General features: G+C 63.8%; 57 protein-coding genes, 1 tRNA gene and 1 riboswitch (1 of these 59 only partly in view). Of the genes, 51 read left to right on the top strand and 7 right to left on the bottom strand.

Going from position 1 to position 55,767, the window contains the following annotated elements:
* A protein-coding gene (locus NCR35_RS13985; RefSeq protein WP_250534811.1) for a penicillin-binding protein 1A crosses the window boundary here: on the bottom strand, positions 1 to 1,830 show its 5' portion. It extends 582 nt beyond the left edge of the window; the window shows 1,830 of its 2,412 coding nt (coding positions 1–1,830); it begins with the start codon at positions 1,828 to 1,830; its stop codon lies beyond the left edge, outside the window.
* Between the two features lie 251 nt (positions 1,831 to 2,081).
* Here NCR35_RS13985 and pilM point away from each other — a divergent pair, with 251 nt between their 5' ends.
* From pilM to ugpQ, 12 genes are all read left to right on the top strand, one after another.
* Positions 2,082 to 3,080 (top strand): pilus assembly protein PilM, encoded by a 999-nt coding sequence (gene pilM, locus NCR35_RS13980; RefSeq protein WP_250534810.1) that lies wholly within the window; start codon positions 2,082 to 2,084, stop codon positions 3,078 to 3,080.
* On the top strand, positions 3,077 to 3,754 hold the full coding sequence (locus NCR35_RS13975) for a PilN family protein (RefSeq protein ID WP_250534809.1): 678 nt from the start codon (positions 3,077 to 3,079) through the stop codon (positions 3,752 to 3,754). The genes pilM and NCR35_RS13975 overlap by 4 nt, the downstream gene beginning before the upstream one ends.
* A complete protein-coding gene (locus tag NCR35_RS13970; protein WP_250534808.1) occupies positions 3,751 to 4,623 on the top strand; it encodes a hypothetical protein in 873 nt (290 codons plus the stop codon). The genes NCR35_RS13975 and NCR35_RS13970 overlap by 4 nt, the downstream gene beginning before the upstream one ends.
* A gap of 26 nt (positions 4,624 to 4,649) precedes the next feature.
* On the top strand, positions 4,650 to 6,146 hold the full coding sequence (locus NCR35_RS13965) for a type IV pilus secretin PilQ (protein WP_250534828.1): 1,497 nt from the start codon (positions 4,650 to 4,652) through the stop codon (positions 6,144 to 6,146).
* 161 nt (positions 6,147 to 6,307) lie between these two features.
* Positions 6,308 to 6,814 carry a shikimate kinase gene (locus NCR35_RS13960; protein ID WP_370650675.1) on the top strand — a complete coding sequence of 169 codons (507 nt, stop codon included), beginning with the start codon at positions 6,308 to 6,310 and terminating at the stop codon, positions 6,812 to 6,814.
* On the top strand, positions 6,814 to 7,911 hold the full coding sequence (gene aroB, locus NCR35_RS13955) for a 3-dehydroquinate synthase (protein WP_250534807.1): 1,098 nt from the start codon (positions 6,814 to 6,816) through the stop codon (positions 7,909 to 7,911). The genes NCR35_RS13960 and aroB overlap by 1 nt, the downstream gene beginning before the upstream one ends.
* A 29-nt stretch (positions 7,912 to 7,940) precedes the next feature.
* Entirely contained in the window at positions 7,941 to 9,179 is a 1,239-nt protein-coding gene (locus NCR35_RS13950; RefSeq protein WP_250534806.1) for a deoxyguanosinetriphosphate triphosphohydrolase, read from the top strand.
* A gap of 47 nt (positions 9,180 to 9,226) precedes the next feature.
* A complete protein-coding gene (gene ugpB / locus NCR35_RS13945; protein WP_250534805.1) occupies positions 9,227 to 10,552 on the top strand; it encodes a sn-glycerol-3-phosphate ABC transporter substrate-binding protein UgpB in 1,326 nt (441 codons plus the stop codon).
* A 60-nt stretch (positions 10,553 to 10,612) separates the two neighbouring features.
* Entirely contained in the window at positions 10,613 to 11,497 is an 885-nt protein-coding gene (ugpA, locus tag NCR35_RS13940; protein ID WP_250534804.1) for a sn-glycerol-3-phosphate ABC transporter permease UgpA, read from the top strand.
* Positions 11,494 to 12,339 carry a sn-glycerol-3-phosphate ABC transporter permease UgpE gene (gene ugpE / locus NCR35_RS13935; protein WP_250534803.1) on the top strand — a complete coding sequence of 282 codons (846 nt, stop codon included), beginning with the start codon at positions 11,494 to 11,496 and terminating at the stop codon, positions 12,337 to 12,339. The genes ugpA and ugpE overlap by 4 nt, the downstream gene beginning before the upstream one ends.
* Positions 12,340 to 12,357: 18 nt before the next feature.
* On the top strand, positions 12,358 to 13,443 hold the full coding sequence (locus NCR35_RS13930; protein ID WP_250534802.1) for a sn-glycerol-3-phosphate import ATP-binding protein UgpC: 1,086 nt from the start codon (positions 12,358 to 12,360) through the stop codon (positions 13,441 to 13,443).
* Between the two features lie 11 nt (positions 13,444 to 13,454).
* Positions 13,455 to 14,201 carry a glycerophosphodiester phosphodiesterase gene (ugpQ, locus tag NCR35_RS13925; protein ID WP_250534801.1) on the top strand — a complete coding sequence of 249 codons (747 nt, stop codon included), beginning with the start codon at positions 13,455 to 13,457 and terminating at the stop codon, positions 14,199 to 14,201.
* Between the two features lie 15 nt (positions 14,202 to 14,216).
* On the opposite strand, the gene NCR35_RS13920 is transcribed toward ugpQ, so the two are convergent.
* Both NCR35_RS13920 and NCR35_RS13915 read right to left on the bottom strand, forming a co-directional pair.
* Positions 14,217 to 14,594, bottom strand: a complete 378-nt coding sequence (locus NCR35_RS13920) for a glycine zipper domain-containing protein (protein ID WP_250534800.1) — start codon at positions 14,592 to 14,594, stop codon at positions 14,217 to 14,219.
* A gap of 237 nt (positions 14,595 to 14,831) precedes the next feature.
* A complete protein-coding gene (locus NCR35_RS13915) occupies positions 14,832 to 15,557 on the bottom strand; it encodes an OmpW/AlkL family protein (protein ID WP_250534799.1) in 726 nt (241 codons plus the stop codon).
* Between the two features lie 207 nt (positions 15,558 to 15,764).
* On the opposite strand from NCR35_RS13915, the gene NCR35_RS13910 reads away from it, so the two are divergent.
* The 3 genes from NCR35_RS13910 to NCR35_RS13900 all read left to right on the top strand — a co-directional run bounded on the left by NCR35_RS13910 (position 15,765) and on the right by NCR35_RS13900 (position 23,016).
* Positions 15,765 to 16,472, top strand: a complete 708-nt coding sequence (locus tag NCR35_RS13910; protein WP_250534798.1) for a transposase — start codon at positions 15,765 to 15,767, stop codon at positions 16,470 to 16,472.
* Between the two features lie 295 nt (positions 16,473 to 16,767).
* Positions 16,768 to 21,471 carry a glutamate synthase-related protein gene (locus tag NCR35_RS13905; RefSeq protein WP_250534797.1) on the top strand — a complete coding sequence of 1,568 codons (4,704 nt, stop codon included), beginning with the start codon at positions 16,768 to 16,770 and terminating at the stop codon, positions 21,469 to 21,471.
* 78 nt (positions 21,472 to 21,549) lie between these two features.
* Positions 21,550 to 23,016 (top strand): glutamate synthase subunit beta, encoded by a 1,467-nt coding sequence (locus NCR35_RS13900; protein ID WP_250534796.1) that lies wholly within the window; start codon positions 21,550 to 21,552, stop codon positions 23,014 to 23,016.
* 187 nt (positions 23,017 to 23,203) lie between these two features.
* Here NCR35_RS13900 and NCR35_RS13895 read toward each other — a convergent pair whose 3' ends face one another.
* Complete coding sequence (locus NCR35_RS13895; RefSeq protein ID WP_250534795.1) at positions 23,204 to 24,838, bottom strand: tetratricopeptide repeat protein; 1,635 nt, start codon at positions 24,836 to 24,838, stop codon at positions 23,204 to 23,206.
* A 278-nt stretch (positions 24,839 to 25,116) separates the two neighbouring features.
* Positions 25,117 to 26,859, bottom strand: a complete 1,743-nt coding sequence (locus NCR35_RS13890) for an ABC transporter ATP-binding protein/permease (RefSeq protein WP_250534794.1) — start codon at positions 26,857 to 26,859, stop codon at positions 25,117 to 25,119.
* Between the two features lie 291 nt (positions 26,860 to 27,150).
* Positions 27,151 to 27,273: riboswitch (TPP riboswitch) on the top strand.
* A 199-nt stretch (positions 27,274 to 27,472) separates the two neighbouring features.
* On the opposite strand from NCR35_RS13890, the gene NCR35_RS13885 reads away from it, so the two are divergent.
* The 29 genes from NCR35_RS13885 to tatC all read left to right on the top strand — a co-directional run bounded on the left by NCR35_RS13885 (position 27,473) and on the right by tatC (position 48,969).
* A complete protein-coding gene (locus NCR35_RS13885; protein ID WP_250534827.1) occupies positions 27,473 to 28,603 on the top strand; it encodes an FAD-dependent oxidoreductase in 1,131 nt (376 codons plus the stop codon).
* 20 nt (positions 28,604 to 28,623) lie between these two features.
* Positions 28,624 to 28,821 carry a sulfur carrier protein ThiS gene (thiS, locus tag NCR35_RS13880; protein WP_159837137.1) on the top strand — a complete coding sequence of 66 codons (198 nt, stop codon included), beginning with the start codon at positions 28,624 to 28,626 and terminating at the stop codon, positions 28,819 to 28,821.
* Between the two features lie 19 nt (positions 28,822 to 28,840).
* Positions 28,841 to 29,647, top strand: a complete 807-nt coding sequence (locus NCR35_RS13875) for a thiazole synthase (RefSeq protein WP_250534793.1) — start codon at positions 28,841 to 28,843, stop codon at positions 29,645 to 29,647.
* Complete coding sequence (thiE, locus tag NCR35_RS13870; RefSeq protein ID WP_250534792.1) at positions 29,644 to 30,726, top strand: thiamine phosphate synthase; 1,083 nt, start codon at positions 29,644 to 29,646, stop codon at positions 30,724 to 30,726. The genes NCR35_RS13875 and thiE overlap by 4 nt, the downstream gene beginning before the upstream one ends.
* Before the next feature lie 97 nt (positions 30,727 to 30,823).
* Positions 30,824 to 31,639: an ABC transporter ATP-binding protein gene (locus NCR35_RS13865; protein ID WP_248320607.1), complete on the top strand. Its 816-nt coding sequence runs from the start codon at positions 30,824 to 30,826 to the stop codon at positions 31,637 to 31,639.
* Positions 31,636 to 32,403, top strand: coding sequence for a lipid asymmetry maintenance ABC transporter permease subunit MlaE (gene mlaE / locus NCR35_RS13860; protein WP_175946503.1), 768 nt, complete (start codon positions 31,636 to 31,638; stop codon positions 32,401 to 32,403). The genes NCR35_RS13865 and mlaE overlap by 4 nt, the downstream gene beginning before the upstream one ends.
* A 93-nt stretch (positions 32,404 to 32,496) precedes the next feature.
* Entirely contained in the window at positions 32,497 to 33,105 is a 609-nt protein-coding gene (gene mlaD, locus NCR35_RS13855) for an outer membrane lipid asymmetry maintenance protein MlaD (protein ID WP_244847355.1), read from the top strand.
* 9 nt (positions 33,106 to 33,114) lie between these two features.
* Positions 33,115 to 34,068, top strand: coding sequence for an MlaA family lipoprotein (locus NCR35_RS13850; protein WP_250534791.1), 954 nt, complete (start codon positions 33,115 to 33,117; stop codon positions 34,066 to 34,068).
* A gap of 124 nt (positions 34,069 to 34,192) precedes the next feature.
* Positions 34,193 to 34,825, top strand: coding sequence for an MlaC/ttg2D family ABC transporter substrate-binding protein (locus tag NCR35_RS13845; protein WP_244847353.1), 633 nt, complete (start codon positions 34,193 to 34,195; stop codon positions 34,823 to 34,825).
* Positions 34,822 to 35,109, top strand: a complete 288-nt coding sequence (locus NCR35_RS13840; protein ID WP_175946510.1) for an STAS domain-containing protein — start codon at positions 34,822 to 34,824, stop codon at positions 35,107 to 35,109. Before NCR35_RS13845 ends, NCR35_RS13840 begins: the two co-directional genes overlap by 4 nt.
* 212 nt (positions 35,110 to 35,321) lie before the next feature.
* The gene (locus NCR35_RS13835; protein ID WP_175946512.1) at positions 35,322 to 36,248 is read left to right on the top strand and encodes an ABC transporter ATP-binding protein; all 927 of its coding nucleotides are present in this window, start codon (positions 35,322 to 35,324) and stop codon (positions 36,246 to 36,248) included.
* Entirely contained in the window at positions 36,245 to 37,000 is a 756-nt protein-coding gene (locus tag NCR35_RS13830; protein WP_250534790.1) for an ABC transporter permease, read from the top strand. The genes NCR35_RS13835 and NCR35_RS13830 overlap by 4 nt, the downstream gene beginning before the upstream one ends.
* A gap of 18 nt (positions 37,001 to 37,018) precedes the next feature.
* Positions 37,019 to 37,258 (top strand): BolA family protein, encoded by a 240-nt coding sequence (locus NCR35_RS13825; protein WP_035506651.1) that lies wholly within the window; start codon positions 37,019 to 37,021, stop codon positions 37,256 to 37,258.
* Between the two features lie 188 nt (positions 37,259 to 37,446).
* Positions 37,447 to 38,718, top strand: a complete 1,272-nt coding sequence (murA, locus tag NCR35_RS13820) for a UDP-N-acetylglucosamine 1-carboxyvinyltransferase (RefSeq protein ID WP_244847351.1) — start codon at positions 37,447 to 37,449, stop codon at positions 38,716 to 38,718.
* Positions 38,715 to 39,407 (top strand): ATP phosphoribosyltransferase, encoded by a 693-nt coding sequence (gene hisG, locus NCR35_RS13815; protein WP_175946518.1) that lies wholly within the window; start codon positions 38,715 to 38,717, stop codon positions 39,405 to 39,407. The genes murA and hisG overlap by 4 nt, the downstream gene beginning before the upstream one ends.
* Positions 39,408 to 39,453: 46 nt before the next feature.
* Complete coding sequence (hisD, locus tag NCR35_RS13810; protein WP_250534789.1) at positions 39,454 to 40,776, top strand: histidinol dehydrogenase; 1,323 nt, start codon at positions 39,454 to 39,456, stop codon at positions 40,774 to 40,776.
* Positions 40,777 to 40,837: 61 nt separating this feature from the next.
* Complete coding sequence (hisC, locus tag NCR35_RS13805; RefSeq protein WP_250534788.1) at positions 40,838 to 41,911, top strand: histidinol-phosphate transaminase; 1,074 nt, start codon at positions 40,838 to 40,840, stop codon at positions 41,909 to 41,911.
* Positions 41,912 to 41,943: 32 nt separating this feature from the next.
* Positions 41,944 to 42,531, top strand: a complete 588-nt coding sequence (gene hisB, locus NCR35_RS13800; RefSeq protein ID WP_175946524.1) for an imidazoleglycerol-phosphate dehydratase HisB — start codon at positions 41,944 to 41,946, stop codon at positions 42,529 to 42,531.
* A 55-nt stretch (positions 42,532 to 42,586) separates the two neighbouring features.
* The gene (locus NCR35_RS13795; protein ID WP_206467118.1) at positions 42,587 to 43,207 is read left to right on the top strand and encodes a YchE family NAAT transporter; all 621 of its coding nucleotides are present in this window, start codon (positions 42,587 to 42,589) and stop codon (positions 43,205 to 43,207) included.
* Positions 43,204 to 43,845 (top strand): imidazole glycerol phosphate synthase subunit HisH, encoded by a 642-nt coding sequence (hisH, locus tag NCR35_RS13790; RefSeq protein ID WP_250534787.1) that lies wholly within the window; start codon positions 43,204 to 43,206, stop codon positions 43,843 to 43,845. Before NCR35_RS13795 ends, hisH begins: the two co-directional genes overlap by 4 nt.
* Positions 43,846 to 43,972: 127 nt before the next feature.
* On the top strand, positions 43,973 to 44,725 hold the full coding sequence (hisA, locus tag NCR35_RS13785) for a 1-(5-phosphoribosyl)-5-[(5-phosphoribosylamino)methylideneamino]imidazole-4-carboxamide isomerase (RefSeq protein WP_175946530.1): 753 nt from the start codon (positions 43,973 to 43,975) through the stop codon (positions 44,723 to 44,725).
* Between the two features lie 92 nt (positions 44,726 to 44,817).
* Positions 44,818 to 45,591: an imidazole glycerol phosphate synthase subunit HisF gene (hisF, locus tag NCR35_RS13780; RefSeq protein WP_250534786.1), complete on the top strand. Its 774-nt coding sequence runs from the start codon at positions 44,818 to 44,820 to the stop codon at positions 45,589 to 45,591.
* A 3-nt stretch (positions 45,592 to 45,594) separates the two neighbouring features.
* On the top strand, positions 45,595 to 45,999 hold the full coding sequence (gene hisI, locus NCR35_RS13775) for a phosphoribosyl-AMP cyclohydrolase (RefSeq protein WP_250534785.1): 405 nt from the start codon (positions 45,595 to 45,597) through the stop codon (positions 45,997 to 45,999).
* Complete coding sequence (locus tag NCR35_RS13770) at positions 45,996 to 46,364, top strand: phosphoribosyl-ATP diphosphatase (protein ID WP_250534784.1); 369 nt, start codon at positions 45,996 to 45,998, stop codon at positions 46,362 to 46,364. The genes hisI and NCR35_RS13770 overlap by 4 nt, the downstream gene beginning before the upstream one ends.
* A 44-nt stretch (positions 46,365 to 46,408) precedes the next feature.
* Positions 46,409 to 46,801, top strand: coding sequence for a DUF4870 family protein (locus tag NCR35_RS13765; protein ID WP_250534783.1), 393 nt, complete (start codon positions 46,409 to 46,411; stop codon positions 46,799 to 46,801).
* A 32-nt stretch (positions 46,802 to 46,833) separates the two neighbouring features.
* The gene (locus tag NCR35_RS13760; protein WP_250534782.1) at positions 46,834 to 47,196 is read left to right on the top strand and encodes a histidine triad nucleotide-binding protein; all 363 of its coding nucleotides are present in this window, start codon (positions 46,834 to 46,836) and stop codon (positions 47,194 to 47,196) included.
* Positions 47,197 to 47,347: 151 nt separating this feature from the next.
* Entirely contained in the window at positions 47,348 to 47,581 is a 234-nt protein-coding gene (gene tatA, locus NCR35_RS13755) for a Sec-independent protein translocase subunit TatA (RefSeq protein ID WP_206467114.1), read from the top strand.
* Between the two features lie 36 nt (positions 47,582 to 47,617).
* Positions 47,618 to 48,148 carry a Sec-independent protein translocase protein TatB gene (tatB, locus tag NCR35_RS13750; RefSeq protein ID WP_250534781.1) on the top strand — a complete coding sequence of 177 codons (531 nt, stop codon included), beginning with the start codon at positions 47,618 to 47,620 and terminating at the stop codon, positions 48,146 to 48,148.
* A gap of 44 nt (positions 48,149 to 48,192) precedes the next feature.
* The gene (gene tatC, locus NCR35_RS13745; protein ID WP_250534780.1) at positions 48,193 to 48,969 is read left to right on the top strand and encodes a twin-arginine translocase subunit TatC; all 777 of its coding nucleotides are present in this window, start codon (positions 48,193 to 48,195) and stop codon (positions 48,967 to 48,969) included.
* 97 nt (positions 48,970 to 49,066) lie between these two features.
* Here the strand turns inward: tatC and NCR35_RS13740 are convergent, their stop codons facing one another.
* A complete protein-coding gene (locus NCR35_RS13740) occupies positions 49,067 to 50,284 on the bottom strand; it encodes a S1C family serine protease (RefSeq protein WP_175946549.1) in 1,218 nt (405 codons plus the stop codon).
* Positions 50,285 to 50,304: 20 nt separating this feature from the next.
* Here NCR35_RS13740 and NCR35_RS13735 point away from each other — a divergent pair, with 20 nt between their 5' ends.
* The 7 genes from NCR35_RS13735 to NCR35_RS13705 all read left to right on the top strand — a co-directional run bounded on the left by NCR35_RS13735 (position 50,305) and on the right by NCR35_RS13705 (position 55,411).
* Positions 50,305 to 51,051, top strand: coding sequence for a Nif3-like dinuclear metal center hexameric protein (locus NCR35_RS13735; RefSeq protein ID WP_250534779.1), 747 nt, complete (start codon positions 50,305 to 50,307; stop codon positions 51,049 to 51,051).
* Positions 51,052 to 51,259: 208 nt separating this feature from the next.
* Positions 51,260 to 51,880 carry a ubiquinol-cytochrome c reductase iron-sulfur subunit gene (gene petA, locus NCR35_RS13730; RefSeq protein ID WP_244847339.1) on the top strand — a complete coding sequence of 207 codons (621 nt, stop codon included), beginning with the start codon at positions 51,260 to 51,262 and terminating at the stop codon, positions 51,878 to 51,880.
* Positions 51,881 to 53,263, top strand: a complete 1,383-nt coding sequence (locus NCR35_RS13725; protein WP_250534778.1) for a cytochrome b — start codon at positions 51,881 to 51,883, stop codon at positions 53,261 to 53,263.
* Between the two features lie 22 nt (positions 53,264 to 53,285).
* Positions 53,286 to 54,041 (top strand): cytochrome c1, encoded by a 756-nt coding sequence (locus NCR35_RS13720; RefSeq protein ID WP_250534777.1) that lies wholly within the window; start codon positions 53,286 to 53,288, stop codon positions 54,039 to 54,041.
* Between the two features lie 91 nt (positions 54,042 to 54,132).
* On the top strand, positions 54,133 to 54,744 hold the full coding sequence (locus NCR35_RS13715; RefSeq protein ID WP_008344155.1) for a glutathione S-transferase N-terminal domain-containing protein: 612 nt from the start codon (positions 54,133 to 54,135) through the stop codon (positions 54,742 to 54,744).
* 63 nt (positions 54,745 to 54,807) lie between these two features.
* Complete coding sequence (locus NCR35_RS13710; protein WP_250534776.1) at positions 54,808 to 55,317, top strand: ClpXP protease specificity-enhancing factor; 510 nt, start codon at positions 54,808 to 54,810, stop codon at positions 55,315 to 55,317.
* A gap of 18 nt (positions 55,318 to 55,335) precedes the next feature.
* Positions 55,336 to 55,411, top strand: a tRNA-Thr gene (locus NCR35_RS13705).
* Positions 55,412 to 55,502: 91 nt separating this feature from the next.
* On the opposite strand, the gene NCR35_RS13700 is transcribed toward NCR35_RS13705, so the two are convergent.
* Positions 55,503 to 55,767 (bottom strand): hypothetical protein (locus tag NCR35_RS13700; RefSeq protein ID WP_250534775.1); only part of this gene is annotated, 265 nt, incomplete at its 5' end.

Genomic DNA, 55,767 nt, shown 5'->3' with positions numbered 1-55,767 from the left:
CGGATTCACGCGATACCCGCCGTTCGCGAACACCGCGTAGCCCGCCGCCATTTGCAGCGGTGTGACGAGACCCGCGCCGAGCGCCATCGGCAGATAGGCGGGATGGCGGTCGGCGTCGAAGCCGAAGCGCGTGATGTACTGCTGCCCGTACTTCGTGCCGATGGTGTTCAGAATGCGGATCGACACCATGTTCTTCGACTTCTGCAGGGCGGTGCGCATGGTCATCGGGCCGTCGAAGCCGCCGCCGTAGTTCTTCGGCTCCCACGCCTGGCCGCCGGTTTCCGCGGCGCTGAAAAAGAGCGGTCCGTCGTTGATGATCGTCGCCGGCGACAAACCCTTCTCCAGCGACGCCGAGTAGATGAACGGCTTGAAGCTCGACCCCGGCTGACGCCATGCCTGCGTGACGTGGTTGAACTTGTTCTTGTTGAAGTCGAACCCGCCGACGAGCGCGCGAATCGCGCCGTCCTGCGGCACCATCGAAATGAGCGCGCCTTCCACTTGCGGCAGTTGCGTGATGGTCCAGTCGCCGTCGTCGTTCTTCACGAGCCGCACGATGGCGCCCGGACGAATGCGCTGGTTCGGCTGCGCGCGCGGCGAAAGCGCGTTCGCGACGAAGCGCAGATTGCTGCCGCTCACGGTGGCCACGTTGCCGTCGATGAAGCTCGCCTTCACTTCCTTCGTGCTCGCCGCCGTGACCACGGCCGCGACGATCTCGCCGTTGTCCGGATGCTCGGCGAGCGCGTCGTCGATAGCCTGTTCGCGGTCATCCGCGTTCGACGGCAGATCGATGAAACCTTCCGGCCCGCGATAGCCGTGACGCCGTTCGTAGTCCATCAAGCCCTTGCGCACGGCGCGATACGCGGCGTCCTGATCGGCGGAATCGATCGTCGTCACGACGTTGAGGCCGCGCGTGTATGCTTCCTCGCGATACTGCGCGTACATCATCTGGCGCACCATCTCCGCGACGTATTCGGCGTGCACGCTGAATTCTCGCCCCTGGCCCTTCACGACGAGCGGCTGCTTGGCCGCTTTTTCGTACTCGTCTTCGCTGATGAAGCCGAGTTCGCGCATGCGCTGAAGGATGTACTCCTGGCGCACTTTCGCGCGTTTCGGATTGACCACCGGGTTATACGCCGACGGCGCTTTCGGCAGACCGGCGAGCATGGCGGCTTCCGCGAGCGTGATGTCCTTGAGATCCTTGCCAAAGTAGACGCGCGCCGCGCTCGCGAAACCGTACGCGCGCTGCCCGAGATAGATCTGATTCATATACACCTCGAGAATCTGATCTTTCGTCAGCGCGCGCTCGATCTTGTACGCGAGCAGCATTTCATAAATCTTGCGCGTATAGGTCTTTTCGCTCGACAGGAAGAAGTTGCGCGCGACCTGCATGGTGATCGTGCTCGCGCCCTGCGACGCGTGGCCGTTCGTCAGCGCGACGCTGCCGGCGCGCAGGATGCCCGTCAGATCGACGCCGCCGTGGTCATAGAAACGCGCGTCCTCGATGGCGAGCACCGCCTTCTTCAGATGGTCGGGCACGTCCCGAATGCGCACGACGCTGCGGCGCTCTTCGCCGAATTCGCCGATCAGCACGTGATCCGCCGTATAGATGCGCAGCGGCACCTTCGGACGATAGTCGGTGAGTGCTTCGAGCGACGGCAGATTCGGCATCGCGACGACGAGCGCATAGCCCAGCACCAGTCCAGCACAGACGATCAACGCGAAAACGCTGACGAGAAAACCGAGAAACAGCCGTGTGTACCAGGGGCGTGATGCCTTCTTGGGCCGTTCGGGCGGCGTGGCAGGCGGATTGGTCGGGGAAGAGGATTGCATAGCACCACCAAAAACAGTCCCGCGATTATAGCCGTCCGGGTTTCGGGTTTTTCCTAGCGACTCCAGACACCTGACCGATGCGTCGCGCTGGCTTTTCCACCTCCAACGATACCCGCGATAGCCCGGCAAAACATCCTGCCACCGCTCGCGTTAGCCATTCGGCCGAATGTTCGCCGTGCGCCGCCGTCCCGACAATTCCTTCACTGCAAGCGCACGAACGGTTCGGCGCGCGAGTGAGAGAAGGAGTGGTCATGACAAACGAGAACGCCCTGCGCGGCACGATGCTGACGGTCACGCGCCGGTTCGCGGCGGGCATCGACGTGAGCGAGGACGCGGTGCGCATCGCCGTGTTGAGCCGGCGCCTGAGACGCGACTCGACGGTGTGCGTCGAACATCTGGATACGGTGCCGCTCGCGCCGGGCGCGGTGGTGGGCAGCGATTTCATCGATCGCGCCGCCGTCGTCGCCGCGCTGCGCGATGTGGTCGCGCGCCTGCCGCAGAACGGCGCGTGGCGGGCGCTGCGCTGCGCCATGGGATTGCCGGCGTCCGCCACGCACACCACGCGCGTGCCGCTCGCGCGCCTGATCGAAACGCGCGAGGCCGACATGGCGACGCTCGGCGCGGACCCGTGCGGACTGCTGGAACCCGCGGTGCTCGCCGAAGCCGAGCGCGTGTCGGGCATCGAGCGCAGCGCGCTGGCGGTCGACTGGTCGGTGCGATCGCGCGAGGGCGGCCAGCCGGACGTCGCCATTTCGGCGACGGCGCGTCAGCACGTCGAAGCACGCGTGGAAACGGCGGCTGCGGCGGGCATCGCGCTGTGCGCCATCGACGGCGAGCCCGCCGCGGCGCTGCGCGCGATGCGCCATTCCGGCAAAACGGAGCTGGGTGCCGAGGCGCGCTACGTGGCGTGCTGGCTCGAAGGCGCGGGCTTGCACGGTTGGCTCGTCAACGCGGGCGACGTCGAGCGCGACGCGCTCTATCCCGCGCCGGAGTACGGCAGCGCCTGGGACGCGCTGCGCGATCTGGCGGGCGCGGCGCCGCTTGGCGGCATCTTCGTGGGCGGCCGAGAGCATTTGCTGAAACAGGCCGGGCTTTCGCTTGAGGCGTTGACCGAGGTCTTCGGCTGCCCGGCGCTGCCGTTCGAGTCCGCGCCGTATTGCCACGGCGCATCCGAGATCGCGGGCGCGCTGAAACATTCGCCCATCTTCGCGGTGGCCTTCGGGCTCGCGCTGCGCGAGGTGCTGCAATGACGAGCGCCGCGATTGTCGAAGGTTTCAACCTGCTTCCTCATCGAGCGCTGAAACGTCGCTCGTTGCGGCGTCAGCGGATCGCGATTCTCGCCGCCGCAGGACTCGCGGGATGCGCGGCGGTCGGCGGCGTCGTCGGCTGGGACGCGTTCGAGCGGGCGCGTCTGGACGAACGGCGCATCGCGCTCGAAGCGACGCTGCGTGCATCGAGCGCGCAAATCGACGAGCACGCCCGCCTGCTGCGCGTCGAAGGCGAACGGCGTCGCGCGCGCGAGGCCGCGCAGCCGCTCGCCGCCCCGCGCGATCGCTTTCTCGCGCTTCTCGATGCGCTCGCCGACGGGCCGGCTTCGAGCGAAGTCGCGCTGCAACGCGTCTCGCAACGCGCGGAAGAAGTGGAACTGGCCGCGCTTGCACCCGATTCGCAGACGGCGGCGCGCTGGCTCAAGCGTCTGGAAGGGCTGCGCGGCGAGCAATCGGTGGAAGTCGTGGAGATGAAACGACGCGCCGAAACAGTGTCGCCGGGCAGGCGCGAAGCCGTCGCGCCCGTTGCGCCCGCCGCGCCCGTTACGCCCGCCGCCGACCGTTACGAGTTCACGGCGCTCGTGCGCTACGCGCCGGCGGCAGGCAAGCCGATACCGGCGAGCACGAAAGCGTCGATCACGAGGAGAATCCGATGAGCACGATCAGCATGAATTTCCCCACGCGGCTGCGCCAGCCGATCCTTCAGCCGCTCGACCAATGGTCGAAACGCAGGACCGCGATCACTGCGGTGGCGCTCGCATTCGTCGTGTTCGCGCTGGCTTTGCAAGGCTGGCGGAACGCCGGCTTGAGTCAGCGCGATGCGAGCCGCGCCGCGCTCGCCGCGACGCAGCGCAAGCTGGACGACGCAGGGCGCGTGGCTGCCGAACTGCCCGATCTGCGAACGCGCGTGGCGGCCAGCGCAATGAAGCCCGAAAACTGGACCGCCGGCGATGCGCTGCACGCCGTCGCCGCGCTCGCCGCGCAGAATGGCCTGCGCGTGAGCGAGATCGATCCGCAGGCGTTGAAAAGCGGCACGCCGAAACCAACGCCGGCGCCCTCCGAACGCTTGCTGACGTTTCGAGCGGAGGGCTCGTTCCCCGAGATCCGACGCTTTCTGGAAGCGCTTTCCGGACTGCCGCGCCTGGTCGTGCCCGAGGCCGTGCACATCCGGCGGCAGGCGGGCGCGCTGACCGTCGACGCGACGCTGCGCATCCATGACACGCTGCCCGCCGTGCCGCTCGCGGAGCCGCCGCGCATGGACGCGTTCGTCGTCGATCCGTTTGCAAAGGAGAGTGCCGCCGGTTCCTCGCGAGGCGCGGGCATGCTGCTCGTCGGCACGCTCGTCGGACGGCATCGCGCGATGGCGCTCGTGCAGAGCGCCAAGACCGCCAAGAGCGTCGAGCATGTCGTGCCGGGCCAGACAATCGGCGATGAGCGGCTCGCGCGCGTGCAGCCGCGCGTCATCGAACTCGTGAGCGGCGAAGGCGCGCTCCGCACGCTGACCTTCGCGGAGGATGGCAAGTGAGCGCGGCCGTTTCGATCCTCCGCTCGATGGGCGTCGCTTTGCTGGTGATCGCGGGCGCGGCGAGCGCGGCCGAGAGCGGCGATGCGCCTATTGCGCCGTTGCCGCCTCTGCCCGCATCGTTCGATACCTTGCCGACCGACCAGTTCGCCATCGATACGAGCGTGCCGGCGCTAACGGCGCCCCCTCCGACCGCAGCGTCGCCGTCACCGGCTGCACAGCCCGCCGCGAGCGCCGACGAGCCGCTCGAAGGCCCGCCCGTGCCGCTGCCGAAGCGGCAACGGCTGAGCGCATCGGATAATGCACGTCCCGCCGCCGACGACGGAAAGCCGATCACGCTCGACCTCAAGAACGCAGACCTGAGCGCCGCGCTGCAGAGCTTCGCGCGTTTCACCGGGCTCAACATCATCGCAAGCGAGAAGGTGCGCGGTCAGGTGTCGATCAATTTGGCCGCGGTGCCGTGGCGGCGCGCGTTCGACACGCTCCTCGACGTCAACGGGCTTGCCATGGAGCAGCACGGCAACGTGATCTGGGTCGCGCCGCTCGCCGAACTCGCCGCCCGCGAAAAGCTGCGATACGAAGCGCATGCGCGCGCCGCCGATCTCGAACCGCTCGCGAGCCGCACATTCCTGCTGCGCTATCCGCGCGCCGAAGACGTTCGCAAGCTGCTCACCGGCTCCGGCACGCAGCGCGTGCTGTCCAAGCGCGGTTCCGCGATGGCAGATGCCCGCACCAACCTGCTCTTCGTCACCGACCTCGACGCACGCGTGCAGCAGATCGCCGATCTGATCGCCTCGATCGACAAGCCGACGCCGCAGGTCATGATCGAAGCGCGGATCGTCGAGGGCGAGACCGGGTTGTCGCGCAATCTCGGCGTGAAACTTGGGGTCGCGCCGACGGGCGACGCGGCGCGCGGCATCGCGGGCGGCAAGGACGGCGTGGTATACGATCTGTCGGCGCAGCCTCTCAATGGCTTCGACGCGGCCACGGCGGGCCTCACGCTCTTCGCCGCGCAAGCCACGCGGCTGCTGGATATCCAGCTGAGCGCGCTGGAAGCCGAAGGGCGCGGGCAGGTGGTGTCGCGGCCGCGCGTCGTGACGGCGGACCGCGCGAAGGCCATCGTCGAGCAGGGCACGGAGCTGCCGTATCAGGCGAAAGTCGGCAACGGCGTCTCCGGCGTGCAGTTTCGGCGCGCTGCGCTCAAACTGGAGGTCGAGCCGCAGATCACGCCGCACGGTCATGTCGTGCTGGATCTGGATGTGGCGAAGGACAGCGTCGGCGAACAGACGGTGTCCGGGCCCGCCATCAATACGAAGCACGTGCAGACGCGCGTCGAAGTGGAGGACGGCGGCACCGTGGCGATCGGCGGCATCTATTCGGACGATGACCGCGAGGACGTGACTGGCGTGCCGGGGCTGATGAGGCTGCCGCTCATCGGCTGGCTTTTCCGTCACGACGCGCGACGCAGGGCGCACAGCGAGCTCGTCATCCTGATCACGCCGCATGTGATTGCGTCGGACGGATAAGGGCTCGCCGATGGCCGGGTGCGGGGCAAATCGGCGCGGCGGGCGCGACTCGACAAAGCGGGCGGTTTGCCCTTAAGCTGCCGCACGAACAAATTCGATACCGTAAAGGATTGACGTTGCAGGAAGGGCACGCGAACGCGAACATTTTCTTCGTCGGACTCATGGGGGCGGGTAAAACCACCGTGGGCCGCGCGGTTGCGCGCCGTTTGCAGCGCGATTTCATCGACTCGGACCTGGAAATCGAGGCGCGCACGGGCGCGCGTATTCCGGTGATCTGGGAACTGGAAGGCGAGAGCGGGTTTCGTCAGCGCGAAGTCAATGTCATCGACGAGTTGTCGCAGAAGAGCGGCATCGTGCTCGCAACGGGCGGCGGCGCGGTGCTGCGCCCCGAGAACCGGGAACATCTGAAGAATCGCGGCATCGTCATCTATCTGCGCGCCAATCCGCACGATCTCTGGCAGCGCACGCGCCGCGACAAGAACCGGCCGCTTCTGCAGACAGACGACCCGCGCGGCAAGCTGGAAACGCTGTTCCGAACACGCGACCCGCTCTATCACGAGTGCGCGCACTTCGTCGTGGAAACCGGCCGCCCGACCGTCAACGCGCTCGTCAACATGGTCCTGATGCAACTGGAGGTGGCCGGCGTCATCAAGTCGGCTGAGTCATAATGTCCGCCATGATTACCCCAACGATCACCGTCAACGTCGAACTGGGCGAGCGCGCCTATCCCATTCATATCGGCGCGGGTCTGATCGGCCGCACCGAGCTTTTCGCGCCGCATATCAAGGGTTCGTCGGTCGCCATCGTCAGCAATTCCACGGTCGATCCGCTCTACGGCGACACCTTGCGCGCCGCGCTGGAACCGCTCGGCAAGACGGTGACGACCGTCGTGCTGCCCGACGGCGAAGCGCACAAGAACTGGGAAACGCTCAACACCGTCTTCGACGCGCTGCTGTCGAACCGCGCCGATCGCAAGACCACGCTGATCGCGTTGGGCGGCGGCGTCGTCGGCGACATGACCGGCTTCGCGGCGGCGTGCTACATGCGCGGCGTGCCGTTCATCCAGGTGCCGACCACGCTGCTCGCGCAGGTGGATTCGTCGGTCGGCGGCAAGACCGGCATCAACCATCCGCTCGGCAAGAACATGATCGGCGCGTTCTATCAGCCGCAGGCGGTCATCGCGGATATCGGCGCGCTGCACACGCTGCCTGAGCGCGAACTGGCGGCGGGCATCGCGGAAGTCATCAAGACGGGCGCAATCGCCGATGCCGAATTCTTCGAGTGGATCGAAGCGAACATCGGCGCTTTTAACGGCCGCGACGAGCGGGCGCTCGCGCACGCGGTCAAGCGGTCGTGCGAGATCAAGGCGTCGGTGGTGGCGTCGGACGAGCGCGAGGGCGGACAGCGCGCCATCCTCAATTTCGGTCACACGTTCGGCCACGCCATCGAAGCCGGCCTCGGCTACGGCGAATGGCTGCACGGCGAGGCCGTCGGCTGCGGCATGGTCATGGCAGCGGATCTCTCCGTGCGCCTCGGCAGGCTAGACGATGCCGCGCGCAAGCGGCTCGTGCGCGTGATCGAAGCGGCGAAGCTGCCCGTCCGCGCGCCGAAGCTCGGCGACGACCGCTACATCGATCTCATGAAGGTCGACAAGAAAGCCGAAGCCGGCGAGATCAAATTCATTCTGCTGACCCGCTTCGGCGCGACGGAAATTACCGGCGCGCCCGATCAGGCCGTGCGCGAGACGCTCGCTGCCAGCGTCTGATCAATCGGGCATCAGCCGGGACCACGACGATGCACGACGAAGCGGAGCCGCCGGTGAGCGAAACAGAAGCTGGATTTGGAGTGCCTTCGTCGCTTGCGCTCGAAGCGCATCTCGCGCCTTACGCGGCGCGGTCGGCGTTGTCGCGCGGGCGCCGGCATGCGGAGCCGCCGCCCGCCGCCCGCACGGAGTTTCAGCGCGACCGCGACCGTATCGTGCATTCGACCGCGTTTCGCCGGCTCGAATACAAAACGCAGGTCTTCGTCAATCACGAAGGCGACCTCTTTCGCACGCGTCTCACGCATAGTCTGGAGGTCGCGCAAATCGCGCGGTCGGTCGCGCGCAATCTGCGGCTCAACGAAGATTTGGTCGAAGCCATTTCGCTCGCGCACGATCTCGGTCATACGCCGTTCGGTCACGCCGGCCAGGACGCGCTCAACGAATGCATGCGCGGTCATGGCGGCTTCGAACACAATCTGCAGAGCCTCGCGGTCGTCGATCAGCTCGAAGAGCATTACGGCGCGTTCAATGGCCTGAACCTGTGCTTCGAAACCCGCGAAGGCATTCTCAAGCACTGCTCGCGCGAGAATGCGCGGCAACTCGGCGATCTCGGCGAGCGGTTCCTCGCGGGCAAACAGCCTTCGCTGGAAGCGCAGATCGCGAATGTCGCCGATGAAATCGCGTACAACAATCACGACGTGGACGACGGCCTGCGCTCCGGCCTCATCACGCTCGACCAGCTGGCGGAAGTGAGCTTGTGGCACACGCATTTCGAAGCGGCTCGCGCGGAGTTTCCCGCCATCGAAGGGCGCAGGCTCATTCACGAGACCATTCGGCGGATCATCAACACGCTGATTGTCGATCTGATCGAAGCCACCAGCCGCAATCTCGCGCGCGCCGCGCCCGCGTCGCTCGACGACGTGCGCAATGCCCCGCCGCTCGTCGCCCATAGCGAGGAAGTCGCCGCGCAAGCCGCCACGCTGAAGCGTTTCCTGTTCAAGAACCTGTACCGGCACTACCGCGTCATGCGCATGGCCAATAAGGCAAAGCGCGTCGTGACCGGTCTCTTCGACGCCTTCACCGACGATCCGCGCCTTCTGCCGCCGGCGTATCAGGCGCGTATTGCGGCAGCGGAGGAGTCGGCGAACGATCCGGCCGCGCCCAGTCACAACAGCACGCAGGCGCGGCTCATCGCGCATTACATCGCGGGCATGACGGATCGGTACGCGCTGAAAGAGTATCAACGCCTGTTTGTCATCGACAACAACTAACATCGCGCGTTTGACGCGCAGACGTTCGACAACCGGAGACTCAATCGATGCGATGCATGCTCTCGTTCCGTTCCCTCTCGGCCGCGGCCATTCTGGCTTTCGGCGCTAGCACGGCGGCTCAGGCCGCGACGGAAATCCAGTTCTGGCACGCGATGGAAGCCGCCCTCGGCGAGCGCGTGAACGACATCGCCAACGACTTCAATGCATCGCAGAGCGACTACAAGATCGTGCCGGTGTTCAAGGGCACGTATGACCAGACGCTCGCGGCGGGCATCGCGGCGTATCGCAGCGGCAACGCGCCCGCGATCCTGCAAGTCTATGAAGTCGGCACCGCCACGATGATGCAAGCGAAGAAGGCCGTGCTGCCGGTCTACGACGTCTTCAAGCAGGCGGGCGTGCCGCTCGACGAGAAAGCGTTCGTACCGACCATCTCCGGCTATTACAGCGACGCCAAGACCGGGCATCTCATCTCGATGCCGTTCAACAGTTCCACGCCGGTCCTCTACTACAACAAGGACGCGTTCAAGAAGGCGGGCCTCGATCCGAACCAGCCGCCGAAGACCTGGGCCGATGTCGAAGCCGATGCGAAAAAGCTGAAGGCCGCGGGCTACTCGTGCGGGTATTCGTCCGGCTGGCAGAGCTGGATTCATCTCGAGAACTACAGCGCGTGGCACGCCGCGCCGTTCGCATCCAAGAACAACGGCTTCGATGGCCTCGACGCCACGCTCGAATTCAACAAGCCGCTGCAGGTCGCGCACATCCAGTTCCTTCAGAACATGGCGAAGGACGGCACCTTCACCTATGTCGGCCGCAAGGACGAGCCGGTCTCGAAGTTCTATAGCGGCGATTGCGGGATCATCACGAATTCGTCGGGATCGCGCGCGACCATCCAGAAGTACGCGAAGTTCGAGTACGGCGTCGGCATGATGCCGTACGACGCCAGCGTGAAGGGCGCGCCGCAGAACGCGATCATCGGCGGCGCGAGTCTTTGGGTGCTCTCGGGCAAGGACCCGGCGGTGTACAAGGGCGTCGCGAAGTTCCTCGCGTATCTTTCGTCGCCGAAGGTCGCGGCGAAGTGGCATCAGGACACGGGTTATCTGCCGGTGACGACGGCTGCCTACGAACTCACGCAGAAGCAGGGCTTCTACGACAAGAACCCCGGCGCGGACATCGCCATCAAGCAGATGTTGAACAAGCCGCCGCTTGCCTATACGAAGGGCTTGCGCCTCGGCAACATGCCGCAGATCCGCACGGTCGTCGATGAGGAACTGGAGCAAGTCTGGGCCGGCAAGAAGACGCCGCAGCAGGCGCTCGATTCTTCCGTGCAGCGCGGCGACGAACTTCTGCGCCGCTTCGAGAAAAGCGGCGGCTGAACGAGACGCGCGACGCTCAAGCGCCCGCGACTCGCGCGGGCGCGCTTGAAGGACATGTCAATGGAAAAACGGTCTCGTTTCGACACGAGCGTCTTGCCGTATCTGCTGGTCGCGCCGCAGCTCGCCATCACGGCGCTCTTCTTTCTGTGGCCGGCGGGCGAGGCGCTCTGGCAGGCCACGCAAAGTCAGGACGCATTCGGCACATCGAGCGAATTCGTCGGGTTCGCGAACTTCAGGCAGCTTTTCGCGGACCCGCTCTATCTTTCGTCGTTCAGTACGACGATGATTTTCTGCGCGCTCGTCACCGTGTCGGGCCTCGTGATATCGCTCGTGCTCGCAGCCTGCGCGGATCGCGTGACGCGCGGCGCGAAGGCGTATCAAACGCTGCTCATCTGGCCGTATGCGGTCGCGCCGGCCATCGCTGCTGTGCTGTGGTCGTTTCTGTTCAATCCGAGCATCGGGCTCGTGACGTATGCGCTCGCCAAAGAGGGCATCGTCTGGAATCACGCGCTCAATGGCACGCAGGCCATGTTTCTCGTCGTGCTCGCGTCCGTATGGAAGCAGGTCAGCTACAACTTCCTGTTCTTCTACGCCGGGCTTCAGGCGATTCCGCAATCGCTGATCGAAGCCGCCGCCATCGACGGCGCCGGTCCCGTGCGACGTTTCTTCGGCATTGCCTTGCCGCTGCTTTCGCCGACGACGTTCTTCCTGCTCGTCGTCAATCTGGTCTACGCGTTCTTCGATACGTTCCCCGTCATCGACGCCGCAACGGGCGGCGGTCCCGCGCAATCGACGAAGACGCTCATCTACAAGATCTTCGCGGAAGGGTTTCAGGGCCTCGACATCGGGAGTTCGGGCGCGCAGTCCGTCGTGCTGATGGTGATCGTCGTGGCGCTCACCATCGTGCAGTTCCGTTTCGTCGAACGCAGGGTGCAATATTCATGATCGAGAATCGCCGCGGCTTCGATATCTTCTGTCATGCGGTGCTGATACTCGGCGTCGCGCTGATCGTCTTTCCGGTCTACGTCGCGTTCTGCGCGGCCTCGATGAGCGCGAAGGAAGTCTTCACCGTGCCGCTTTCGCTCGTCCCGAGCACGCATCTGTTCGAAAACGTCGCGCACATCTGGACGCACGGCAGCGGCAACGCCGCCGCGCCGTTCGGACGCATGCTCGTCAACAGTCTCGTGATGGCGCTCGTCATCTCCATCGGCAAGATCGCGGTGTCCATCATTTCGGCGTACGCCATCGTGTTCTTCCGCTTTCCGTTGAAGAACCTCGCGTTCTGGCTGATCTTCGTCACGCTGATGCTGCCGGTCGAAGTGCGCATCTTTCCGACGGTGCAGGTCGTTTCGTCGATGCATCTCGCCAACACGTATGCAGGCCTCACGCTGCCGCTCATTGCGTCGGCTACGGCTACGTTCCTGTTCCGCCAGTTCTTCATGACGCTGCCCGACGAACTGATGGAAGCGGCGCGCATCGACGGCGCGGGGCCGCTGCGCTTTTTCTGGGACGTGGTGCTGCCGCTTTCGAAGACGAACATTGCGGCGCTGTTCGTCATCACGTTCATCTATGGGTGGAACCAGTATCTCTGGCCCATTCTCATCACCAACGAGCAGTCGCTGCAAACGGCGGTGGTCGGCATCAAGAGCATGATCGCCTCGGGCGATACGGCGACCGAATGGCATCTCGTCATGAGCGCGACGCTGCTCGCCATGCTGCCGCCGCTCGCGGTCGTGTTGACGATGCAGCGGTGGTTCGTGCGCGGCCTCGTCGATGCGGAAAAATAATAAGGAGAACCGGGTTCAATGGCTGCACTGACACTCCAGGGCGTCAAGAAGACTTACGACGGCAAGCAGTACGTACTGCATGGCATCGACGTGGCGGTGAACGACGGCGAGTTCGTCGTGATGGTCGGGCCTTCGGGCTGTGGCAAGTCGACGCTTCTGCGCATGGTCGCGGGTCTCGAAAGCGTGTCGGAAGGCACGATCGAGATCGGCGGGCGCGTGGTGAACAAGCTGGAGCCGAAGGATCGCGATATCGCGATGGTCTTTCAGAATTACGCACTTTATCCGCACATGAGCGTGGCGCAGAATATGGCGTATGCGCTCAAGATCGGTGGCGCGGACCGCGCGACCATCGAGAGCCGCGTCGCGAATGCCGCGCGTATCCTCGAACTCGAACACCTGCTCTCACGCAAGCCGCGCGAGTTGTCGGGCGGGCAACGTCAGCGCGTGGCAATGGGGCGCGCGATCGTTCGCGAGCCGGCGGTCTTTCTCTTCGACGAGCCGCTCTCGAATCTCGACGCCAAGCTGCGCGTGCAAATGCGCCTCGAAATCCAGCGCCTGCATGCGCGTCTCGCCACCACGAGTCTGTATGTGACGCACGACCAGATCGAAGCCATGACGCTCGCGCAGCGCGTCATCGTGATGAACAAGGGCCGCGCGGAGCAGATCGGCGCGCCGACCGAAGTGTACGAGCGTCCCGCGTCGGTGTTCGTCGCGAGCTTCATCGGTTCGCCGGCTATGAATCTGCTCGAAGGCCGCTTGTCGGAAGATGGTTCGGTGTTCGAAGTAGCGCGCGGCGGACCGAAGCTGCCGGTTGCGGGCGCGCAGGGATTGACGCGCGAGATGTGCGGGCGCGAGTGGATCATGGGCATCCGCCCGGAACACATGACGCCCGGCTATATCGAAACGGCCAGCGCCACGCTCGACGTCGATTCGGCCGAATTGCTCGGCGCGGACAACCTCGCGCATGGCAAGTGGGGCAAGCATGACGTGGCGGCGCGCTTGCCGCATGCGCATCGGCCGCAGCGGGGCGAAAAGCTGCTGGTTTCGGTGCCGGCGCGGCAACTGCACTTCTTCGATCCGGCTACCGGATTGCGGGCGAATTGAGGGGAATCGCGATGAGAACCTGGCCGTATCCCTCTATCGTCGCCCATCGCGGCGGCGGCAAGCTCGCGCCGGAGAACACGCTCGAAGGCATCCGGACGGGCGCGCGTCTCGGCCTGAAGATGATCGAATTCGATGCGAAGCTGTCGGCGGACAACGTCGTGTTCCTGTTGCATGACGACGACGTGGACCGCACGTCCAACGGCCACGGCGCGGCGAAGTCGATGCCCTATGCGCAACTGCGCGCGCTCGACGCCGGGTCGTGGTTCAGCGAGGATTTCGCCGGCGCGCACATGCCGACGCTCGCGGAAGTGCGCGAGCTATGCGCGTCGCTGAATCTCGCGGCGAACGTGGAGATCAAGCCGTGTCCGGGGCGCGAAGTCGAAACAGGTGAACTCGTCGCGCGTGAGACGGCGCGTCTTTGGAATGGCGCGGAGCCCGCGCCGCTGCTGTCGTCGTTTTCGTTCGAGGCGCTCGAAGCCGCTCGCGACGCCGCGCCCGATCTGCCGCGCGGCATGTTGTACGAGCGCGTGCCGGCGGACTGGCGCGAGCAGACCGCGGCGCTCGCGTGCGTCTCGCTGCATGCGGACCACCGTTCGCTCGACGAAACGCTCGTGCGCGACATCCGCGACGCGGGCCTGCGCGTGCTCGCCTACACGGTGAACGATCCGGAGCGGGCGCGCCTGCTCGCGCGATGGGGCGTCGATGCGATCTGTACGGACCGCATCGACATCATCGGCGCGGACTTTCTGGACAGCTAGCCGGGGAGAAAGCCGTCAGCGGGCGCGCGCCAGCAGCACGCCCGCGAGCAACGCGAGACCGCCAACCAGCGCGATGGTTCGCCACGGCCTGTCGCGCAAGTAGGCGTCGGCGTCGTCCATGACCGCGGCGGCGCGCTCGCGCACTGCCGCTTGGGAGTCGTTCAGACGGGCGCGGGCCGCGTCCACCTGGTCACTGATGCTCGCGCGCAGCCTGGCGGCATCGGCAGAAGCGCCTTCGCTCAAGGTCTCTTCGAGTTCGGAAAGCAGCGCGCGCAGTTCAGTGCCGATATCTTGCGCAGCCTCGCGGCCGTGGCGCGCCATGCGGCGTGCGCGGCGGCTCGTGCTGTTCCATGAATCTCCGATGGCGTCTCGCGTGTTAGGCAGTGCGTTCATGATCGCTCCGTCGATGGATGAATCGTGGATGGATGACACTCCGCTTTCGCGGCGGAAAGTGCCTTAGAGCAAATTGAATGCCGGTGTCACCGCGCGATGCACAGGCCGTCGACCCGTAATTACTGCATGGCATGCGCCGCCGCGTAAGTCACATTTACAAGGCGCGTGTAAAAGGAAACGCCGTCATGCTGTTGACACGACGGCGTTCGGACTGCATAGCGACCCTGGATCACGCGATCAGAAACGATAGCCGACGCGCAGATACGTCACGATCGGATTGATGGTGATCTTCGCCTGCGACTGCACGTTGAGCGTGCCGACAGGCGTTTGCGCTTGCGTGCTCAGTTTGGCCGTCGCCTTCAACGGAATGAACGACACGGAGAACGCCGCGAACCAGTGTTGTGTGAAATTGTACTGAGCGCCCAGATTGAAGACCGGCGCCCACGAACTATCCGTATCGACGGAGGTCGGACCATGCAGCACGGTGCGTTCGAACGCGCTGTTGGTGATCTGTGCATCGGTGAACCAGGTGCGCGTCACGCCGATGCCGGCGAACGGCCGGAATTTGGCGTCAGGAGCGTTGAAGAAGTATTTGAACAGCAGCGTTGGACTCCACTGCTTCGCGCTGCCGATCTTGCCGTACTGCGAGAGCGTCCCGGTTCCGTTCAGATCGAAGGAGGGCGGAATGCCTATCTCGAACTCGCTGGCAATGTGGTCGGTGATGAAGTAGCCCAGCGTGAAGCCGGCGGTATCTGCGCTTCCGATGCCGGCACCCGTGCCGGGTACGCTGATATTAACGGGAGATCCGCCTACACTTGTTTCTTTGAGCGGACCGCTGCTGTCTTGCGGTGCAAAGTGAAACCAGCCTGCAGTTGCGTAAATGGACCCAGCCGATTGCGCGTGTGCCGCGGTGGACACACATGCCAGTGCTGCGATCCCCGTCACGACTTGTTTTAATTTCAATTTGTGCTCCTCCTGAAAGCACGCCCATTATGAACACATCATTTCAAAGTCACCATAGCGGCACGGTAGAGCATTTTCCCTAGGGCGAGAGACCGCTTCGGAGTCCCGTTGCACGGCCCTTGCATGCGTCTTGTGTTCCCGCTGCAGCAGCGTCTCCAGTCAGCCCCCGCTTGGGGTAACACAAACGCGACCCATGGAATATCCAGAATGGCACGGCTTGCACGACTCTACGTCCCAGAACAGCCGCAGCATGTCATCCTGCGCGGTCTCGACCAGCAGCCCGCCTTCGTCGACGACCAGGACTACGAGCTTTTCATCGAATGCCTGAGGACGGCCTCGCGCGATCACCATCTCGCCATCCACGCTTATGCGCTGATGCCGCAAGCCGTGCATCTGCTCGTCACGCCGCGCGACGAGGCCAGCTTGCCCAAGGCGATGCAGGCGGTGGGCCGGCGCTACGTCGCGCACTTCAACCGGCGTTACACGCGGCGCGGCACGTTGTGGGAAGGCCGGTATCGCGCGACGGTCATCGAAGGCGAGCGGTACTTTCTGCTTGCGACGCGCGTCGTCGAGATGGCGCCGGTGCGCGCGCAGCTCGCGGCATCGCCGCAGGACTACAAGTGGTCGAGCTACCGGCATCACATCGGGCTGACGGTGGATTCGCTCATCACCGACCACTCGCTCTTCTGGCTGCTCGGGAACACGCCGTTCGAGCGCCAGCACGCGTACAAGGAATTGAGCGAGCAACCGCTCGACGAGCGAGAGACGACCCGCCTGCTACAGGCGACGCTCAAGGGCTGGGTGCTCGGCAGCGATTCGTATCGTGAGTGGGCCGCGCGCGCCGCGAACCGCCGTGTGTCGCCGCTGCCGCGCGGCCGGCCGCGCAAGATTCGGGAAACGCCCCAGACGCAGTAAGCGCGCGGCGCGCTCGATCGAACGGCGGCCCGATTTGCGGGGCGCCGTTTATTTTTGCCGCCTGGTGATATGGAGCCAATTAAATAAGGCAGCGATGCACCATTTCGATAATAGGTGACAGACCATGGAATTTAATTTGCCATCTTTTTGATTCGTCGCGTATATTTCGATTTCCGGCGTTTATTGCGATGCAGCGCGACCGGCTGTGCGCCTCGCAGCGCAGCCGAAAGCGTCCGGGCGAGATAACAAAACGGTTCAACGGCCGAGTCGGCCCCCACAGTAGAGACGGTGTCCCATGAACGATCATCAGCAGCCGGCAGCCGGTTCGCTCCCCGCCGCGCAGGGCATGTACGACCCCGCGAACGAACACGACGCTTGCGGCGTCGGCTTCGTCGCCCATATCAAGGGCAAGAAGAGCCACGAGATCATTCAGCAGGGTCTCAAGATTCTTGAGAATCTGGACCACCGTGGCGCGGTCGGCGCCGACCCGCTGATGGGCGACGGCGCGGGCATCCTCATTCAGGTGCCGGACGGTTTCTATCGCGAGGAAATGGCGAAGCAGGGCGTGACGCTGCCGCCCGCCGGCGAATACGGCGTGGGCATGATCTTCCTGCCGAAGGAACACGCGTCGCGTCTCGCGTGCGAGCAGGAACTGGAACGCACCGTGAAGGCCGAGGGACAAGTCGTGCTGGGCTGGCGCGACGTGCCGGTGGACGCCAACATGCCCATTTCGCCCGCCGTGAAGGCGAGCGAGCCGCTGATCCGCCAGATTTTCATCGGGCGCGGCAAGGACATCGTCGTGACGGACGCGCTCGAGCGAAAGCTCTACATCATCCGCAAGACGGCGAGCCATCGCATTCAGGCGCTCAAGCTCAAGCACGGCAAGGAATACTTCGTGCCGTCCATGTCGTCGCGCACGGTCGTCTACAAGGGGCTGCTGCTGGCCGGTCAGGTCGGCGTGTACTACCGCGACCTGCAAGACCAGCGCGTCGTGTCCGCGCTCGCGCTCGTGCACCAGCGTTTCTCGACGAACACGTTCCCCGCGTGGGAACTGGCGCACCCGTACCGCATGATCGCGCACAACGGCGAGATCAACACCGTGAAGGGCAACGTCAACTGGCTGAACGCGCGCACCGGCGCCATCGCCTCGTACGTGCTCGGCGACGACCTGCCGAAGCTCTGGCCGCTCATCTATCCGGGCCAGTCGGACACCGCTTCGTTCGACAACTGTCTCGAACTGCTGGTGATGGCCGGCTACCCGCTCGTCCACGCGATGATGATGATGATTCCCGAAGCATGGGAACAGCACACGCTGATGGACGAGAACCGCCGCGCGTTCTACGAATACCACGCCGCGATGATGGAGCCGTGGGACGGCCCCGCCGCAATCGCGTTCACGGACGGCCGCCAGATCGGCGCGACGCTCGACCGCAACGGCCTGCGCCCGGCGCGCTACATCGTGACGGACGACGACCTCGTGATCCTCGCGTCGGAATCCGGCGTGCTGCCCATTCCCGAATCGAAGATCGTCAAGAAGTGGCGTCTTCAGCCGGGCAAGATGTTCCTGATCGACATGGAGCAGGGCCGCATCATCGAGGACAAGGAGCTCAAGGACAACCTCGCGAACGCGAAGCCGTACAAGAGCTGGATCGACGCCGTGCGCATCAAGCTCGACGAGATCGAGCCGAAGGCGGAAGACGTCGAGACGCAGCGCCGCGAGGCCGCCGCGCTGCTCGACCGCCAGCAGGCGTTCGGCTATACGCAGGAAGACCTCAAGTTCCTGATGGCGCCGATGGCGCAATCGGGCGAGGAAGCCGTCGGTTCCATGGGCAACGACTCGCCGCTCGCGGTCATGTCCAGCAAGAACAAGACGCTCTATCACTACTTCAAGCAGTTGTTCGCGCAGGTGACGAACCCGCCGATCGACCCGATCCGCGAAAACATGGTGATGTCGCTCGTCTCGTTCATCGGGCCGAAGCCGAACCTGCTCGACACCATCAACATCAACCCGACGATGCGCCTGGAAGTGTCGCAGCCCGTGCTCGACTTCAAGGACATCGCGAAGATCCGCGCCATCGACACGTACACCGGCGGCAAATTCCGCTCGTACGAGTTGAGCATTTGCTATCCGGTCGCATGGGGCAAGGAAGGCGTCGAGGCGCGCATTGCGTCGCTGTGCGCCGAAGCCGTCGATGCCGTGAAGTCCGGCTACAACATCCTGATCGTGTCGGACCGCAAGACGGACCGCGACAACGTCGCGATCCCGGCGCTGCTCGCCACGTCCGCCATTCACACGCACCTCGTGCAGCACGGTCTGCGCACGAGCACGGGCCTCGTCGTGGAAACGGGTTCGGCGCGCGAGACGCATCACTTCGCGCTGCTCGCGGGCTATGGCGCCGAAGCCGTGCATCCGTATCTCGCGCTGGAAACGCTCGCCAACATGGCCGAGGGGCTGAAGGGCGATCTGTCGGCAGACAAGGCCATCTACAACTTCACGAAGGCGGTCGGCAAGGGCCTGCACAAGGTCATGTCGAAGATGGGCATTTCGACCTACATGTCCTATACCGGCGCGCAGATTTTCGAAGCGGTCGGCCTGTCGTCGGATCTCGTGGAGAAGTATTTCAAGGGCACCGCGTCGAAGGTCGGCGGCATCGGCATCTTCGAAGTGGCCGAGGAAGCCATTCGCCTGCATCGCGATGCGTTCGGCGACAACCCCGTGCTCGCGACCATGCTCGATGCGGGCGGCGAGTATGCCTACCGCGTGCGCGGCGAAGAGCACATGTGGACGCCGGATGCCATCGCCAAGCTGCAACATTCGGCGCGCAGCAATTCGTATCAGACGTACAAGGAATACGCGCACCTCATCAACGACCAGACCAAGCGCCACATGACGTTCCGCGGCCTGTTCGAGTTCAGGCTCGACCCGGCGAAGGCCATTCCGCTCGACGAAGTGGAACCGGCGAAGGAAATCGTCAAGCGTTTTGCGACGGGCGCGATGTCGCTCGGCTCGATCAGCACGGAAGCGCACGCGACGCTCGCGGTCGCGATGAACCGCATCGGCGGAAAGTCGAACACGGGCGAAGGCGGCGAGGACGAAACGCGCTATCGCAACGAACTGCGCGGCATTCCGATCAAGACCGGCGACTCGCTGCAATCGATCATCGGCAAGGAAGTCGTCACCGACATTCCGCTGAAGGACGGCGATTCGCTGCGCTCGAAGATCAAGCAGGTCGCGTCCGGGCGCTTCGGCGTGACGGCGCAATATCTGTCGTCGGCGGATCAGATCCAGATCAAGATGGCGCAGGGCGCGAAGCCCGGCGAAGGCGGCCAGTTGCCCGGCCACAAGGTGTCGGACTACATCGGCAAGCTGCGTTATTCGGTGCCGGGCGTGGGCCTCATCTCGCCGCCGCCGCACCACGACATCTATTCGATCGAAGACCTGGCGCAACTCATTCACGATCTGAAGAACGTGAATTCGTCGTCGAGCATTTCGGTGAAGCTCGTGTCCGAAGTGGGCGTCGGCACGGTGGCGGCAGGCGTCGCGAAGGCGAAGGCGGATCACGTCGTGATCGCGGGCCATGACGGCGGCACCGGCGCGTCCCCGCTGTCGTCGCTGAAGCATGCCGGCACGCCGTGGGAACTCGGCCTCGCCGAAACGCAGCAGACGCTCGTGCTCAACCGTCTGCGCGGCCGTATCCGCGTGCAGGCCGACGGCCAGATGAAGACCGGCCGCGACGTCGTGATCGGCGCGCTGCTCGGCGCGGACGAGTTCGGCTTCGCGACGGCGCCGCTCGTCGTCGAAGGCTGCATCATGATGCGCAAGTGTCACCTGAACACGTGCCCGGTCGGCGTCGCGACGCAAGATCCGGTGCTGCGCGCGAAGTTCACGGGCCAGCCGGAACACGTCGTCAACTTCTTCTTCTTCGTTGCGGAAGAAGTGCGCGAGATCATGGCGCAACTCGGTCTGCGCAAGTTCGACGACCTGATCGGCCGCGTCGATCTGCTCGACACGAAGAAGGGCGTCGAGCACTGGAAGGCGAAGGGCCTCGACTTCTCGCGCATCTTCTATCAGGTGCCGGTCAGCGAGGAAGTGGCGCGCAAGCATGTGGACGTGCAGGACCACGGTCTCGACAAGGCGCTGGATCACGTGCTGATCGAGAAGTCGAAGGCGGCGATCGAGAAGGGCGAGCATGTCTCGTTCATCCAGCCGGTGCGCAACGTGAACCGCACGGTCGGCGCCATGCTGTCCGGTCTGATCGCGAAGAAGTACGGCCACGACGGTTTGCCGGACGACACCATCCACATTCAGTTGAAGGGCACGGCGGGCCAGAGCTTCGGCGCGTTCCTCGCCAAGGGCGTGACGCTCGATCTCGTCGGCGACGGCAACGACTACGTCGGCAAGGGCCTGTCGGGCGGGCGCATCATCATTCGCCCGACCAACGACTTCCGCGGCAAGTCCGAGGAAAACATCATCTGCGGCAACACGGTGATGTACGGCGCGATCGAAGGCGAATCGTATTTCCGCGGCGTCGCGGGCGAGCGCTTCTGCGTGCGTAACTCGGGCGCGACGGCGGTTGTCGAAGGCACGGGCGATCACGGCTGCGAGTACATGACGGGCGGCACGGTCGTCGTGCTCGGCGAAACCGGGCGCAACTTCGCGGCGGGCATGTCGGGTGGCATCGCGTTCGTGTACGACGCGGACGGTACATTCGCGGCCAAGTGCAACAAGTCGATGGTCGCGCTCGATCCGGTGCTGCAACAAGCCGAACAGGAGCGCACGGTGGACCGCGCGCTGTGGCACGCGGGCCAGACCGACGAAGCGTTGCTCAAGGGCCTCGTCGAACGCCACTTCCAGTTCACCGGCTCGCCGCGCGCGAAGGCGCTGCTCGAAAACTGGGATGCGTCGCGTCGTCAGTTCGTGAAGGTGTTCCCGACCGAATACAAGCGCGCGCTCGGCGAGATCGGCGCGAGAAAGGCGAAGGAAGCACTGGCGGCTTAAGCCCGAAACACAACAAGTCAGGGCTCTCCGATGAAAAGGCATCGGAGAGCGCGATCCTCACTCAATACAGAGAAAGATATGGGCAAGGCAACCGGTTTTCTCGAGTTCGAACGCCGCCACGAGGCGTACGAAGCACCGCTGACCCGCGTCAAGCATTACAAGGAATTCGTCGCCGCGCTGACCGACGACGACGCCAAGGTTCAAGGCGCGCGCTGCATGGATTGCGGCATTCCGTTCTGCAACAACGGCTGTCCGGTCAACAACATCATTCCGGACTTCAACGATCTCGTGTTCCGCCAGGACTGGAAGAGCGCGATCGAAGTGCTGCATTCGACCAACAACTTCCCGGAGTTCACGGGCCGCATCTGCCCGGCGCCGTGCGAAGCGGCGTGCACGCTCGGCATCAACGAAGACCCGGTTGGCATCAAGTCGATCGAGCGCAAGATCATCGACAAGGCGTGGGAAGAAGGCTGGGTCGCACCGCAGCCGCCGAAGCACAAGACGGGCAAGAAGGTCGCCGTCGTGGGTTCGGGTCCGGCGGGGCTCGCGGTCGCGCAGCAACTGGCGCGCGCGGGACACGACGTGGTCGTGTTCGAAAAGAACGATCGCATCGGCGGTTTGCTGCGCTATGGCATCCCCGACTTCAAGCTGGAGAAGTGGCTGATCGACCGCCGCATGCGCCAGATGGAAGCGGAAGGCGTGTCGTTCCGGACGAACGTGTTCGTCGGCCGCGACGCGATTCCGTCGCACATCGGCAATACGGCGAAGGAAAGCATCACGCCGGAAGAACTGAAAGAGCAGTTCGACGCCGTGGTGGTCGCGGGCGGCTCGGAAACGCCGCGCGATCTGCCGGTGCCGGGGCGCGAGCTGGAAGGCATCCACTTCGCGATGGAATTCCTGCCGCAGCAGAACAAGGTCAACGCGGGCGACAAGGTCGCGGATCAATTGACCGCGAAGGGCAAGCATGTCGTCGTGATCGGCGGCGGCGATACGGGCTCGGATTGCGTCGGCACGTCGAACCGTCACGGCGCGAAGAGCGTGACGCAGTTCGAACTGCTCGCGCAGCCGCCCGAGGAAGAGAACAAGCCGCTCGTGTGGCCGTACTGGCCGATCAAGCTGCGCACGTCGTCGTCGCACGAGGAAGGCTGCGAGCGCGACTGGTCCGTTGCGACGAAGCGCTTCGAAGGCAAGAACGGCAAGGTGGAAAAGCTGATCGCGGCGCGCGTCGAATGGAAGAACGGCAAGATGCAGGAAGTGCCGAATTCCGAGTTCGAGATGAAGGCGGATCTCGTTCTGCTCGCGATGGGTTTCACGCAGCCGCTTTCGCCCGTGCTCGAAGCGTTCGGCGTGGACAAAGATGCGCGCGGCAACGTGCGGGCATCGACTGAAGGCGAGAAGGCCTACTACACGTCGGTCGACAAGGTCTTCACCGCAGGCGACATGCGGCGCGGGCAGTCGCTCGTCGTGTGGGCGATTCGCGAAGGGCGTCAGTGCGCGCGGTCGGTGGATGCGTATCTGATGGGCAGTAGCGAGTTGCCGCGATAAGCGGGAACAGTAGGCAAGAGACGAAACGGACAACCACGGTTGTCCGTTTTTGCTTCGGTCGATGAATGACGCGTGGTGGTTGACGTATCGGATCGCGCTTGCGTTAGTCGGACCGGCGCTTTTTCGCTTGCGCGCGATTCGCCAAGGAAGCACCCCGGCGATGCGTCCAGTTCCGAAGACCGCCGTGTCAACGCGACGCCGCCCCTCTATCCCCCGCGATCTCGCGTAGTTCACTGGCAACACGCTCGATGACTTCGCCCCATTCTCCGCGTTGCTTCTGCCGGAAAATGCGCGCGCTCGGATACCACGGTGAGTCGTCGCGGTCGTGAAGCCAGCGCCACTCGCCTTCGAAGCGCGAAAGAATCCATACCGGTTTGCCGAGCGCGCCGGCTAAATGCGCCACAGACGTATCTACGGTAATAACGAGATCCAGATTTTCGATGATGGCTGCGGTCTCCGCGAAGTCTACTGCGTCGGCCATCGGGTTCAGCGGGCGCAGATGATCCGGGATGTCCGCGAGTTGCGACTCCGGCGGTCCTTTCTGCAAGCTGACGAACGTCACACCGGCAGTCTGCAGAAGCGGGAGGAAAGCGCTCAGCCGGATGGAACGGCGCAAGTCCATATGGAACTCGGCCGGACCGTGTTTGACAGTGCCAAGCTCCGACGATCCGCCCCACACTAAACCCACCCTGTAACGACCGCGTTGCACATGTGCGTCGAGTCGCTGCTTCCAATGTTCGATTCGTGCGGCTGGCGCGCTGAGATAGGGTATCTGGCGCGGGATAGTGTCGAGCCTCGTGCCGAGACGGAAAGCCATGCTCATCATGTAGCACTTGTAGTCGTACTCGTCGAACCGGAGAGCGGCCGTCGCGTCAATGACGGCATCTGCCGCGCTGATGGACCGAAAAAGCCGCACGAGGGATGGCGAGCATGCAACGGTCAAATTCCGCACGCCTTGCGACTTGAGCATCGGAATGAAGCGCGCGAACTGGATCGCATCGCCAAGCCCTTGCTCCGGCACGATCAGCAAAGACTTTCCGTCGAGCGGCTCGCCGCGCCACATGGCCACCGGCACGCGTGACTGCTCTTCGAAAGCAAATCTTCCGGTCCAATCCGTCCATTCCTGCGACTCGACGTAGCGCGCTTCGTATAACGCGAAACCCTCTTCGTAACGCCCCGTCTTCAACAAAAGGCCCGAAAGCGCGAACCGTGCACGCACACTGTCGGGCCGCAGCGCGAGCGCATGCCGATATTCGGCTTCAGCCGCGTCGAGGCGGTTCAGCTCCTGCAATACAGCGCCCATTTCCATGCGCATTTCGAACGATGCTGGGTCGACTGACACTCCGCGGCGCAGCACGGCCTCGGCTTCGCCAAGCCGGTCTCGCATGTGTAGCGAGTTTCCGAGCATGTAGTAGGCGTCCGCAGTGTCGGGCGCGGCTGCGATCACCTCCCGGAGCGTCTCTTCGCCGTCGATCCACCGCCCGAGATACATTAATGTCTTCCCGAGCAGGTGGCCTGCCTGAACAAAGCCCGGCCGGCGGGCAAGGGCGTGACGAAACGCCGTCTCGGCTTCGGCGAAGAATCGGGATTCCAGGAGGGCGAGACCAAGGTTGAATGCGATGTCTGCGGACTCTGGCTTGAGTGCTGCGGCTTTCCTCAGAAGCGTCACCGCTTCGGGCAATTGTCCGCGCTGCCGCAAGACGAGGCCGAGGTTGTTGTGTGCAGACGGCGAGTCGGGGGCGTTCGCGAGATTCCGACGAAATTGCAATTCAAGCGCACTCAAGTCATTGGACGTTGCGTGAGTTGAGTTTTCGCTGTTCATGTGGACACACTCGGGGAACTACGTTGCGATCCCTATGCTGGAATTGCAACGATTCAAACGAAAGGCTGCTCATGTTACATACGATCGAGACGCTCGCGGTCAATAATTGTTTGTTGTACTACTCTTTGCGGAACAATGTCTTTCGTAGCGGGCATCTTCAGCCTATCGCGCCTTGTCGGATTCCGCCAGTAGCGGTTCATATCCGAATCGGCATAAAAGAAAAACCGCACGGACTTGAATGGCCCGTGCGGCTTTCTCGACGCTTCGATGCGATTTTCTCAAGCCTCCGCCATCGCCCGCTCGATCTCGATCTTGTAGTCATGGAACATCGCGACCGATTCGCGATGCGCGACGCTCAGAACTGCCGCCTTCGGCAACCGCTCGACCAGCGTGTTGTAGATATGCAGTTCGTTCTCGGCATCCAGCGCGCTCGTCGCTTCGTCGAGGAACACGAAGTCCGGCTTGTGCAGCAGCACGCGCGCCGCAGCCAGCCGCTGCTGCTCGCCCGGCGACAAGCTGCGCGCCCAGTGCGCGCTTTCGTCGAGCCGGTCGCCGTACGCTTCGAGATTGCACGCGCGCAAGGCTTCGCGCGATTCCTCGTCGGTGAACGTCGTGGCCGGCGACGGATACGACAGCGCGCCGCGCAACGTCCCGATCGGCAGATAACTCTGCTGCGGCACGAACATGAGCTTCGCATCGACGGGCGCGTCGATGGTGCCGTCGCCGAACGGCCACAGGCCCGCGAGCGCGCGCATCAGCGTGCTCTTGCCCGAACCCGACGGCCCGACGACGAGCCAGCGCGAACCCGGCTCGATCGAGACGTCCGCCACGCGTGACAGCGGCGTGCCGTTCGGCAACGCGAGCATGAGACCGGTGGTCGTTAGCGAACGTGTGCTCGTGTAATGCAGATTGATGCCGCCGCGTTCGGTCGCGGGCGACGTTTCCTCGCGGATATGCGTCGAGCGCATGACGCGCTTGAATTCGCGCAGACGGTTGACGGTGGCGCGCCATTCGACCAGCGTCGAATAACTGTTGATGAACCAGGAAAACGAATCGCTGACGGTGCCGAACGCCGACGAAATCTGCATCAGCACGCCGAACGAAAACGCGCCCGCGAAGTAGCGGGGCGCGGCGACCATGATCGGAAAGATAATGGCGATTTGTCCGTAGAAGGACAGCACGAAGGTCATGCGCTTCGTGTACTTCATGATGAGCCACCAGTTGTCGCGAATGCGCTGGAAGATGCTCTTCGCGTTGGCGGTTTCGGTGGCGATGCCGTCGTAGAACGCGATCTGCTCCGCGTTTTCGCGCACGCGGATCAGGCCGAAGCGAAAATCCGCCTCCACTTTCTGCTGCTGGTAGTTGATCGACACGAGCGGATGCCCGACCTTCTGGATAATGAGCGAGCCGAGAATCGCGTAAAGCGCGGCGGCCCACACCATGTAGCCCGGAATGACGAGCGGCTTGCCGAAGAGCGTCAGCGTCAGAGCGCCCGCGAGCGTCCACAAAATGGTGATGAAGGTGACGAGCGTGACGAGCGTCGATAGCAGGTCGAGCGACAGCGTAAGCGTGGTGGTCGCGAAGGATTGCAGGTCGTCGCTGATACGCTGGTCGGGGTTGTCGGCGAGGCGGTCGCGCTCGATGCGGTAGAACGCCTTGTCGCCGAACCATTGTTCGAGATACCGGTTCGTGAGCCATTGCCGCCAGCGGAACGCAAGCATTTGCCGCAGATACCGCCCGTAGACGGCGAGCAGAATGTACGCAAACGCGAGACCGGTGAAGATCAGCAGCAAGTGCGGAAAGTCGCGCACGTTCTTGTTTTGCAGCGCGTTATAGAAGTCCGCGTTCCAGCTGTTGAGCCGCACGTTGATCCAGACGACCGTCATGTTGATCGCGATGATCGCGACCAGAAGGCCCCACGCGACGCCGCGCTCTTCCGAGACCCAATAAGGTTTGATGAGGCTCCACGCCGATACGTCATCTGCCTTCTGCTGCGTGCTTTCGAGATTCGAGTTGACCATGACCTTGTGTTCGGGTGCGCCGGATCGCCGGCGGGTTGAGACGGTGTCGCTTGCCGTGCGGCGCGCGGCATCGACGTGCGCGCAGCCAGTTCCGGGTTCGCAGATTGTTGTGATGCTGCCTTAACTGTCGCTTAATTCGGCCCGATCGTCCGATGAACCGGTGTTCGGGGCATTGTGCCAGAGTGCCGCCGGCCGCGACCGAAGCGGCACGACGCGGCACGACGGGAGCGCTACGACCGTAGCGGGCAATCCCGGTTTGCAGCGGCTTTGCCTTTTATGCTCTAATGATCTGCGACGAAACAGGGGTGCTTCGCGCGACGTCACTGGAAACGGTGGCCGGCGCGGCGAGGCTGAGAGAGACCCTTTGCACCCGATCCGGGTAATACCGGCGAGGGAAGTTTCCGGAGAACGCGCGTTTGCCGCGCCATTCCTCCAGTCTCTTCCGGTCTTCCTTTTCCGCTCGGTGCGTCTGACGGCCGCCGTGCAGGTCTCTCCTCCGCTGATTCGCCACGTTAGTCAGTTAGTCAATCGGTTTGCCGCTTCCTGCGGCGACGCTCGCTTTCGTCGAGGCGACGCACGGGACCGGATGAGGAGACATCGGATTGTGAACAGCATGGAACAGGGCGACGCGCGCCGGCCGGACTTCGCGGTGATCGGCGGCGGGCTCGTCGGGCGGCTCGTCGCCTGGCAGCTTGCGGGCGCGGGGCACGGCGTCGCGCTCTACGAGCGTGGCGACGAAGCCGGCTCGCAGTCGGCCGCGTGGGTCGCCGCGGCCATGCTCGCGCCGCTCGCGGAAGCGACGAGCGCGGAGCCGCTCGTCGTCGAGCTCGGCGCGGCGTCGCTCGCGCGCTGGCCGGATGTGCTCGCGGCATTGCCCGAGCCGGTCTTCTTTCAGCGCAACGGGACGCTCGTCGTGTGGCACGGCGCGGATCGCGCGGAAGCGCCGCTTTTCGAGCGCCGGCTGCGCGCGAACGCCCCGGCATCGCTACTCGACGGCGGTTTCGTCAAGCTCGCCGGCGCGCAGGTCGCCGAGGCGGAACCGGCGCTCGGCTCCCGCTTCGCGCAGGGCTGGCTGCTGCCGCACGAAGGCCAGCTCGACAACCGGCAGGCGCTCAAGGCGCTCGCGGCGGGGCTGGCGGCGCGCGGCGTGCGCACGCACTGGCATACGCCGGTCGATGCCATGCCCGATGCGCGCTGGATCATCGATTGCCGCGGTCTCGGCGCAAAGCCCGCGTGGCCCGCGCTGCGCGGCATTCGCGGCGAAGTGGCGCGGGTGCATGCGCCGGGCATCGGGCTCACGCGGCCGGTGCGCTTGCTCCATCCGCGCTATCCGCTTTACATCGCGCCCAAGCAGAACGACGTCTACGTGATCGGCGCGACGGAAGTCGAGGGCGAGGACATGTCGCCCGTCAGCGTGCGCTCGGCGCTCGAATTGCTGAGCGCGGCGTTCGCCGTCCATCCGGGATTCGGCGAAGCGCGCATTCTCGAACTCAACTCGCAATGCCGGCCGACGCTGCCGGATCATCGTCCGGCCATTGTCTGGGACGGCGCGCAGACGCTGCGCGTGAACGGGCTGTATCGGCACGGCTTCATGATCGCGCCCGAAGTGGCCGATGCCGCCTGCGCGCTCGCCGATGCGCTCATCGGCGAAACGGTGCGCGACGCCGCTTCGTTCGCGCAATTCCGCGGCGATGCCAGATGGCCCGAGCTGCTGCACGGCGCGTTCGCGGCCGTGCCCGCGTGACAGGATTCAGAGACAGAACCATGAACATCCACATCAATCAGCGCGAGTTCACCTTGCCCGATGCCGCCACCGTCACCGACGCGCTCGCCGCCTTCGGCGCGAAGCCGCCGTTCGCGGTCGCGCTCAACGGCCAGTTCGTCGCGCGCGGCGAGCACGGCACGAAGACGCTCGCGCCGGGCGACAAGCTCGACGTCGTTTCGCCCGTCGCGGGCGGTTGAACACACGAAGGATTCCATCATGACCACACAGACCGCCGACGTCCTCACGCTTTACGGCCAAGCGTTTCCGAGCCGCGTGCTGCTCGGCACGTCGCGCTATCCGTCGCTGCAATCGCTGTCGGATTCGATCGACGCCGCGCGTCCCGGCATGGTGACGGTCGCGCTGCGCCGCCAGTCGGAGACGGGCGAAGCGGGCTTCTTCGACGTGCTCAAGCGTCACGGCGTCGCGCTGTTGCCGAACACGGCGGGCTGCCAGAGCGTGGACGAAGTGCTGACCACCGCCTACATGGCGCGCGAAGTGTTCGACACGCCGTGGATCAAGCTCGAACTGATCGGCGATGACTACACGCTCCAGCCCGACCCGATCGGCCTGGTCGAAGCGGCGGCGAAGCTCGTGCGCGACGGCTTCAAGGTGCTGCCGTACTGCACGGAAGATCTCGTGATCGGCCGGCGCCTGCTCGATGCCGGCTGCGAAGCGCTGATGCCGTGGGGCGCGCCCATCGGCACCGGCAAGGGCGTCACCAATCCCTACGGCCTGCGTACGCTGCGCGAGCGGCTGCCGGACGTGCCGCTGATCGTCGATGCGGGTCTCGGCGTGCCGTCGCACGCGTGTCAGGTCATGGAGTGGGGCTTCGACGGCGTGCTGCTCAACACGGCGGTTTCGCAGGCCACGTTTCCGCCACAGATGGCGCGTGCGTTTGCGCTGGGCGTCGAAGCGGGCCGCAGCGCGTTTCTCGCCGGTCCGATGGCCGAGCGCGACAGCGCGCAGGCGAGCACGCCGGTCGTCGGCATGCCGTTCTGGCATCAGGACGGAGGTGCGGCATGAGCCTGCTCGGTCGCGAAGTGTTCTGGCCGCCGGCGGACGAACTCGTGGAAGTCGCGGAGCGCATCCGCGCGCGTCTCGGCGACTGGCCCGCCGCGTCGACGCGCTGGCGCATCTGCCTGACCGCGCCCGAATCGGCCGGCGCGCAGGATTTGATCGTGCTCACGGAGCCGCGTGAATCCGATTCCGGCGCGCTTGCCAGCGACGCCGCCGTGCTCGAAGCGCACGGCTCGCGCGTGACGCTGACGCGCGAGGGCGAGCGTTTCGTGCTCGACGGCGAGCGTTCCGACGACTGGCTCGCCGCGCTCGCCGCGTTTCTCGACTGCAACTTCGAGCCGCACGACGCGCTCGTTCTGGCGCTGGCCTGGCGCACCGGCGACGAGTCGAAAGACGACGCCTGGCCCGTCGATTTCGCGACGTTCCCGCGCGTCGGCGGCCTGCCGCCCGCGCCGGAGCCGGCGTTCCCGCCTTGTCCAGCCGAACTCGGGCTCTATCCCGTGCTGCCAAGCGCGGATTGGGTCGAGCGCGTGCTCGATCTGGGCGTCGCCACGGCGCAACTGCGCCGAAAAAGCGCGGACGCCGACGATCTTCGACGCGAAATCGAACGGTCCGTGGCGGCGGGGCGTCGGCATCAGGCGCGGCTGTTCATCAACGATCACTGGCGCGAGGCGATAGCGGCGGGCGCATACGGCGTGCATCTCGGCCAGGAAGACGTCGAGACCGCCGACCTAAGCGCGATTGCGCACGCCGGCCTGCGCCTCGGCCTCTCGACGCACGGCTATTACGAGATGCTGCGCGCGCTGCACTTCCGGCCGAGCTATCTCGCGCTCGGCGCCGTCTTCCCGACGACGACGAAGGTCATGCCGACCAAGCCGCAAGGTCTCGCCCGCCTGCGCCGCTACGTGCAGCTTCTGCGCGGCCGGGTGCCGCTCGTCGCGATCGGCGGAATCGACGGCAAAGTGATCGGCGACGTGCTCGCGACGGGCGTCGGCAGCGCGGCGGTCGTGCGCGCCGTGACCGAAGCGCCGGATACTGCTCGGGCGGTCACATCGCTGCAACAAAACTTTGCAGGTCAATGCTGACAGTTCCGAAAAAATTAGGCACCGCGCACTAGGCAAAGCACCGATTGCACGCAGGCCCTATAATGCGGCGTTTTGCGTCAACGGAATTTCTTACCCAGTGCCAGCCTCTTCTGAGACTCTGCTCGAGCTACGCGACGTCGACTTCGGTTACGGCGACCGGCTCGTCCTGTCGAACCTGAACATGCGCTTCACGCGCGGTCAGGTCGTCGCCGTCATGGGCGGCTCGGGCTGCGGCAAGACTACGACGCTTCGGCTGATCGGCGGTCTCGTCAAGGCGAGCCGCGGCCAGGTGCTGTACGGCGGGCAGGACGTCGGCGCGCAGACGCGGGACGGTCTGTACGCGCTGCGCCGGAAGATGGGCATGCTGTTCCAGTTCGGCGCGCTCTTCACGGATCAAACGGTCTTCGAGAACGTCGCGTTCCCGCTGCGCGAGCACACGGATCTGCCTGAAGCACTTATCCGCGATCTCGTTTTGATGAAGCTCAACGCCGTGGGCTTGCGCGGCGCGCGCGACCTCGCGCCGTCGGAAATTTCGGGCGGCATGGCGCGTCGCGTGGCGCTGGCGCGCGCCATCGCGCTCGATCCCGAACTCATGATGTACGACGAGCCGTTCGCGGGTCTCGATCCCATTTCGCTCGGCATCACCGCCAAGCTGATCCGCACGCTGAACGACGCGCTCGGCGCCACGTCCATTCTCGTCTCGCACGACGTCCCGGAATCGTTCGCCATCGCCGACTACGTGTACTTCGTGGCCAACGGCGGCATCCACGCGGAAGGCACGCCCGCGCAACTGCGCGCGTCGCAGGACCCGACCGTGCGCCAGTTCATCGACGGCACGCCCGACGGCCCCTTCAAGTTCCACTACGCGAGCCAGAACCTCGCAGCGGATTTCGGCATCGGAGGCAAGGCATGATCAGCGCACTCGGACGCTGGGTGCTCGACGGCTTCGGCACCGCCGGTTACGCGACGCGCATGCTCGCGCGCCTCGTGCTCGAATTCTTCCCGCTGCTGCGCCGCCCGCGGCTTGTCACGAAACAAATCCACTTCGTCGGCAATTATTCGCTCGTGATCATCGCGGTGTCGGGTCTGTTCGTCGGCTTCGTGCTCGGCTTGCAGGGCTATTACACGCTCAATCGCTACGGCTCGGAGCAGGCGCTCGGGCTGCTCGTCGCGCTGTCGCTCGTGCGCGAGCTCGGGCCCGTGGTCACGGCGCTGCTCTTCGCCGGGCGCGCGGGCACGTCGCTGACGGCGGAAATCGGCCTCATGAAGGCGGGCGAGCAACTCACGGCTATGGAAATGATGGCCGTCGATCCCATCAAGGTGGTCGTCGCGCCGCGCATGTGGGCGGGCATCATTTCGATGCCGGTGCTCGCGGCCATTTTCAGCGCGGTCGGCGTGATCGGCGGCTATGTGGTCGGCGTGCTGCTGATCGGCGTGGATTCGGGCGCGTTCTGGTCGCAGATGCAGGGCGGCGTGGATGTCTGGCGCGATGTCGGCAACGGCGTCGTGAAAAGCGTCGTGTTCGGTTTCGCGGTGACGTTCATCGCGTTGTTTCAGGGCTACGAAGCCCGGCCGACGCCGGAAGGCGTGTCGCGCGCGACGACGAAAACGGTCGTGTACGCGTCGCTCGCCGTGCTCGGCCTCGACTTCCTGCTGACCGCGTTGATGTTCAGCTAATGGACCACTCGCGGACGCCCGCGAGGGCGTGGGCGGTGTGAAGGGCACAGACCGTCACGCGCAACCCGCGACAAGATTCTCTTTGGAAAGACGATGAAAAAGACTGCTCTCGACTTTTGGGTCGGCCTCTTCGTGGTGCTCGGTTTCGTGGCGCTGCTGTTTCTCGCGCTGAAGGCCGGCAACATGAGTTCCCTGTCGTTCCAGCAAACCTACGCCGTTCGGCTCAAGTTCGACAACATCGGCGGCCTCAAGCCGCGCGCGCCCGTGAAGAGCGCGGGCGTGACGGTCGGGCGCGTCGGCTCCATCGGCTTCGATCCGAACGCGTATCAGGCGGTCGTGACCATCGACATCGACAAGCAGTACCAGTTTCCGAAGGATTCGTCCGCGAAGATCCTGACCTCGGGTCTGCTCGGCGAGCAGTACATCGGCCTCGAGCCGGGCGGCGACGATCAGATGCTCAAGAACGGCGACACCATCACGATGACGCAATCGGCTGTCGTGCTCGAAAACCTGATCGGACAGTTCCTCTACAACAAGGCGGCGGATTCCGGCGCGTCGAAGGCAGCAACGCCGGCCGCACCGGCCGCTGCTGCGCCGGCGTTCCCTGGCGCGGCCAGCGCAATGGGCGCTGCACCCGCACCGGCTGCACCCGCGGCGTCGGGCGCGGCGGCAGCGAGCGCGGCATCGGGCTCGGCTCAATAAGGAGAAGCTATGTACGCGATGGGGCTGCGGCGCGTGCTTGTCTCGGCGGCGGCGGTGACGCTCGCCGGTTGCGCGACGGTGACGACGCCCACGAAGGGCGATCCGTTCGAGAGCTACAACCGGACGATGTTCACCATCAACGACAAGGTGGATCAGTTCGCGCTGAAGCCGGTCGCGAAGGCGTACGTGTGGAGCGTGCCGGAGCCGGTGCGCAACAGCGTCACGAACTTCTTCTCGAATATCGGCGATGTGTACATCGCGGCGAACAATCTGCTGCAGTTGAAGATCGCGGATGGCGTCTCCGACATCATGCGCGTCGCGATCAACACGGTGTTCGGCGTCGGCGGCCTCTTCGACGTGGCGACGGTCGCCAAGTTGCCGAAGCACGCCGGCGACTTCGGGCTGACGCTCGGTCATTACGGCGTGCCGTCGGGACCGTATCTCGTGCTGCCCCTGCTCGGGCCGAGCACGGTGCGCGACACGAGCGGGCTGGTGGTCGACTACTTCGGCAGTCCGTTGACGTACGTGAGCCCGGATTCCGTGAGCTGGGCGCTGTATGGCGTGAACCTCGTCAATACGCGGGCGAACCTGCTTGGCGCGACGGACGTACTCGCCGATGCCGCGCTCGACAAGTATTCCTTCGTGCGTAACGCGTACTTGCAGCGTCGCCAGTATCTGATTCACGGCGACAACGACGGCGATAGCGACAGCATGCCGAACTACGACGAAGCGCCGCTGCCGACGTACGCCGAACCCGGCGGCGCAAGCGGCGCGGTGGGCGCATCGGCAACGGCGGTGCCCCCAGCGGCTGCGTCGGCGGCGGAAGCCGCGTCGGGCGCGGCGCCTGCTTCGGGAACCGCAGCCACGCCGAACGCCGCGAGTTCGAGCGGCGCGACCGTGCCAGGCAATCAGTACGTGCCGCCGCGTGCGCCGCCCGGCTTCCCTTCGTTCCGCCTGCGTTGAGCGCATCTACGCTAACGCGCGGTAACATGATTGACAGCGTTTATTACAGATTGGCCGGTGCGCGGCCTGAACTTGGTTCAAGCCGCGCACTCCAATCCAAGCCACTTCTTTTGCAGGGTCTGCGATGAAAAAACTCTTCTTGCTTCCTTTCTTTGCCATGCTGATGGCGTTCTGCGGCGCGGCGTCGGCGCAAACGGTCGATACGAGCGCGCCCGACGGCATGATCAAGACCGTCACTCAGCAGGTTCTCGATCAAATCAAGTCGGACCCGAAGCTCCAGTCGGGCGACGTGCAGCACATCACTGAGCTCGTCAACCAGAAGATCCTGCCGTACACGGACTTCACGCGCACCACGCGTCTCGTGATGGGTCGCAACTGGAATTCGGCCACGCCGGAGCAGCAGAAGCAGATCGTCGAGCAGTTCAAGATGCTGCTGATCCGCACGTATTCGGGCGCGTTGAGCCAGGTCCGCAATCAGACCATTCAGTACAAGCCGTTCCGCGCATCGCCGGAAGACACGGATGTCGTCGTTCGCTCGGTCGTGATGAACAACGGCCAGCCGGTCGAGCTCGACTATCGCCTGTACAAGACGCCGCAAGGCTGGCGCGTGTATGACATCAACGTGCTCGGCGCATGGTTGATCCAGGCGTATCAGCAGCAGTTCAGCGAGCAGATCTCGCAACACGGCGTCGACGGCCTGCTGCAGTTCCTCACGCAGCGCAATCAGCAACTCGCGAGCGGCAAGGCTTCGTCGTGAGCGCAGTCGGCACGGGCGGCCGTTTCCAGACGGCCGCGTCCTTGACTCACGAAAGCGCGAAGGCCGCGCTCGAAGCCGGCCTTTCGCGCATCGCCGCCGGCGCGACGGAAGTCGATTGCGCGCCGCTTCGGCAGTTCGATTCGTCCGCGCTCGCCGTGCTGCTCGCATGGCAGCGCGCGGCCACTGCGCGCGGCGCCGCGCTCGGTATCGTCAACATTCCCTCCGGGCTTGCCAGTCTCGCGCAAGCCTATGGCGTCGACACGCTGCTCACCTTCCGACATTGATCCTGTCCTGACTCTTTTGCTCAGGCGCGGCGGCGCTCATCAGCGTAAGCACCGCCGCAAACAGGATCGCTCCGACGTCGGCTCTACCGGCTTTGCCCTATAATCAAACGTTTTTTCGCGCCCGAACCCGGCCCCTTTTTGAAGCGAGCCCGAGTCCGTCACGCGTAATCCGCACAATCGAGGCGCGGCCGCACGAGGCGCGCGCACTGTTCATGTCAGCCATAGAAATCCGAAACGTCCGAAAGCGCTACAAGGATCTGCAGGCGCTCAAGGGCGTGAGCCTCACGGTGGAAGAGGGCGAGTTCTTCGGCCTGCTCGGTCCGAACGGCGCGGGCAAGACCACGTTGATCAGCATTCTCGCGGGACTGGCGCGCGCCGATAGCGGCACGATCAGCGTGCGCGGTCATGATGTCGTCAGCGATTTTCGCGCGGCGCGTCGGGCGCTCGGCGTCGTCCCGCAAGAGCTGGTGTTCGATCCGTTCTTCACGGTGCGCGAGTCGCTGCGCATCCAGTCGGGCTATTTCGGCCTGCGCAACAACGACGACTGGATCGACGAGGTCATGGCGAACCTCGATCTCACCGAGAAAGCCGACGTCAACACGCGCGCGCTTTCCGGCGGCATGAAGCGCCGCGTGCTGGTCGCGCAGGCGCTGGTGCATCGGCCGCCTGTGATCGTGCTGGACGAACCCACGGCCGGCGTGGACGTCGAGCTTCGGCAGACGCTCTGGAAGTTCATCTCGCGCCTCAATCGCGAGGGCCATACCATCGTGCTGACCACGCATTACCTCGAAGAAGCCGAATCGCTGTGCGACCGCCTCGCGATGCTTCGCCGCGGCGAGATCGTCGCGCTGGAGCGCACGAGCGCGCTGTTGCAGCGTTTCGCCGGCATGCAGCTTTATCTGCGCTTTTCGAGCGGCGTGCTGCCAGCCGACCTGCGCTCGCTGGAAGTCGATCCTCAAGCGGTATCCGGCGCGCAGCACCTGCTGCGCTTGTCGAGCTACGACGAAGTCGAGCCGATCCTCGCGAAATGCCGCGCGGCGGGCTGCACGTTCGATGAAATCGAAGTGCGCAAAGCCGATCTCGAAGACGTGTTCCTTCAGGTCATGAACGAGCCGGAAATGGTCGAGGGGCTTTCATGAGCGGCTTCCAGACGTTGTTCTACAAGGAGCTGCTGCGCTTCTGGAAGGTGTCGTTTCAGACGGTGCTCGCGCCGATCGTCACCGCGCTGCTCTATCTCACCATCTTCGGTCACGCGCTGACCGGGCATGTGCAGGTCTATCCGGGTGTCGGGTACACGAGCTTTCTCGTGCCCGGCCTCGTCATGATGAGCGTGTTGCAGAACGCATTCGCGAACAGTTCGTCGTCGCTGATCCAGTCGAAGATCACGGGCAATCTCGTGTTCGTGCTGCTGCCGCCCATCGCGCATTGGGAGATGTTCTTCGCCTACGTGCTGGCGTCGGTGGTGCGCGGGTTGTGCGTCGGCTTCGGCGTGTTCATCGTGACGATATGGTTCATCCCGATGTCTTTTTCCGCGCCGCTCTACATCATTGCGTTCGCGATGCTCGGCTCGGCGATTCTCGGCACACTCGGTCTGATCGCCGGCATCTGGGCCGACAAGTTCGATCAATTGGCAGCGTTCCAGAACTTTCTGATCATGCCGCTCACGTTTCTGTCGGGCGTCTTCTATTCGACGCATTCGCTGCCGCCCATCTGGCGCGCGGTGTCGCATCTGAATCCGTTCTTCTACATGATCGACGGTTTCCGCTACGGCTTTTTCGGCTCGTCGGACGTGAACCCGCTCTTGAGCCTGTGTATCGTCGGCGGCTTTCTGGTCGTGCTCGCGCTGATCGCCGTGCGGCTGCTCGCGAGCGGCTACAAGCTGCGTCACTAAATCCCAAGGAGACATCCCATGTTGCCGACTCCAGAGCAAGTGAAGGACTACATCGCTGGCGGTCTGTCGTGCCAGCATCTCGAAGTGGAAGGCGACGGCCAGCATTTTTTCGCGACCATCGTGAGCGATGCGTTCGTCGGCAAACGCCTGATCGCGCGTCATCAACTGGTCTACGCGGCGCTCGGCGAGCGCATGCGCGAGGAGATTCATGCGCTCAGCATGAAGACCCTCACCCCCGACGAATGGAAATCGGCCTGAGTCCATTCGGCGAAGCCAAATCAAGTCACACGCAGGTCACACGCCCAACCCTCAGCAACAGCTAGCAACACCCGGCATGACCGGTAGAAGCAGGCAGAACCAGGCAGCACAGAGTGCGGAACATTCAAGATAACCGCGGCGCCGAATCCGGCTCCGCAGCAGGACGCTCGGTCGAAGGACAAGCAACCATGGACAAACTCGTCATCACGGGGGGCGCGAAGCTCTCCGGCGAAATCACCGTATCGGGCGCCAAGAACGCGGCTTTGCCGATTCTGTGCGCGAGCCTTCTCACCGCCGACGACGTCCATCTGTCGAACGTGCCGAACCTGAAGGACGTGCGCACCACGCTCGAACTGCTGCGGCAGATGGGCGTGCAGTCCGAAGCCATGACCGATGGCCGCGTGACGCTCAACGCGTCGAAGGTGCATAACCTCGTCGCGCCGTACGAGATGGTGAAGACCATGCGCGCGTCGATTCTCGTGCTCGGGCCGCTCGTCGCGCGTTTCGGCGAGGCGAAGGTGTCGCTGCCGGGCGGCTGCGCCATCGGCGCGCGTCCGGTCGATCAGCACATCAAAGGCCTTCAGGCGATGGGCGCCGAGATCAACATCGAGCACGGCTTCATCGAGGCGCGCGCGAAGCGCCTGAAGGGCGCGCGCATCATCACGGACATGATCACCGTGACCGGCACCGAGAATCTGCTGATGGCGGCAGTGCTTGCCGACGGCGAAACGATCATCGAGAACGCGGCGCGCGAGCCGGAAGTGAGCGACCTCGCGAATCTCCTCGTCGCGATGGGCGCGAAGATCGAGGGTATCGGCACCGACCGGCTCGTGATTCAGGGCGTCGAAAAGCTGCATGGCGCGCGTCATGCCGTGGTGCCCGACCGCATCGAAGCGGGCACGTTCCTGTGCGCGGTCGCGGCGGCCGGCGGCGACGTCACGCTGCGCCACGTGAGCCCGTCCCTGCTCGACGCCGTGACGGCCAAGCTGCGCGAAGCGGGCGTGTCCATCGAGGAAGGCGACGACTGGATGCGCGTGCGCATGAGCAAGCGGCCGGAAGCCGTGAACATTCGCACATCCGAATATCCCGCCTTCCCGACCGACATGCAGGCGCAGTTCATGGCGCTGAACGCCATTGCAAGCGGCACGTCGCAAGTGGTCGAGACCATTTTCGAGAACCGCTTTATGCACGTGCAGGAGCTGAACCGCCTGGGCGCGAGCATTACCGTCGATGGCAACACGGCGCTCGTCAGCGGCGTCGCGCAACTGTCGGGCGCGAAGGTCATGGCGACCGATCTGCGCGCGTCGGCGAGCCTCGTGATCGCGGCGATGTGCGCGGACGGCGAAACGCTGATCGACCGCATCTACCATCTGGATCGCGGCTACGACCGCATGGAGTCGAAGCTGACGGCGGTCGGCGCGAACGTTCGCCGCATCAAGGGCAGCGGGAGCGAGCAATGAGCTCGTTGCCGCAGACGTCGTCGTCGGTCGAGGCCAGCGCGCCGCTCACGCTCGCGCTCTCGAAAGGGCGTATCTTCGAGGAAACGGTGCCGCTGCTCGCGGCAGCGGGCGTGCAGGTCGCCGAAGATCCGGAAAGCTCGCGCAAGCTGATCCTTCCGACCACGAACCCGAACCTGCGCGTGATCATCGTGCGCGCGACCGACGTGCCGACGTACGTCGAATACGGCGCGGCGGATTTCGGCGTGGCGGGCAAGGACGTGCTGATCGAGCATGGCGGCGGCGGTCTGTATCAGCCGGTGGATCTGAACATTGCGCGCTGCCGGATGTCGGTGGCGGTGAAGGCGGGCTTCGACTACGCCAACGCGGTGCGCCAGGGCGCGCGGCTGCGCGTCGCGACGAAGTACACGGAGACGGCGCGCGAACACTTCGCGGCGAAGGGCGTTCACGTCGATCTGATCAAGCTGTACGGATCGATGGAACTCGCGCCGCTCGTCGGCCTCGCGGATGCGATCGTCGATCTGGTGAGCTCCGGCGGCACGTTGCGCGCGAACAACCTGGTCGAGGTCGAAGAAATCATGCAGATTTCGTCGCGGCTCGTGGTGAATCAGGCGGCGCTCAAGTTGAAGCGCGCGGCGCTGAAGCCCTATCTCGACGCGTTCGAGCGCGCCTCGGCAGCAACGAACAACTAGGGCGGCCGCCTCACGCTTGCCGCCCACAGGACAATCGGAAACCAGCATGTCTATCAAGATTCGTAAGCTCGATTCCAGCACCGATGGTTTTCAAAAGGCGCTGCGCGCGGTGCTCGCGTTCGAAGCGAGCGAGGACGAAGCCATCGAGCGCGCCGTCGCGCAGATTCTCGCGGACGTCAAAGCGCGCGGCGACGAAGCCGTGCTCGAATACACGAACAAGTTCGATCGCCTGAAAGCGGACAGCGTCGCGGCGCTCGAATTGCCGGCGTCCGAGATGGAAGCCGCGCTGGAAGGTCTGGAGCCGAAGCGCCGCGCGGCGCTCGAAGCGGCGGCGGCGCGCGTGCGCGGCTATCACGAAAAGCAGCGCATCGAATGCGGCAGCCATAGCTGGCAGTACACCGAAGCGGACGGCACCGTGCTCGGCCAGAAGGTGACGCCGCTCGATCGCGCGGGCATCTACGTGCCGGGCGGCAAGGCGGCGTATCCGTCGTCCGTGCTGATGAACGCGATTCCGGCGCGTGTCGCGGGCGTGAAGGAAATCGTGATGGTCGTGCCCACGCCCGATGGCGTGAAGAATCCGCTCGTGCTCGCGGCCGCGCTGCTCGGCGGCGTAGATCGCGTGTTCACCATCGGCGGCGCGCAGGCTGTCGGCGCGCTCGCGTACGGCACGCAGACCGTGCCGGCTGTCGACAAGATCTGCGGTCCGGGCAACGCGTATGTGGCGTCGGCGAAGCGTCGCGTGTTCGGAACCGTCGGCATCGACATGATCGCGGGACCGTCCGAGATTCTCGTGATCTGCGACGCGACCACCGATCCGCGCTGGGTCGCGATGGACCTGTTCTCGCAAGCCGAGCACGACGAACTCGCGCAATCCATTTTGCTGTGCCCGGACGCGGCGTTCATTCAGCGCGTCGAGGACGCGATCGTCGAACTGCTTCCCGCGATGCCGCGGCGCGACGTCATCCAGCGCTCGCTCGAAGACCGCGGCGCGCTCATCAAGGTGAAGGACATGGCCGAAGCCTGCGCCATCGCCAATGAGATTGCGCCGGAGCATCTGGAGATTTCCGCGCTCGATCCGCATCAGTGGGCCGCGCAGATTCACAACGCGGGCGCGATGTTCCTCGGCCGCTACACGAGCGAAAGCCTCGGCGACTATTGCGCCGGCCCGAACCACGTGCTGCCGACTTCGCGTACCGCGCGTTTTTCGTCGCCGCTCGGCGTCTACGACTTCATGAAGCGTTCGAGCGTCATCGAAGTGAGTTCGGACGGCGCGCAGACATTGGGTGAAATCGCGGCGGAACTGGCGTATGGCGAGGGTTTGCAGGCGCATGCCAAGAGCGCCGAATACCGGATGAAAAACGTCGGCTGAAGCGAGCCATCCGATCGAAAAAGGCGGCCTGGAAGCCGCCGCCAGCGCAAACAGCGCCACCATGACCACACCGAACGACATCATTCGTCCCGACGTCCTCGCGATGACGAGCTATCCCGTGCCGGAATCCACGGGCCTCATCAAGCTCGACGCGATGGAAAATCCGTACACGCTGCCCGACGCGCTCGCGCAACGGCTCGGCGCGCATCTCGCGGGCGTCGCGCTGAACCGTTATCCGGCGCCGCGCCCGGCTGAACTCATCGCGAAACTCAAGCGCGCAATGCACGTCCCGCCCGCGTGCGACGTTCTGCTCGGCAACGGTTCCGACGAGTTGATCAGCATGATGTCTATCGCGTGTTCGAAGCCGGGCGCGAAGGTCGTCGCGCCGGTGCCGGGCTTCGTCATGTATCACCTGTCGGCGGCGTTCGCGAATCTCCAATTCATCGGCGTGCCGCTCAATGCCGATTTCACGCTCAACGCCGACGCGCTCATCGCCGCCATCAAGGAACACGCGCCCGCGCTCGTCTATCTCGCGTATCCGAACAATCCGACCGGCACGCTCTACGACGACGCTGACATCGAACGCGTGATCGCGGCGGCGACGAAAAGCCTCGTCGTGATCGACGAGGCGTATCAGCCGTTCGCCGGGAAAACGTGGATGCCGCGCGCCGCGCAGTTCGATAACGTCGTCGTCATGCGCACGGTGTCGAAGCTCGGCCTCGCGGGCATCCGCCTCGGTTACATGGCCGGTTCGCCCGCGTGGATCACGCAGTTCGACAAGGTGCGCCCGCCGTACAACATCAACGTGCTGACGCAGGCCACCGCCGATTTCCTGCTCGATCATCTAGATGTGCTCGACGCGCAAGCCGCCGCGTTGCGCGAAGCGCGCGCCGACCTCGCGCGTGAAGTCGCCGCGCTGCCGGGCATGACCGTTTATCCGAGCGCGGGCAACTTCCTGCTGGTGCGCGTGCCCGATGCGGCGCTCGCGTTCGAAACCCTGCTTACGTCGCGGGTTTTGGTGAAAAACGTGAGTAAAATGCATCCGTTGCTTACGAATTGCGTGCGATTGACGGTCGGAACGGCCGAAGAGAACGCGCAGATGCTCGCGGCGCTGAGAAAGCTCGCCCCCAACTGAACCCCTTCTTCGAAAAGTCTCAAGGAAACACCATGCGCATTGCGGAAGTCGTTCGCAACACCAGCGAAACGCAGATCCGTGTAAAGCTCGATCTGGACGGCACCGGCAAGCAGAAGCTCGCCACCGGCGTGCCGTTTCTCGATCACATGCTCGACCAGATTGCCCGTCACGGCCTGTTCGACCTCGAAATCGAAGCGCATGGCGACCTCCATATCGACGATCACCATACCGTCGAAGACACCGGCATCACGCTCGGGCAAGCGGTGGCGAAGGCTATCGGCGATCGCAAGGGCATTCGCCGCTATGGTCATTCGTACGTGCCGCTCGACGAGGCGCTGTCGCGCGTCGTGATCGACTTCTCGGGGCGGCCGGGGCTCGAATTCCATGTGCCGTTCACGCGTGCGCGCATCGGCACGTTCGATGTCGATCTCACCATCGAATTCTTTCGCGGCTTCGTGAACCACGCGGGCGTGACGCTGCATATCGACAACCTGCGCGGCATCAACGCGCATCATCAGGTCGAGACCGTGTTCAAGGCTTTCGGCCGCGCGCTGCGCATGGCCGTCGAAGTCGACGAACGCGCGGCGGGACAGATTCCATCGACCAAAGGCAGTCTCTGATCAGCCGTTTGCCGATTCGGCGCCGAAAAGCGTCTAACTCGGCCGGCCATTCGCGATGGATCTTTTCAAGTCGTTCATATCCTTGCTCGCGCTGATCAACCCGATCGGCGCGATACCGTTTTTTCTGAGCCTCACCTCGCAGCAATCGGACGTGGAGAAGCGCAACACCATCCGCGTCGCGTGTATTTCGGTGTTCTGCGTGATTGCCGTGACCGCGTTGCTCGGGCAGCAGATCATCGCGTTCTTCGGTATTTCAGTCGGATCGTTCGAAGTGGGCGGCGGCATCATCATGCTGCTCATGGCGATCAGCATGCTGAACGCGCAAGTCGGCAACGCGCGCTCGACGCCCGAAGAGCGCATGGAAGCGGAAGAGCGCAACAGCATCGCAGTCGTACCGCTCGCCATTCCGCTGCTTACCGGGCCGGGATCGATCAGCACGGTGATCGTCTATGCTGCAAGTGCGCAGCACTGGTACGACCGCTTCGGGCTCGTCGTGCTGGGCGCGATCATCGCGGCGCTGTGCTTCGGCGCGCTGAATCTCGCGGAGCCGATCGCGCGCTGGGTCGGGCGCACCGGAATCAATATCGGCACGCGTCTCATGGGATTGATGCTGTCGGCGCTGGCGGTGGAATTCATCGTCAACGGGTTGAAGGCCCTGATGCCTACTTTGAAATGAAAACTTCGATTGCGATTGTTGATTACGGAATGGGCAACCTGCGCTCGGTGTATCAGGCGCTGAAGAAGGCCGCGCCCGACGCGGACGTGGCGATCGTCGATCAGCCGCAGGCCATTCACGCGGCCGATCGCATCGTGCTGCCGGGGCAGGGCGCGATGCGCGACTGCATGGCGCATCTCGGGCAATCGGGCCTGCAGGAAGCGGTGATGCAGGCGTCGCGCGAAAAGCCGATGCTCGGCGTGTGCGTCGGTGAACAGATGCTCTTCGATTGGAGCGAGGAAGGCGACACGCGCGGGCTCGGCCTGTTCCCGGGCAAAGTGGTGCGTTTCCGGCTTGAAGGCCGCGTGCAGGACGACGGCTCGCGCTTCAAAGTGCCGCAGATGGGCTGGAACCGCGTGCGTCAGACGCAGGCGCATCCGGTCTGGGACGGCATCGCGGATGGCGCGTTCTTCTACTTCGTGCACAGCTATCACGTCGCGCCGGAGAACCCGGCGCACACATCGGGCGAAACCGTCTACGGCGATGCGTTCACGTCGGCGGTCGCGCGCGACAACATCTTCGCGACCCAGTTTCACCCGGAAAAGAGCGCCGACGCCGGCTTGCGCCTTTATCGCAACTTCGTTCACTGGAACCCGTGAACGTCGGCGCGCGCGAGCCTCGCGGCCACGCCTCCGCGCGATTGAGTGCGGCAAGACTTGTACTACACTAGCGAGACGGCCCGCGAGGCCGTTTCAATCACTTTCACCCAGAAGATACGCGATACCTATGCTGCTCATTCCGGCCATCGATCTTAAAGACGGTCAGTGCGTGCGCCTCAAGCAGGGCGATATGGACCAGGCGACCATTTTTTCAGAAGATCCGGCGGCGATGGCCCGGCATTGGGTCGACAAGGGCGCGCGCAGACTGCACCTCGTCGATCTGAACGGCGCGTTCGCGGGCAAGCCGAAGAACGGCGACGCCATTCGGGCGATCATCGAAGAAGTGGGCAGCGAAATTCCGGTGCAGCTCGGCGGCGGCATCCGAGACCTCAACACCATCGAACGCTATCTGGACGACGGTCTTTCGTACGTGATCATCGGCACGGCGGCGGTGAAGAATCCCGGTTTCCTGCAAGACGCGTGCAGCGCGTTCGGCGGGCACATCATCGTCGGGCTGGACGCGAAAGACGGCAAGGTCGCCACCGATGGCTGGAGCAAGCTGACCGGCCACGAAGTCGTGGACCTCGGCCGCAAGTTCGAGGATTACGGCTGCGAGTCGATCATCTACACGGACATCGGCCGCGACGGCATGCTTCAGGGCATCAACATCGACGCGACCGTGCGGCTCGCGCAAGCGGTCAAGATTCCGGTGATCGCAAGCGGCGGGTTGTCGAGCATCGCGGACATCGAATCGCTCTGCGAAGTCGAGGACGAAGGCATCGAAGGCGTGATCTGCGGACGCGCGATCTATTCGGGCGACCTCGATTTCAAGGCGGCGCAAACCCGCGCCGACGCACTGCGCGAAGCGGACGACGCTTAAGGCCGCACTTCCGGCTTCTCCCGCGAGCACACTGAAGCGCGCCGGGCGGCGCTGGCCGCCCTCAACCGTACCGAACCGGCAGTAGCTAGAACATGGCCCTCGCAAAACGCATCATCCCCTGTCTCGACGTGACCGCTGGCCGCGTGGTGAAGGGCGTCAACTTCGTCGAACTGCGCGACGCGGGCGATCCCGTCGAAATCGCGCGACGCTACGACGATCAGGGCGCCGACGAACTCACGTTCCTCGACATCACCGCGACGTCCGACCAGCGCGATCTCATTTTGCCGATCATCGAGGCGGTGGCCTCGCAGGTCTTCATTCCGCTGACCGTCGGCGGCGGCGTGCGCGCGGTCGAGGACGTCCGGCGCTTGCTGAACGCGGGCGCGGACAAGATCAGCATGAACTCGTCGGCGGTCGCGAATCCGCAACTCGTGCGCGACGCGTCGGACAAGCACGGCTCGCAGTGCATCGTCGTCGCGATCGACGCGAAGCGCGTGTCGGGCGAAGGCGAGCTGCCGCGCTGGGAAGTGTTTACGCACGGCGGCCGCAAGGCGACCGGCATCGACGCAGTCGAATGGGCGCGCAAGATGGCGGAGCTCGGTGCGGGCGAGATCCTGCTGACCAGCATGGATCGCGACGGCACGAAGGCCGGCTTCGATCTGGCGCTGACGCGCGCCGTGTCGGATGCGGTGCCCGTTCCGGTGATCGCGTCGGGCGGCGTCGGGTCGCTGAAGCATCTGGCGGACGGCATCGTCGAAGGGCACGCCGACGCGGTGCTCGCCGCGAGCATCTTCCACTACGGCGAGCATACGGTCGGCGAAGCGAAGCGTTTCATGGCCGATCAAGGCATCTCGGTGAGGATCTGAACCGTGAGCGACCCGACGAATTGGCTCGACAAGGTGAAGTGGGACGCGAACGGCCTCGTGCCCGTCATCGCGCAGGAAGCATCGACGAACGACGTGCTGATGTTCGCGTGGATGAACCGCGAGGCGCTGGCGAAGACCATCGAGCTGAAGCGCGCCGTCTATTTTTCGCGCTCGCGACAGCGCCTTTGGTTCAAGGGCGAAGAATCGGGGCACGTTCAGCACGTGCACGAAGTGCGGCTCGATTGCGATGAAGACGTCGTGCTGCTCAAGGTCGAGCAGGTGTCGGGCATTGCGTGCCATACGGGCCGCCATTCCTGCTTCTTCCAGAAATTCGAGGGAACGGCCGAAAGCGGCGAGTGGGTCGCCGTCGAGCCGGTCCTGAGAGACCCAGAAAGCATTTACAAATGACGCAAGCCACCACGCTGGACACGCTGCTTCGCCTTGCCGCCGTCATCGACAGCCGGAAGGGCGGCGATCCGGAACAATCCTACGTTTCGCGACTCTTTCATAAAGGTGACGACGCGGTCCTGAAGAAGATCGGCGAGGAAGCGACCGAAGTCGTGCTCGCCGCTAAGGACGCGCGCCACGGCGGCGCGTCGAAGGCGCTCGTCGGCGAGGTCGCCGATTTGTGGTTTCATTGTCTCGTGATGCTGTCGCACTTCGACCTGAGTCCCGCCGACGTGATCGCCGAACTGGAGCGGCGCGAAGGTCTGTCGGGTATCGAGGAAAAGGCGCTGCGCAAGTCGCGCGAGCGCGAACAGAACGGCGGCTGACGAGGCGTTCGCCCACTTTTCTCGCGCAAGCGGAGGAGGCAAGCATGGCCGGGCTCGATGGACCGTACCCGCCGCCTGTGGTTCAGACGCCGGCGGAAGACGAGCGGCTGCGCAGCCTGCGCACGCTCACGCACATTCTTTATGCGCTGTACGCGCTCTATTGGCTGACGGGCGGGCTGACCGTGCTCGTCGCGGTCATCATCAATTATCTGAAGCGCGGCGATACCGTCGGCACGCCGTATCAGGCGCACTTTTCTTGGCAGATCCGCACGTTCTGGTGGGCGGTGCTCGGCCATGTGATCGGCGTCGCGCTGCTGTTCGTGGGCGTCGGCTTTCTCATTCTGTCCGCAGTCGGCATCTGGACGCTGTATCGCGTCATCAAGGGCTGGCTGTTCCTCTACGAAAACAAACCGATCGACCCGCAGACGTGGTTCTAGCGGCGATGCCTGGCAACGGAGTACGCACATTCATGAGCCAAGACAACTGCATCTTCTGCAAGATTGCCTCCGGGCAGATTCCGAGCACCAAGGTCTACGAGGACGACGAATTCGTCGCGTTTAACGACATCAACCCGGCCGCGCCGGTTCATGTGCTCGTGATTCCGCGTCGGCACATCGAGACGCTTTCGGACTGTTCCGAAAGCGATGCGCCGCTGCTTGGTAGAATGTTAAGTCTCGTTGGCCGTCTCGCGAAAGATTTGGGCGTTTCCTACACGGGTGGGGATACCGGTTTCCGGACGGTCATCAATACCGGGCCAGGCGGCGGGCAGGAGGTGTATCACATTCATGCGCATCTTCTGGCTGGGGCGCGTCCGTGGCGGCGAATGGGCTGACGCCGGTTTCATCGGCGTTTTGCTTTCCAATGCCATATTGGGCGCGCAAAATCGATACTGATAGCCGAGGCGGCATTGCTTCGGCTCGAGCTGCAGGCCAGCCTTCCGTCGCGGAAAGGCTTTTGCGGCGGAAATAGGAGAGTTTTCATTCATGGGTTCGTTAAGCATTTGGCATTGGTTGATCGTTCTGCTGATCGTGGCGCTCGTCTTCGGCACGAAGAAATTGCGCAATATCGGCGGTGATCTGGGCGGCGCGGTTCGCGGCTTCAAGGAAGGCATGCGCGAGGAAGACAACCCCGCGTCGGCCGATAAGCGCGATCAACTGCCGCGCGACACGGTGGACGTCGAAGCGAAGGACAAGACGCGTTCGGGCGACTACCGCTAATCGAACGGGCGAACGTAACCCTGCACAGTTCCTTCAATGCTCGATCTCGGTCTGACCAAAATGGCGCTCATCGGCGTCGTCGCGCTGGTGGTGCTCGGGCCGGAGCGGTTGCCCGGCGTCGCGCGCACGGCGGGCGCGCTCTTCGGGCGCGCTCAGCGTTACATCAACGACGTGAAGTCGGAGGTGGCGCGCGAGATGGAACTCGACGAACTCAAAAAGATGCGCACGCAGTTCGAGACGGCGGCGTCGAACGTCGAATCGACGATTCACGACAATCTGCGGCGCCACGAGTCCGACCTGAACGATGCGTGGCGGGAAGGCACGTCGGTCGAGCCGAGCATCGCGGGAGGCGCTTCAGCGTCCGCGGATGAAAGCGGCGCTTCCGACAAGCCTTGGGTGAACTCGACGTTCGCGCCGGCGAAGCGCAAGAACTGGCGCGTCAAGCAGACGGCGGTTCCGAGCTGGTACAAGCGCACCACCGCGCGCCGCACGCGCGTGCAGTCGGGCGCGGCCCGCGTCGCGCGTCATACGCCTGCTAGCTTGCGCCGTCCGACGAAGTTCTTCTGACACGGCCGCATTTCTTCCATCGATGATCCAAACCGAGGGCCGGCGTGAGCGACCCGCAACACAATAAAGACGAGCCCGTCGAAGAGACGTTTATCTCCCATCTGGTGGAACTGCGCGATCGCATCATCCGCGCGGGGGCTTCGGTCATCGTCGTTTTCGTCGGGCTGGTGTACTGGGCGCCCGACATCTTCAAACTGCTCGCGCGTCCGCTGATGCAGAACCTGCCGCGCGACGGCAAGATGATCGTGACCGACGTCACCGGCTCGTTCTTCGTGCCGATGAAAGTGACGATGCTCGTCGCCTTCGTCATCGCGCTGCCGTTCGTGCTGTATCAGATCTGGGCGTTCGTCGCGCCGGGGCTCTATCAGCATGAGAAGAAGCTCGTCGCGCCACTGGTGTCGAGCAGCTACGCGCTGTTTCTCTGCGGCATGGCGTTCGCGTATTTCATCGTGTTCCCGACCATTTTCCGCGTGATGGCGCATTACAACGCGCCGCTCGGCGCGGAGATGACGACGGATATCGACAATTACCTCAGCTTTGTGCTGACCATGTTCCTTGCGTTCGGCGTCACGTTCGAGGTGCCTATCGTCGTGGTGCTGCTCGCGCGCATGGGCGTCGTGTCGATTCAGAAGCTCAAGCAGATCCGGCCGTATGTGATCGTCGGCGCGTTCATCATCTCGGCCGTGGTGACGCCGCCCGATGTTTTCTCGCAGCTCATCCTCGCGATTCCGCTCATCATCTTGTACGAAGCGGGAATCGTGGCGGCGCGGCTCGTTGTCGGAAAAGACGCGATCGAAAGCGAAGAACTGACCGTGAAATAGCTGCGGCCGATTGTCGCAGCGTCGGCCGGACCGAGCGCGCATTTTCCGCAGTAAAAAAGGCAGCCGAAGCTGCCTTTTTCTTTGGACGCTCGGCGCGTTATTCGTCGCCCTGATCGCCCTGATCTTCGTCCGGCGTCTGCGGCGCCTTGGGCTGCGCGGGCCGTTTGCCGATCATCACGTTCACGTCCAGTTCCTTGTTCTTGCGCATCAGATGCACTTTCACGGACGTGCCCGGCTTGATCTGAGCAACGACATTCAAGAGGCGCGTGGTGTCGGTGATCGTGTCCTCGTTGATGCTGACGAGAATATCGCCCGGCTTGATGCCGGCTTTATCCGCCGGGCCGCCTTGCAGCACGCCCGCGACGATCGCGCCGGATTTCTGATCGAGCCCGAACGATTCGGCGATTTCCGGCGTCACGTCCTGCGGCTCCACGCCGATCCATCCGCGCGTCACGGTGCCCGTCGTGATGATGCTCTCGAGCACGCTGCGCGCCGTCGACACCGGAATGGCGAAGCCGATGCCGAGCGAGCCGCCGCTACGCGAATAGATGGCAGTGTTGATGCCGAGCAGATTGCCGTTCACGTCCACGAGCGCACCACCCGAGTTGCCGGGATTGATGGCGGCGTCGGTCTGAATGAAGTTCTCGAACGTATTGATGCCAAGGTGATTGCGCCCGAGCGCGCTCACGATGCCCATCGTCACCGTCTGGCCGACGCCGAACGGATTGCCGATCGCCAGCACGACGTCGCCGACGTGCGTCTGGTCCATTCGCCCGAGCGTGATGCTCGGCAGGTTCGTCAGCGCGATCTTCAGCACGGCGAGGTCCGTTTCGGGATCGACGCCGATCACTTTCGCGCTCGACGTGCGGCCGTCTGCCAGCGCGACTTCGATCTGATCCGCGCCGTCCACGACGTGCTGGTTCGTTAGAATGTAACCTTCCGAGCTGACGATGACGCCTGACCCGAGATTCGACGCGGGAGGCTCGTCGTTCTTGCGTCTGTTCTTGTCGCCGAAGAAGTAGCGGAATAGCGGGTCTTTGGCTCGCGGGTCCGCCGGCAGATTGCCGTCTTTGCTGGAAAACACGTTCACCACCGCGGGCATCGCCTTTTGCGCGCCGTCCGCGTACGACGACTGGAGCGGGCGCGAGCCGATGCTCGGCGCCACTTCCTGTAACGCGACGATCGGCTCGGCGAGTTGCTTGCCGAATTGGCCCTGACGTTGAAGCCACTGCGGTTTCAGGGTCGCGATGATGAACATCAGAGCCAAAAGCACGGTGACCGCTTGGGCAAAAAACAGCCAGAAGCGTCTAAGCATTTGAAGGGATAGAGGATTTCATGGATCGGATCGAACTCGAATTGTATCTGAACAACCTGCTGGAAATCGGCCGCTTCAAGGACTATTGCCCGAACGGCCTACAGGTGGAAGGCACGCGCCGCGTTCAGAAAATCGCGACCGGCGTGACGGCTTCGCTCGCCTTCCTGAAAGCCGCGCTCGAGTGGGGCGCGGACACGGTGCTCGTCCATCACGGCTATTTCTGGCGCAACGAGGCGCCGCAGATCACGGGGCGCAAGCATCGGCGGCTGCGCACGCTGATCGCCAACGACATCAATCTTTTCGCGTATCACCTGCCGCTCGACGCGCATCCGGAACTCGGCAACAACGCGCAGATCGGCGCGCGGCTCGGCCTCATTGCCGACGGCCGTTTCGGCGATCAGGACATCGGCTGGGTCGCCCCGATCACCATGCCGCTTTCGCTCGAGCACTTCACCGCGACCGTCGAGAACGCGCTCGGCCGCAAGCCGCTCGTGTTCGGCGATGCCGACCGGGAACTGCGGCGCGTCGCGTGGTGCACGGGCGGCGCGCAGGGCTATTTCGAACAGGCCATCGACGCGGGCGCCGACGTGTATCTGAGCGGCGAAGTGTCCGAGCAGACGATGCACATCGCGGCGGAATCCGGCGTGGCGTATATCGCGGCGGGGCATCACGCGACGGAGCGCTACGGCGTGCAGGCCGTCGGCGCGCACCTGTCCGAAGAGTTCGACATCGAGCATGTGTTTATCGATATCGATAATCCGGTTTGAAGCGGCGTTTTTTCTTCGTTTGGGCCCGGCTGAAGGCATGAAAGGATGCTTCACGCGAACGCGCGAAAACGTGGGGAAAACCCGGAAGGTTCGCTAAATCCGGGTAATTTTCCCCTAACGGCCCTTGTAAATGGCAACTCCATTCGCGCACACTAGCGGCGGAACACTGATGTGACGGTATAAATCCAACTCAGAAGTGGGGCGTGTGATGCGAGACAAGGACGATAAGCGCGTCGATGGCGGCCGCCGTACCTGGCTGATTACGACGACCGTGGCGGGTGGTGTCGGAGGTGTGGCAACGCTGGTTCCCTTTGTTGGTTCGTTCGCTCCGTCGGAGAAGGCCAAGGCGGCGGGCGCGCCCGTCGAGGTCGATATCAGCGGACTAAAGCCGGGCGAAATGATGACGGTCGCCTGGCGCGGCAAGCCGGTGTGGATCGTGAATCGCACGGACGAAATGCTGTCCGACGTGAAGAAGGCCGACAACGAAGTGGCCGATCCGAAGTCCAAAATGGAATTCTCGATGCCGTTGCCGGAGTACTGCAACAACGAGTTCCGCTCCCGCGCCGATCATAAAAACATATTCGTGGCCGTCGCCGTCTGTACGCACCTCGGCTGCACGCCGACGCCGCGTTTTTCTGAAGGTCCGCAACCCAATCTTCCCGATAACTGGCCGGGCGGCTTTCTTTGCCCGTGCCACGGCTCGACCTATGACATGGCCGGCCGCGTCTTCAAGAACAAGCCCGCGCCGCAGAATCTGGACGTGCCGCCGTACATGTTCACATCCGCGACGCAACTCGTGATCGGCAAGGACGAAAAGGGAGAGGCTTAAATGGCGACCGCAGACAAGGATGTGGAAACGACGGGCTTCTTGGGCTGGATAGATCGCCGGTTTCCTTTGACATCCACCTGGAAGAAACACGTTTCCGAATACTACGCGCCGAAGAACTTCAACTTCTGGTATTTCTTCGGCTCGCTTTCGATGCTCGTGCTCGTCATTCAGATCGTCACGGGCATCTTTCTCGTCATGAATTACAAGCCCGATGCGACGCTGGCTTTTGCATCGGTCGAGTACATCATGCGTGAAGTGCCGTGGGGCTGGCTCATCCGGTATATGCATTCCACGGGCGCGTCGATGTTTTTCGTCGTCGTTTATCTGCATATGTTCCGCAGTCTGATGTACGGGTCGTACCGCAAGCCGCGCGAGCTCGTCTGGATTTTCGGGTGCGCCATTTTCCTGTGCCTGATGGCAGAGGCGTTTTTCGGCTATCTGCTGCCTTGGGGGCAAATGTCGTTCTGGGGCGCGCAGGTGATCGTGAATCTGTTCTCGGCGATTCCTTTTATCGGTCCGGATTTGTCGCTGTGGATTCGAGGCGATTATGTCGTGTCGGACGTCACGCTGAACCGCTTCTTTTCGTTTCATGTGATCGCGATTCCGCTCGTTCTGATCGGGCTCGTTGTTGCGCATCTGGTCGCGCTGCATGAAGTGGGATCGAATAATCCGGACGGCATCGAAATCAAGGCGAAAAAGGACGCGAACGGCATTCCGCTCGACGGTATTCCGTTTCACCCGTATTACTCGGTCCACGACTTCATGGGCGTGTGTGTCTTTTTGCTGATTTTCGCGGCGATCATTTTCTTCGCGCCGGAAATGGGCGGCTACTTCCTCGAAGCGAATAACTTCGTGCCGGCTAATCCGCTGCAAACGCCGTCTGAAATCGCGCCCGTGTGGTACTTCACCGCGTTCTACGCGATGCTGCGTGCGACCACCGATCCGTTCAAGATCGTGCTGATGATCATCATCGCGCTGCTCGGGGTGTTCGCGTTTTTGCGCGCGCGCGGAAAATGGCGCATTGGGCTGCCAGTCCTCGCGCTCGTCGTGATCGTGTTCATGGCGCTCACCGAATCCAAGTTCTGGGGCGTGGTCGTGATGGGCACGGCGGTCGTCTCGCTGTTCTTCGTGCCCTGGCTGGATCGCAGTCCGGTGAAGTCGATCCGCTACCGGCCGCTCTTTCACAAAGTCTTTTACGCGATTTTCGTCTTCGCGTTCCTGGTGCTCGGCTTTTTGGGAACGCGTCCGCCATCGCCGGCGGGGACGCTCATCGCGCAGATCTGCGCGCTCATTTATTTCGCGTTTTTCCTCGGCATGCCTTTCTGGACGCCGCGCGGCAGATTCAAGACGCCGCCCGAGCGAGTGAACTACAAACTCCACTAAGCGCCCGCCCGGAGACGACACGATGAAAAAATGGCTCTCGACTCTCGCGATGATCGGCGCGGCGATGTTCGCGTTCAGCGCGGCGCCGGTGCACGCGGAGGAAGAAGCGGTGCTGGACCGCGCGCCCGATAACGCGGACAATTTTGCGTCCTTGCAGCACGGCGCTCAAATATTTGTAAACTACTGCCTGAACTGCCATAGCGCGAGCCTGATGCGCTACAACCGTCTGACGGACCTCGGGCTCACGCAGAAGCAGATCCAGGAAAATCTGCTGTTCACGACGGACAAGATCGGCAACACCATGAGCATCGCTATGCGCCCGGACGACGCTAAAGCGTGGTTCGGCGCGTCGCCGCCGGATTTGTCGGTGGAGGCGCGGGCGCGCGGCAAGGACTGGCTCTATACGTACTTGCGCAGCTTCTACCGCGATCCCACGAGGCCGACGGGCTGGAACAATCGCGTGTTCGAGAACGTGGGGATGCCGCATGTGCTATGGACGCTGCAAGGCATCCGTGACGCACGGTTCGAGACGGATACGGACGAGAAAACCGGCGAAAAGACAAAAAGATTCGTGGGTTACACTCAGGTGACGCCTGGCACCATGTCGAACGTGGATTATGATTCAGCTGTGGCCGATCTGGTTTCGTACCTTTCGTGGATGTCCGAACCCGCCCAGCAGACCCGCAAGCGCCTCGGCGTCTGGGTCTTGCTGTTTCTGGCGCTCCTGAGCTTCCTCGCATGGCGTCTGAACGCGGCATACTGGCGAGATATCAAATAGCACGCCATCGACGGCGTGGGTCGGCTCGACGGCGCTCCCGGGAGGGAGCCCCGCGGCCGGCCTTCGAGTTTACTGAAGGGACTTAAAAAACATGATGGTTCTGTATTCCGGCACTACTTGCCCGTTCTCCCAGCGCTGCCGGCTGGTGTTGTTCGAAAAGGGCATGGATTTCGAGATTCGCGACGTCGATCTGTTCAACAAGCCGGAAGACATCGCGGTGATGAACCCGTACGGTCAAGTGCCGATTCTCGTCGAGCGCGACCTGATTCTGTACGAGTCGAACATCATCAACGAGTACATCGACGAGCGTTTCCCGCATCCGCAGCTGATGCCGGCCGATCCGGTCCAGCGTGCGCGTGCGCGCCTGTTCCTGCTTAACTTCGAGAAAGAACTCTTTGTGCACGTCGGCACGCTCGAGAACGAGAAGGGCAAGGCGGCCGAGAAGAACCACGAAAAGGCGCGCAGCGCGATCCGCGACCGCCTCACGCAACTCGCGCCGATCTTCTTGAAGAACAAGTACATGCTGGGCGAGGAATTCTCGATGCTCGACGTCGCGATCGCGCCGCTCTTGTGGCGTCTGGATCACTATGGCATCGAGCTGTCGAAGAACGCCGCGCCGCTGATGAAGTACGCCGAGCGCATTTTCAGCCGCCCGGCCTATATTGAAGCGCTCACGCCTTCCGAAAAGGTGATGCGTCGATAGTTTGCGAGAACGGGGCGCGCCCGGCGCGAGTTCGCGCGACCGTGCTCCGGCAGAGGAAAGTTGATGCAAGAAATTTCCACCAAGCCGTATCTGTTGCGCGCGCTGTACGAATGGTGCACCGATAACGGTTTTACGCCCCACATCGCCGTGCGAGTCGACGGCGCGACGCGCGTGCCGCGCCAGTTCGTGCGCAACGACGAGATCGTGCTCAACATCAGCTTCGAGGCGACGAGCCAGTTGCAGATGGGGAACGAATGGATCGAGTTCAGCGCGCGCTTCTCCGGGAAGTCGCACAAGATCGAGGTCCAGGTCGCCAACGTGCTCGCCATTTATGCCCGCGAAAACGGACAGGGAATGGCGTTCCCGGTCGAGCAGTCGTCGCATTCCGCGAGCGAGCCAAGCGTGTCGGCCGCACCCCGCTCGGGCGATCGGGAAGCCCGTCGCGTCGAGTCTCCGGCGGAGGATCAGTCGGGCGCTGCAGCGGCTTCGTCGCGCGACGAAGCGCCGTCGGGCTTGTCGGATGACGACGCTTCGAAATCCTCTGGCCGGTCGCACCTGAAAGTCGTTAAATGAAGTAGAATCTCGTCCTTCGCCGGCTTAGCTCATCTGGTAGAGCAGTTGATTTGTAATCATCAGGTGGCGGGTTCGAGTCCTGCAGCCGGCACCAAGATTTGAGCGTCGACGGGTCGTGCGATGTCCGCACGGCCCGTTTGCTTTAAGTGAGCCGATTGGTTCGCAGGTCGAGGCCGGAAGGCGAGTCAAAAAGAAGCTTCAAAAACTTGTTGACACTGACCGAAACGACGTACATAATCTCGTTTCTCTGCTGCGGATGCAGCGACGCAAGACGAAGCGGTGCTGAGCCAGGTGCTCGGTACGGTGAAGTAAAAAGTCTTGGCGGATTGCTCTTTAAAAACTAACAGCCGATAAGTGTGGGCGCTTGATGGTGAGTGCGGCCGGTTCTTCGGAGCCGGGCAAGCAAAAGTATCAAGAGTCTCACACGAAGTATCAGAGGAAGGTTTATCT

This window comes from Caballeronia sp. AZ10_KS36, assembly GCF_023631105.1.
Taxonomy (GTDB): domain Bacteria; phylum Pseudomonadota; class Gammaproteobacteria; order Burkholderiales; family Burkholderiaceae; genus Caballeronia.
This window is presented reverse-complemented; position numbering and strand designations above follow the sequence as displayed.

Coding starts and splice junctions, on each gene's coding strand:
- pilM (WP_250534810.1), top strand. CDS start 2,082: ATGACAAACGAGAACGCCCTGCGCGGCACGATGCTGACGGTCACGCGC.
- NCR35_RS13975 (WP_250534809.1), top strand. CDS start 3,077: ATGACGAGCGCCGCGATTGTCGAAGGTTTCAACCTGCTTCCTCATCGA.
- NCR35_RS13970 (WP_250534808.1), top strand. CDS start 3,751: ATGAGCACGATCAGCATGAATTTCCCCACGCGGCTGCGCCAGCCGATC.
- NCR35_RS13965 (WP_250534828.1), top strand. CDS start 4,650: ATGGGCGTCGCTTTGCTGGTGATCGCGGGCGCGGCGAGCGCGGCCGAG.
- NCR35_RS13960 (WP_370650675.1), top strand. CDS start 6,308: ATGGGGGCGGGTAAAACCACCGTGGGCCGCGCGGTTGCGCGCCGTTTG.
- aroB (WP_250534807.1), top strand. CDS start 6,814: ATGTCCGCCATGATTACCCCAACGATCACCGTCAACGTCGAACTGGGC.
- NCR35_RS13950 (WP_250534806.1), top strand. CDS start 7,941: ATGCACGACGAAGCGGAGCCGCCGGTGAGCGAAACAGAAGCTGGATTT.
- ugpB (WP_250534805.1), top strand. CDS start 9,227: ATGCGATGCATGCTCTCGTTCCGTTCCCTCTCGGCCGCGGCCATTCTG.
- ugpA (WP_250534804.1), top strand. CDS start 10,613: ATGGAAAAACGGTCTCGTTTCGACACGAGCGTCTTGCCGTATCTGCTG.
- ugpE (WP_250534803.1), top strand. CDS start 11,494: ATGATCGAGAATCGCCGCGGCTTCGATATCTTCTGTCATGCGGTGCTG.
- NCR35_RS13930 (WP_250534802.1), top strand. CDS start 12,358: ATGGCTGCACTGACACTCCAGGGCGTCAAGAAGACTTACGACGGCAAG.
- ugpQ (WP_250534801.1), top strand. CDS start 13,455: ATGAGAACCTGGCCGTATCCCTCTATCGTCGCCCATCGCGGCGGCGGC.
- NCR35_RS13920 (WP_250534800.1), bottom strand. CDS start 14,594: ATGAACGCACTGCCTAACACGCGAGACGCCATCGGAGATTCATGGAAC.
- NCR35_RS13910 (WP_250534798.1), top strand. CDS start 15,765: ATGGCACGGCTTGCACGACTCTACGTCCCAGAACAGCCGCAGCATGTC.
- NCR35_RS13905 (WP_250534797.1), top strand. CDS start 16,768: ATGAACGATCATCAGCAGCCGGCAGCCGGTTCGCTCCCCGCCGCGCAG.
- NCR35_RS13900 (WP_250534796.1), top strand. CDS start 21,550: ATGGGCAAGGCAACCGGTTTTCTCGAGTTCGAACGCCGCCACGAGGCG.
- NCR35_RS13895 (WP_250534795.1), bottom strand. CDS start 24,838: ATGAACAGCGAAAACTCAACTCACGCAACGTCCAATGACTTGAGTGCG.
- NCR35_RS13890 (WP_250534794.1), bottom strand. CDS start 26,859: ATGGTCAACTCGAATCTCGAAAGCACGCAGCAGAAGGCAGATGACGTA.
- NCR35_RS13885 (WP_250534827.1), top strand. CDS start 27,473: ATGGAACAGGGCGACGCGCGCCGGCCGGACTTCGCGGTGATCGGCGGC.
- thiS (WP_159837137.1), top strand. CDS start 28,624: ATGAACATCCACATCAATCAGCGCGAGTTCACCTTGCCCGATGCCGCC.
- NCR35_RS13875 (WP_250534793.1), top strand. CDS start 28,841: ATGACCACACAGACCGCCGACGTCCTCACGCTTTACGGCCAAGCGTTT.
- thiE (WP_250534792.1), top strand. CDS start 29,644: ATGAGCCTGCTCGGTCGCGAAGTGTTCTGGCCGCCGGCGGACGAACTC.
- mlaE (WP_175946503.1), top strand. CDS start 31,636: ATGATCAGCGCACTCGGACGCTGGGTGCTCGACGGCTTCGGCACCGCC.
- mlaD (WP_244847355.1), top strand. CDS start 32,497: ATGAAAAAGACTGCTCTCGACTTTTGGGTCGGCCTCTTCGTGGTGCTC.
- NCR35_RS13850 (WP_250534791.1), top strand. CDS start 33,115: ATGTACGCGATGGGGCTGCGGCGCGTGCTTGTCTCGGCGGCGGCGGTG.
- NCR35_RS13845 (WP_244847353.1), top strand. CDS start 34,193: ATGAAAAAACTCTTCTTGCTTCCTTTCTTTGCCATGCTGATGGCGTTC.
- NCR35_RS13835 (WP_175946512.1), top strand. CDS start 35,322: ATGTCAGCCATAGAAATCCGAAACGTCCGAAAGCGCTACAAGGATCTG.
- NCR35_RS13830 (WP_250534790.1), top strand. CDS start 36,245: ATGAGCGGCTTCCAGACGTTGTTCTACAAGGAGCTGCTGCGCTTCTGG.
- NCR35_RS13825 (WP_035506651.1), top strand. CDS start 37,019: ATGTTGCCGACTCCAGAGCAAGTGAAGGACTACATCGCTGGCGGTCTG.
- murA (WP_244847351.1), top strand. CDS start 37,447: ATGGACAAACTCGTCATCACGGGGGGCGCGAAGCTCTCCGGCGAAATC.
- hisG (WP_175946518.1), top strand. CDS start 38,715: ATGAGCTCGTTGCCGCAGACGTCGTCGTCGGTCGAGGCCAGCGCGCCG.
- hisD (WP_250534789.1), top strand. CDS start 39,454: ATGTCTATCAAGATTCGTAAGCTCGATTCCAGCACCGATGGTTTTCAA.
- hisC (WP_250534788.1), top strand. CDS start 40,838: ATGACCACACCGAACGACATCATTCGTCCCGACGTCCTCGCGATGACG.
- hisB (WP_175946524.1), top strand. CDS start 41,944: ATGCGCATTGCGGAAGTCGTTCGCAACACCAGCGAAACGCAGATCCGT.
- NCR35_RS13795 (WP_206467118.1), top strand. CDS start 42,587: ATGGATCTTTTCAAGTCGTTCATATCCTTGCTCGCGCTGATCAACCCG.
- hisH (WP_250534787.1), top strand. CDS start 43,204: ATGAAAACTTCGATTGCGATTGTTGATTACGGAATGGGCAACCTGCGC.
- hisA (WP_175946530.1), top strand. CDS start 43,973: ATGCTGCTCATTCCGGCCATCGATCTTAAAGACGGTCAGTGCGTGCGC.
- hisF (WP_250534786.1), top strand. CDS start 44,818: ATGGCCCTCGCAAAACGCATCATCCCCTGTCTCGACGTGACCGCTGGC.
- NCR35_RS13770 (WP_250534784.1), top strand. CDS start 45,996: ATGACGCAAGCCACCACGCTGGACACGCTGCTTCGCCTTGCCGCCGTC.
- NCR35_RS13765 (WP_250534783.1), top strand. CDS start 46,409: ATGGCCGGGCTCGATGGACCGTACCCGCCGCCTGTGGTTCAGACGCCG.
- NCR35_RS13760 (WP_250534782.1), top strand. CDS start 46,834: ATGAGCCAAGACAACTGCATCTTCTGCAAGATTGCCTCCGGGCAGATT.
- tatA (WP_206467114.1), top strand. CDS start 47,348: ATGGGTTCGTTAAGCATTTGGCATTGGTTGATCGTTCTGCTGATCGTG.
- tatB (WP_250534781.1), top strand. CDS start 47,618: ATGCTCGATCTCGGTCTGACCAAAATGGCGCTCATCGGCGTCGTCGCG.
- NCR35_RS13740 (WP_175946549.1), bottom strand. CDS start 50,284: ATGCTTAGACGCTTCTGGCTGTTTTTTGCCCAAGCGGTCACCGTGCTT.
- NCR35_RS13735 (WP_250534779.1), top strand. CDS start 50,305: ATGGATCGGATCGAACTCGAATTGTATCTGAACAACCTGCTGGAAATC.
- petA (WP_244847339.1), top strand. CDS start 51,260: ATGCGAGACAAGGACGATAAGCGCGTCGATGGCGGCCGCCGTACCTGG.
- NCR35_RS13725 (WP_250534778.1), top strand. CDS start 51,881: ATGGCGACCGCAGACAAGGATGTGGAAACGACGGGCTTCTTGGGCTGG.
- NCR35_RS13720 (WP_250534777.1), top strand. CDS start 53,286: ATGAAAAAATGGCTCTCGACTCTCGCGATGATCGGCGCGGCGATGTTC.
- NCR35_RS13715 (WP_008344155.1), top strand. CDS start 54,133: ATGATGGTTCTGTATTCCGGCACTACTTGCCCGTTCTCCCAGCGCTGC.
- NCR35_RS13710 (WP_250534776.1), top strand. CDS start 54,808: ATGCAAGAAATTTCCACCAAGCCGTATCTGTTGCGCGCGCTGTACGAA.